Raw genomic sequence first — 56,150 nt, 5'->3', positions numbered from 1 at the left:
GCTGCGTAAGGGCAGCCTCCAGGCCTTCCAGGGCCGGCTTGTCGGGAACGTTGATGGGGGCGGTGGCGGGCGTGTCTGTACCCTGCGTTGATTCAGCCATGGCCCAATTGTTTCATGCCGGGCATTTGTTTCGCGCCCTGCAGTGCGTGCCCGCTGCCGGACGCCGGGAGTAGCATGCGGCCTATGACCAAAGCAGACGCTTCCTTTGCGATCAAACGCATCTATGAGGAACCAGCGGACGACGACGGCTTCCGGGTTCTGGTGGACAGGCTCTGGCCGCGCGGGGTCAGTAAGGAACGGGCCCAGCTGGAGCTGTGGCTCAAGGAAGTTGCGCCGTCCCCGCCGCTGCGGCAGGAATTCGCCCACATGCAGGAGCGGTTCGAGGATTTCCGTGTCCGGTATGAGGACGAACTTGCGGGCAATCCGGCGGTGGATCAGCTCCTGGAACTGGCGGCGAAGCACCGGAAGGTGACACTGCTGTACGCGGCCCGGGATCCGGAGGTGAACCACGCCAGAGTCCTGCTGGAGTTCCTGGCAGCACGTGGTCAGGCAAAGTGAACGGTCCGGGAAAGTATGCGGTGCGCGGAAGTAAACATTGGGCTGGCCCACCAACGGTTGGCGCTAGGGTGGTGCCATGACTGAGGTTTCCGCAAGCTCTGACGTGTCCACCAACAAAGCAGCCCTCGTGACGGGCGCCAGCTCGGGCATTGGCGAGGCCACCGTGCGCGCGCTCCGTGCCGACGGCTGGACCGTGTACGCCGTCGCCCGCCGCCAGGAACGGCTGGCCGCGCTGGAATCCGAGACAGGCGCCGTCGCCCTGGCCGCGGACATCGCCGAGGACGCGGACGTGGCCCGCCTGCTGGCCGAGGTGACCTCCGCCGGCGGGATCGACACGCTGGTCAATATCGCCGGCGGTGCCCGCGGTGCGGACCGTGTGGGCCAGGCCGTGACCGACGACTGGGAGTGGATGTACCGCGTGAACGTCCTCGGCACCATGAAGCTCACCCGCGCCTTCCTGCCGATGCTGCGCGAGAACGGCGAGGGCACTGTCCTGAACCTGACTTCCACAGCCGGGCTGGATGCCTATGAAGGCGGCGGCGGCTACAACGCCGCCAAGTTCGCCCAGCACGCCCTGACCGGGGCGCTGCGGCTGGAAGAGGCCGAGCACAACGTCCGGGTCATCGAGATCGCGCCCGGCCTGGTCCAGACCGAGGAGTTCGCCCTCAACCGGCTGGGTGACGCGCAGGCGGCCAGCAAGGTGTACCAGGGCGTGGAGAAGCCGCTCACCGCCGGGGACGTGGCCGATGTGGTGCGCTACGCCGTGAGCGCGCCGCACCACGTGAACCTCGACCAGATCGTCATCCGCCCCGTGGCTCAGGCATCGAACTACAAGCTGATCCGCAAGCAGGCCTGAGCCGGCTAACCCGCAACGGGGACGTCCAGCGTGGCCAGCACCGCCGCGTGGTCCGTCCCGGCAACGCGGTGCACGGCATAGCCCGACGCCGGAATGTGCGGACTGGTGACCAGGTGGTCGATGGTGATGCCGGGCAATGGCTGGCCGTCCATCGGCCATGTGGGCGTGAACCGCGCCCCGGATGCCATGCCGACGTCCACCAGCTTCCGGCCGCCCGGGCCGACGTCGAGCAGCCTGCGGAACTCCGAGTGGTCATAGGTGGCGTTGAAATCGCCGAGCAGGAGCTGGTTGCCCAGGCCGTCCGCCCCGTTGCGCGCCACCAGCCGGCCCAGCGATTCCAAGTCGCTGCGCCACTGCCCGACGCGCACGTCCACCGGCGGGAGGGTGTGAACGTTGGTGACCTCGAGCGTGGCGGCTGCACTGCCAGGGCTTGTGCTGCCAGCACCCGCACTGCCTTGGACATTCTTGCCGGCACCGGCAACGGGCAGTGTCAGCCGGAAGGTTGGCATCTGGAACGGCGTGTCGGGAATCAGCCCGATGGCTTGGATGGGGTGTTTTGAGTACGTGGCGCTGCCTGAGCCGTTCTTCATGGGGCTGCTGATCCGGTTGGGAAGGAGGCTTCCCAGTCCCTCGGCGGCCAGCCGGTCCTCCAGCGTCTGGGTGTACTCCTGGACGGCGAGCAGTTCCACCGCGTTGTCCCGTACCAGCCGGACGATTTCCGCGGCGTCGGCCTTGCCGAAGCGGGAATTGATGCTCATCACCGTCAACGGAACGGTACTGCCGGGAGCGGACGCGCTGGCGCCCGCCCGGCCTGCATCCGGCGCCCACAGCCAGAAAAGCTGGGCTCCGAGGAGCACTACGGCAGCGGCCGTGACCACCAGCCGCCGGCCCAGCAGTGCCAGGGCCAGTGCAAGGCCGGCAGGAACCACCAACCACGGCGTGAAGGACAGCAGCTGGACCACCTGTGTGGGCCACTCGGCCGGGATGGCACGGAACACCGAAAGCGATGCGACCGGCAGGAGGATACAGAGCGCCAACACCCTGGCCGAAGCAGTCATGGATCGAGTCTAGGCCGAGGGCGCTCATGGTTATGGCCGCCGCGGTGACAGCAGTTAGACTGGAGCCAACAGCTTTGACCCGGCCATCACCGGTGAGCTTCCGGAAGAACACCCGGCCCGCGTTGCGGACCAGGGCCAGTAGAACCGGACGGGTAAGCCCGTCACAGCAGCAATGAGCGGCCGTCGTCGAACTCCCTCGGAGTTGGGCGGCGGTAAGTGAGGTGGTACCGCGGTGCCGGTGCAGTCGCATGACTGCGCACGCGCCGTCCTCGCATCCTGAATGATCCACTTGTTCACCAGCTCAACCCAGGATGTCGAGATGACGTATTACCCCAAGGCCTCAGCAGCCCCGTCCGGTCCGGGCTCCTCTGCAGGAGTGTCCGCCTCCGTGAAGTTCCCAGAGATCGAAGAGCGGATCCTCAAGTACTGGGACGAGGACGGCACCTTCCAGGCAAGCATCGACCAGCGCAGCGCCGACCTTCCGGGCGGCGCCCCCGGCAGCAACGAGTTCGTCTTCTACGACGGCCCGCCCTTCGCCAACGGCCTGCCGCACTACGGCCACCTGCTGACCGGCTACGCCAAGGACCTGGTGGGCCGCTACCAGACCCAGCGCGGCAAACGCGTTGAACGCCGCTTCGGCTGGGACACCCACGGCCTTCCCGCCGAGCTGGAAGCCATGAAGCAGCTGGGCATGACGGACAAGACCCAGATCGAGGCCATGGGTATCGACAAGTTCAACGACGCCTGCCGCGCCTCCGTGATGAAGTACGCCAACGAGTGGCAGGCGTACGTCACCCGCCAGGCCCGCTGGGTGGACTTCGACAACGACTACAAGACGCTCAACGTCGAGTACATGGAATCCGTGCTCTGGGCTTTCAAGCAGCTGCACGAGAAGGGCCTGACCTACAACGGCTACCGCGTGCTGCCGTACTGCTGGAAGGACGAGACGCCGCTGTCCAACCATGAGCTCCGCATGGATGACGACGTCTACAAGAACCGCCAGGACCAGACCGTCACGGTGACGTTCCCCGTTAAGGCGGGGGAGTCGGACCTGTCCAAGCAGCTGGCCGGTGTGCAGGCGCTCGCCTGGACCACCACGCCCTGGACGCTGCCCACCAACCTGGCGCTCGCCGTCGGGCCTTCCATCAGCTACGCCGTGCTGCCCGCCGGACCGAACGGCGTCAAGGCCGCTTCGGCCGAGGTGCCCGTCACCGGCAGCTTCCTGCTCGCCGAGGACCTGGTAGGCACCTACGCGAAGGACCTGGGGTACGGTGATGGTGCCGCTGGCGCGGCTGCCGCTGCCGCCGCTGTCACGTCAACCCACACCGGCGCCGAGCTCGAAGGGCTCACCTACGAGCCGCTGTGGCACGACTTCGCCGACACGGAAAAGTACGGCACCCAGAACGCCTGGCAGTTCCTGGTGGCCGACTATGTCACCACCACCGACGGCACCGGCATCGTCCACCAGGCACCCGCCTACGGTGAGGACGACCAGAAGGTCTGCGAGGAAGCCGGCATCCCCGTGGTCCTCTCCGTGGACGAGGGCGCCAAGTTCCTGCACCTGTTCGCCCACGGCGACCTGCACGACATCGTCGGGCTGCAGGTCTTCGACGCCAACAAGCCCATCACCCAGGTGCTCCGCGCCCAGGGCCGCCTGGTCCGCCAGGCCAGCTACGAGCACAGTTACCCGCACTGCTGGCGCTGCCGCAATCCCCTGATCTACCGCGCCGTCTCCTCCTGGTACGTCGAGGTCACCAAGTTCCGCGACCGGATGTCCGAGCTGAACCAGGAGATCAACTGGATCCCCGGCAACGTCAAGGACGGCCAGTTCGGCAAGTGGCTCGCCAACGCCCGCGATTGGTCCATCAGCCGCAACCGCTACTGGGGCAGCCCCATCCCGGTGTGGCAGTCCAGCGACCCCGAGTACCCGCGCACGGACGTGTACGGCTCCCTCGCGGAAATCGAGGCCGACTTCGGCCGGCTGCCGCTGAACAAGGATGGCCAGGTGGACCTGCACCGGCCGTTCATTGACGAGCTGACCCGGCCCAACCCGGACGACCCCCGCACCCCCGAAGAGGGCCAGTCGGTCATGCGCCGCGTGGAGGACGTGCTGGACGTTTGGTTCGACTCCGGCTCCATGCCCTACGGCCAGGTGCACTACCCGTTCCAGAACGAGGCCTGGTTCGACACCCACAACCCGGCCGACTTCATCGTGGAGTACATCGGACAGACCCGCGGCTGGTTCTACATGCTGCATATCCTGTCCACCGCGCTGTTTGACCGCCCGGCCTTCCGGAACGTCATCAGCCACGGCATCGTGCTGGGCTCCGACGGCCAGAAGATGTCCAAGAGCCTGCGCAACTACCCGGACGTCTCCGAAGTGCTGGACCGCGACGGCTCTGACGCCATGCGGTGGTTCCTCATGTCCAGCCCCATCCTGCGCGGCGGCAACCTCGTGGTCACCGAACAGGGCATCCGCGACGGTGTCCGCCAGGTCATCCTGCCGCTGTGGAATGTGTACAGCTTCTTCACGCTGTACACGAATGCCGCTAAGGGCGGGAACGGCTACGACGCCCAGCTGCGGTACGACGGCTACACGGACACGCTGGACCAGTACCTGCTGGCCAACACCGGGGACCTCGTCCGGAACATGACGGCCCAGCTGGACACCTACGACATCTCCGGGGCCTGCGACGAACTGCGCAGCTACCTGGACATGCTCACCAACTGGTACGTCCGCCGCAGCCGGCAGCGCTTCTTCGACGAGAACGCCGATGCCTTCGACGCCCTGTACACCGCCCTGGAGGCCGTGTGCCGCGTGGCCGCACCGCTGCTGCCGCTCGTCTCCGAGGAGATCTGGCGCGGCCTCACGGGGGGCCGCTCCGTGCACCTCGCCGACTGGCCGGACCCAGAGCTGTTCCCGTCCGATGCCGCCCTGGTCGGGGCGATGGACCGCGTGCAGCAGATCTGCTCCACCGGCTCCTCGCTGCGGAAGGCCGCCAACCTGCGCGTGCGCCTGCCGCTGCAGGAACTTACCGTCGTGGCACCAGGCGCAGATACGCTGGAAGGCTTTGCCGCCGTCGTCGCCGACGAACTGAACCTGCGCTCGGTCCGCCTGCTGGACGCCGCCAGCGCCTCCCCGGAGGAGTTCGGCATCGAGCAGAAACTTGTGGTCAACGCCCGTGCCGCCGGCCCGCGCCTCGGCAAGAACGTGCAGCTGGCCATCAAGGGTTCCAAGTCCGGCGACTGGTCTGTCTCCGACGCCGGTGTCGTCACTGCGGGCGGCCTTGAGCTGGAACCGCAGGAATACACGCTGGAGACCGTGGTGGCAGAGTCCGACGGCGGTTCAGCAGCTGCGTCTTCTGCTGCCGCAGTGCTTCCCACCGGCGGCTTCGTGGTTCTGAACACCGAGGTCACCCCCGAGCTCGAGGCCGAAGGCCTGGCGCGTGACATGGTCCGTGCCATTCAGCAGGCGCGCAAGGACGCGGCGCTGAACGTGAGCGACCGGATCCGGACCACCGTGAATGCCGCGCAGAACGTCATCGACGCCCTGCTGGCGAACGCCGAGCTGGTGAAGACCGAAACGCTGACGCTCGAGCTGGAGGCCGTGCCGGCCGACACCGCGGAACCGCGCATCACCGTCGAAAAAGTGGGGGCCTGAGACATGACCGACGAATTCTCCGTGGAGAGCGTCTACGCCGAGCTGCTGGGCCGGGCGCCGGAAAACAAGATGGAGCCCCGGCTCGCGCCGCTGTTCCGCGCCATGGATGTGCTGGGGGAGCCGAACAAGGCCTACCCGATCATCCACATCACCGGCACCAACGGCAAAACGTCCACGGCCCGGATGATCGAGGCGGGCCTGCGCGCCCACGGACTCAGCACCGGGCGCTACACCAGCCCCCACCTGTCCAAGGTGACGGAACGGATCAGCCTTGACGGCGCGCCCGTGTCCGACGAGACATTCGTGCGCATCTGGGACGAGATCCGGCCCTACCTGCAGATCGTGGACGACGAACTCACTGCAGAGGGCCAGCCCCGGCTGACCTACTTCGAGTGCCTGACCATCCTGGCCTTTGCCGTGTTCGCCGATCAGCCGGTCAATGTGGCGATCATGGAGGTGGGCCTCGGCGGCATCACCGATGCCACCAACGTTGGCGACGGCCAAGTGTCCGTGGTGACACCCATCTCCCTTGACCACACCGACCTGCTGGGCGACACCACCGAGGACATCGCCTACGAGAAGGCCGGCATCATCAAGCCCGGCGGCTTCCTCGTCAGCGCCGCGCAGCCCCTGGATGCCGCGCAGGTCCTGCTGGAGAAGGCCAAGGAGGTACAGGTGCCGTTCCGCTTCGAGGGCGTGGAATTCGGCGTCGAGTCCCGGCAGGTTGCCGTTGGCGGCCAAGTGGTGACCGTCCAGGGCCTCGCCGGACGCTACCCGGACATCATGGTCCCGCTGCACGGTGCCCACCAGGCCGAGAATGCCGCCGTGGCTGTGGCCGCGCTGGAGGCATTCCTTGGCGGCGGCGAGAAGGAGCTGTCCCTGGAGGTCCTGCAGGAGGCCTTCGCCACCGTTTCGTCCCCGGGCCGGCTGGAAGTCGTGCGCACGGCTCCGACCATCATCGTGGACGCTGCCCACAACCCGGACGGCATCCGGGCCTCGGCCGAGGCAATCCAGGAGGCCTTCAGCTTCAGCAAGCTGGTGGTGGTGGTGGGCGTGCTCAAGGAAAAGGATGCCGAGGAGATCCTGCGCCAGCTCAAGGAATCACTGGGCGGCCTCGCACAGGAATTCTGCTTCACCCAGTCCAACTCGCCGCGGGCGGTGCCTGCAGCGGAACTGGCGGAACTCGCCGTCGACCTCGGCTTTGGCGAGGAAAACGTGCACATCGCCGAGAAGCTGGACGACGCACTGGAGTGGGCCGTTGAGCGCGCCGAAGCCAACGACGACCTCGCCGGCGGCGTGCTGGTGACCGGGTCCATCACGCTGGTAGCGGATGCCCGCATCCTGCTTGGCAAGGCAGCCACCTGATGGCGCGGCTAACCAAGGCCCAGCGTGAATGGCGCCCGGGGATGCCCAAGAAGCGCCGGTCCACCAAGGTCATGTTCGCCTCGACGGTCCTGCTGCTGGAGGCCTTTGTGGTCTTCTTCGCCACGCTGGCGGTGTTCGGGCTGCGCCGTGCCGAGATCTCCCCGGCGCTGATCCTCTCGGTGGGCATCGGGCTGAGCGTGGTGCTGATCCTGGCCTGCGCCGTGCTGTCCAAGCCGTGGGGCGTGGGGCTGGGCTGGGTCCTGCAGCTGGTGCTCATCCTGAGCGGCTTCGCGGAACCCATGATGTTTCTCGTGGGCGCGCTGTTCGCCCTCGCCTGGTGGTACGGCATCCGGGCCGGCATCCGGATTGACCGCGAGTCCGCCCAGCGGGACCGCGAGCAGGCCGAGTGGGAGGCCGCCCACCCGGAGGCCACCGGCAATGAAGGCACCGGCCAGACCCCGTAGACTTACCGTCGAAACCCACTACCAACCTCATTGGAGCGACTGTGAGCATTGAGCGCACCCTTGTCCTGATCAAGCCGGACGGCGTCACCCGCAACCTGACGGGCGAGATCCTCAAGAGGATCGAAGCCAAGGGCTACACCCTGGCCGAACTCAAGAAGACCGACGCCAGCCGGGAGCTGCTCGAGCAGCACTACGAGGAGCACGTGGGCAAGCCGTTCTACGAGCCGCTCGTGGAGTTCATGCTCAGCGGCCCCGTGGTGGCAGCGATCTTCGAAGGCCACCGCGTCATCGAAGGCTTCCGGTCGCTGGCCGGCACCACCGACCCCACGACGGCGGCCCCCGGGACCATCCGCGGCGACTTCGGCCGCGACTGGGGCCTGAAGGTCCAGCAGAACCTCGTCCACGGCTCGGACTCGGTGGACTCGGCCGAGCGCGAAATCAAGATCTGGTTCCCGGCCTGAGCTTCGTGGCAGGTTAACCGCGCTGGCAGGTTAGGCGCGAACGTACAGTTGTGGCCCCTCACTCCTCGGAGCGGGGGGCCACAACTGTACGTTCGCGCTGATCCGCGGGGCTTAACTGTACGTTCGCGCTGCTAGAACCCTGAGCTGCTAGAACCCTGAGGTGCCCGCGAACACCTGGATGAATGCGAAGAAGATCGTCGCAATCACGGCAACGTAGAGCAGCGCCGAGATGATCCAGCCCGAGTCGCCCAGGATCCGGGCCAGGCCCGCCGGCGCCGGAATCACGCCGTGGACTACGTTCCGCACGGTCACCCAGACAAAGAGCGGAATCATCGCGGCCCAGACAACCATGCAGAACGGGCACAGGATGCGGATGGAGTACAGCGCCTGGGACCACAGCCACACTACGAAGATGAAGCCGAGCGTGATGCCGGCCTGCAGCCCAAGCCAGTACCAGCGGGCGAACCGGGCGCCGGCAAGCAGCGCCATTCCCGCGGTGATCGTGACGGCGAAGGCGACAATTCCGATGAACATGTTCGGGAAGCCAAAGACTGAACTCTGCCACGTCTGCATGACCTGCCCGCAGGAAATCCAGGGGTTCACGTCGCAGACGGTGGCGTGGTTGGGATCCTTGAGGACCTCCAGCTTTTCCAGCACCAGGATGCCGGATGCCAGCCAGCCCACTACGCCGGTGATGACCAGCAGCCAGCCGAAGGGGCGGTCGCGTGTCATGGCCGGTACGGCGGCACCGGCCGAAGCCGCGGCGGGCCCGGCACCGTCCTGGTGATCCTGTTCGTAGTCCGTGCCTGTGGAAGGCGATATGCGTGGCATGGGATGGCGTCCTTTGTCTGGGGTGCTCCTGCCCAGATTGTATCGCCGCCGGCTTGAGGCAGTCTGTACTCACCGCCATGGGCCGCATTGACCGGCTTTGTCACACAATTACAGCGTATTTGAACGGCAATATGAGAGAATAAACGTGGCTGGAGCGCGAACCACATTCGAACTCCAGTCCGGTGGCTTGTTCCCAAGACCGCCAATGAGCAGTGGTGCAGGCTTTGGAAAGAAGATCCAGCCTCCCAGCTTTCATTGGACGGCACCTGGTTGTGGTTGTCAGAAACAACGGGTTCCAGTAACAATCCCGCCGGCCTGTCAGGCCTGCCGCACCCCACTGCCGGTGCGAGCCTGCTGGTATCCAATTGACTTCTGTCAATGCCTGCGGGTTTTGACAATATGTGCCCCAATGGGTGCCGAATGTGGCGGCATGTCGGGGGCAGGAGTGTTGCCACATATGGATAATGACCAGGTTATAGCCGTTAATGAAGAACCGGCTGCCGCCGGCGAAGCCGCCGCCGAGGCTCCCAAGAAAGCCACCAGGACCCGGCGCAAGGCGCCGCCCAAGGCCACAGCAGCGGACGCGGAGTCCGCGGCGTCGGAAACTGCAGCGGCTGATGCCGCCCTGCCGGAGTCGGCTGTCGCGGAAAGCGCGGACGCCCCGGCCAAGACCCCGGTGCGCCGGACCCGCGCCCGGAAGAAGGTTGCCGAAGAGCCGTTGCCCGCGTTTGCGGAAGCTGCCGGGGCCGAAGTAGATGTCCAGGAAGCTGGCGAACAGGCAGCCGCTATCGAGCCGGCAGTCGAGGCTGCGGCCGTTCCGGCCGCCGAGGAACCTTCTGCCGAGTCAAAGCCTGTGCGCCGCCGCCGGGCAACAAAGCCGAAAGCCGCGGAGCCGGCCGAAAGCCCCGTTGAATCTGCGGAGGCTGCCGAGTCACCCGCTGCCTTGACTGCCACTGAGGCGGCGGCAAGCGGACGGACGGAAGTGCCCGCCCCGGCTGCTGGCGCCCCTGAAGCCCAGGCAGCGCCGGCCGAGGCGGCCCCTGGCGAACCGGCGGCTGCACATGAAGCCGTTGGGGAGGAAGAGGCCGAAGAAGAGACCCGGCCGTCGCCCCTGGGTTCGCTCTTCCTGGAGCCTGCCTCAGTTACATCGATCATCTTCCAGGCCCCTGACCTGAACACGGTTATCCGCCCCGCCGTTCCCGCTAAGGAGGACGTGCCAGCCGAGGACGGCGAGGAGGAGTTGGATGACGAGGGCGGCCGCCGTCGGCGGCGCAGCCGTGGCCGCCGCGGCCGCAGCCGGACCGACCGCGAGATCGGCGACGGCGACGAGGGAACAGACGATTCTGACGAAGCCGGCGAAGATGAGGGTGCGCAGCTGGAAGACGGCGTGACGTCCCGCCGTCGCCGCCGCCGCCGCCGCGGTGACCAGGACCTGGAACTGACCGGCGGGGGAGAAGACGATCCCCCCAACACGGTCACCCGTGTCCGCGCCCCGCGGAGCATCAGCGAGGCACCGGCGAGCAACCGGGTGACCAGCGTCAAGGGATCCACCCGCCTGGAGGCGAAGAAGCAGCGCCGCCGCGAATCGCGGGACACGGGCCGCCGCCGCACCGTGATCACCGAGGCCGAGTTCCTGGCCCGCCGGGAATCCGTGGACCGCCAGATGATCGTCCGCCAGCGCGACGACAGAATCCAGATCGGTGTCCTGGAAGACGGCGTCCTGGCTGAGCATTTCGTCTCCAAGACGCAGCAGGACTCCCTGATCGGCAACGTCTACCTGGGCAAGGTCCAGAACGTCCTGCCGTCCATGGAAGCCGCTTTCGTCGACATCGGACGCGGCCGCAACGCCGTGCTGTACGCCGGCGAGGTCAACTGGGACGCAGCAACCCTCGAAGGCAAGCAGCGCCGGATCGAAAACGCGCTGAAGTCCGGCGACTCCGTCCTGGTCCAGGTCACCAAGGATCCGGTGGGCCATAAGGGTGCGCGGCTCACCAGCCAAATCTCCCTGCCCGGCCGGTACCTCGTGTACGTCCCCGGCGGGTCCATGACCGGCATCTCCCGCAAGCTGCCCGACGTCGAACGCAACCGCCTGAAGCGCATCCTCAAGGACCGCCTCCCTGAGGACGCGGGCGTCATTGTCCGGACGGCCGCTGAAGGCGCCTCCGAGGAGGAACTGACCCACGACATCAACCGTCTCCGTGCCCAGTGGGAGGGGATTGAGAGCCAGGCGAAGTCCACCAAGGTGCTCGCCCCCGAACTGCTTTACGGCGAACCGGACCTCACCATCAAGGTTGTGCGGGACGTCTTCAACGAGGACTTCTCCAAGCTGATCGTGTCCGGCGACGAAGCGTGGGACACCATCGAGGCTTACGTCACCTACGTTGCTCCGGACCTGGTGGGCCGGCTCGAAAAGTGGACCAAGGACGAGGACATCTTCTCCGCCTGGCGCATTGACGAGCAGATCCACAAGGCACTGGACCGCAAGGTGTTCCTGCCGTCCGGCGGCTCGCTGGTCATTGACCGGACCGAGGCCATGACGGTGGTTGACGTCAACACCGGCAAATTCACCGGCAGCGGCGGCAACCTCGAAGAGACGGTCACCAAGAACAACCTGGAAGCAGCCGAGGAAGTTGTCCGCCAGCTGCGGCTGCGCGACATCGGCGGCATCATCGTCATCGACTTCATCGACATGGTGCTGGAATCCAACCGCGACCTGGTCCTGCGCCGCCTGGTGGAATGCCTGGGCCGCGACCGGACCAAGCACCAGGTGGCCGAAGTGACCTCCCTGGGACTCGTGCAGATGACGCGCAAGCGCATGGGCACCGGCCTCCTGGAAGTCTTCGGCGAGCAGTGCGAGGCATGCGCCGGCCGGGGCGTCGTCACTCATGACGAGCCGGTGGAGCACCGCCGCGCCAACACCGTGGCCGCGGAGCACCACGTGCACCGCGCCGAGGTGCAGCCCCCTGCCCGGTCCGAGCGGAAGCGCCGCCGCGGCAAGGGTGGACAGCCGTCTTCCGAGACTGCCCCGGTCGCCCCTGCTGCCGTGCACCACCCGGAACCGTCGGAAGCAGAACGCCACGCCAAGGCTGAAGCGACCCGCGCTGCCCTTGCCAACATCGCTGCAGCGGCCCACGCCGCCCACCTGCATGAGGAAGCAGCGCACAGCGCCGCAGCGTCGGGTGAGGCCGCCCGGTCCGCCGCACCCGCGGCCGCAGCGCCGGAAAGTCCCGTGGTGCACCGCGCTCCGGAAACGGAGAGCATCTCCGGACGGCCCGGCGCAGTGCTCACCTTCGGCGGCGAAAAAGTGATTCTTCCGTTTGTCGATCACAGCGAGGAGCCGGTCAAGGAAGCGCCGGCCCTGACGCTGGACCGCCTGGAGGAAGCCTTCGCGCACCTCGGTGCTCCGGTTGCCCCCGCCGCCGAGGAGGAGGCTACGGAGCAGGCTCCTGCCACGGCCCGGCCGGAAAGCCAGCAGCCGGAAGGCCAGCGCGCCGAAAGCCCCACTGCGCCGTCCCGCAGCCGCCGTCCGCGCCGCAACCGCAGTGCCAGCCGCGCCCAGGGCGCAGCCAACGAGACTTCCGTGGAACACCACGAGGTTGCGCCGGCTGCTGCCGCAGGGCACTCGCACGAGGCCAAGGCACCGGAAACGGGCAATGCGCAGGGAGCGCCCAAGGCCACTCAGCAGCCAGCCAGCGAACCGATCATCCTGGGAGTCGGGGTACCCGCCTCAGAGCTCTAGGACAAACGAACTCTGAGCTGACTCATGGAAAGGTCCGGCACCGCGCCTGCGATGCCGGACCTTTCTGGTTCCCGGGGGATGTGGCACGGGCCAGTGCATCGATCAAAGTCCAGGCGGCGCACAGCCCGCAAAAGCCTGTCGCAAACGCCAAATTCGGTGTCCCAGGCCGGACGAACCGCTAGGCTGGGGGACTGACACGGGGTGCCGCGCACGGGCCGGCTGAGATCCAAACCCGTTGAACCTGTCCGGTTAGCACCGGCGAAGGGATGTCTTCCTTGTCATCAGCATCGCTCCTGTCCGCACCTGCGGCTGCCGCCGGTTCCGTTCTGGAAACCGTGGCGCCGGCCGCTCCGACCTCCCGCGACGTTCCCCGGGTCCTTGCCATCGCAGGCTCGGATCCGTCCGGCGGTGCAGGCATCCAGGCCGACCTGAAAAGTATTGCGGCCCACGGCGGCTATGGGATGGCGGCAATAACCGCCCTGACCGCGCAGAACACCACCGGCGTGCGCGGCGTGCACGTTCCGCCGGCATCCTTCCTGTCAGCGCAGCTGGACACCATCAGCGACGATATCCACGTGGACGCCGTCAAGATCGGCATGCTGGGCGATGCACAGGTGATTGCCGCAGTCCGCCGCTGGCTCGAAAAGGTGCGGCCCGGCGTCGTTGTTCTCGATCCGGTGATGGTGGCCACCAGCGGTGACCGCCTCCTTCAGGAGTCCGCGGAGGCAGCACTCGTCGAACTGCTGCCGCTGGCGGACCTGATCACCCCCAATCTCCCCGAACTGGCCATGCTGCTCGGGGAACCGGAGGCCGCGGACTGGGCCGCCGCCCTTGACCAGGGCAAGCGGCTCGCGGCCCAGACCGGTGCCACGGTCCTCGTCAAAGGCGGTCACCTGGACGGCTCAACCTGCCCGGATGCCCTCGTGAACACGGCCGGGCTGCTGTCTGCGGAGGTGGTGGAGATTGCGGGCGAACGGATCACCACGAGGAACAGCCACGGCACCGGGTGCTCGCTCTCCTCGGCCATGGCCACGGCTCAGGCACGGCTGGGCGACTGGGAAGCGTCATTGCGGGCGGTCAAGCCCTGGCTGGCCGGCGCCCTCCGTACCTCCGGGCAGCTGGAGGTCGGCGCAGGAAACGGACCGATCAACCACTTCCACCACCTGTCCCAGCCCGAACGGAAGGGCGGGTTCGCGGAACTGCTGCGCGCTGAGACCGTTGCCGACCTGGAAGCCATCTATGGCCTGGGCTTCATCAGAGGACTTGCCGAAGGCACCCTGGCGGAGAAGGAATTCGCGTACTACCTGGCACAGGATGCCATCTACCTCAACGGCTACTCCCGCGTCCTGGCCCGGGCCAGCGCACTCGCGCCAACCGAGTCCGAGCAGCTGTTCTGGGCGCACTCGGCCCAGCAATGCCTGGAGGTTGAATCGGAACTGCACCGCAACTGGCTCAGCACGCGCACCGTGCAGACGGAGCTTGGCCCGGTCACGAAGGCGTACGTCGATCATCTGGTGGCGGCTTCGGCGGGTGGCAGCTACGCGGTGCTGGTTGCCGCGGTCCTGCCTTGCTTCTGGCTGTACGCCGAGGTGGGGGAGACCCTGCACGCCGAATATGTGGCCGCCGGGGCGCAGGCCGGGCACCCGTACGCCGAGTGGCTGCGGACGTACGCCGACGAGGAGTTCGCTGCCGCGACCCTGCGGGCCATCGAAATCGCCGACGACGCCGGCCGGGCCGCGTCGGCGGGGGAGCGGAAGGCCATGCTCACCGCCTTCCGGCAGTCCTGCCGGTACGAGGTGGAATTCTTCGACGCGCCGAGCCGCCACAGCTGAACAGATGCGCGCGCCCGGCCGGGTAGGATAGTCGCGCACGGTGACGGCAGATCCGAACAGCAGCCCTTGTGGCGCCTATCACGGAGAATCCGCCGGTGCCAGCCTCATTTGCGGCCGACGACGGAATTAGCGTATTCTAGATCTTCGGTGCTTACGCCAACACTTGGGTTATGACCCGGGATTCGTCCAGTCGGACTTCTTCCTGGGATAGCTCACGGGTTCCCCCCGGGCAATCCACGGCGTTGAGGCACAGCGCGAACCAGGCCAATTTTCCGGACCCGGGTTCCGCACGCAAATTTAGTAATAGACGTCGAGAGAAGTGAGTTCCCAAGTGGTGTACGCGATTGTCCGCGCAGGCGGCCGCCAAGAGAAGGTTTCCGTTGGAGACTTCGTTACCCTGAACCGCGTCGCCGGTGGAGCTGGTAGCACCATCGAGCTGCCCGCGCTGCTCCTGGTAGACGGTGACAAGGTCACCTCCGCAGCTGCGGACCTGGCCAAGGTAACTGTGACGGCTGAGATCCTCCAGGACCTCCGTGGTCCGAAGATCGTCATCCAGAAGTTCAAGAACAAGACCGGTTACAAGAAGCGCCAGGGTCACCGTCAGGAACTGACGAAGGTCAAGATCACCGGTATCAAGTAACCACCGGTTACTGAACAGGCTCCCCGCAGTTTTTCCAGAATTAAAGGCAGGCATTCCAAATGGCACACAAAAAAGGCGCGAGCTCCACTCGCAACGGTCGTGACTCCAACGCCCAGTACCTCGGCGTAAAGCGCTTCGGCGGCCAGGTAGTTTCCGCTGGCGAGATCATCGTCCGCCAGCGCGGCACCCACTTCCACCCCGGTGCGGGCGTTGGCCGTGGCGGCGACGACACCCTGTTCGCACTGCAGGCAGGTGCCGTTGAATTCGGCACGCGCCGCGGCCGTCGGGTCGTCAACATCGTTGCTGCTGCAGCTGCAGAGTAACAACAAGTTCTGAACCGGTGGAGCGGGCCATGATGGCTCGCTCCACTGTTCTTTTAACCGCATTACAATCGATTTGGACGTCCAGGACGGCCGGATTCAGCAACAGAGGAGATTCACGTGGCGAGCTTTGTAGACCGGGTAGTACTGCACGTATCCGGCGGTACCGGCGGCCACGGTTGTGTCTCCGTTCACCGTGAAAAGTTCAAGCCGCTCGGCGGGCCCGACGGCGGCAACGGCGGCGACGGGGGCGACGTCATCCTGCGCGTCGACTCGCAGACGACTACGCTGCTCGACTACCACCACGCACCCCACCGGCACGCCACCAACGGCGGCCCCGGCATGGGTGACTGGCGCGGCGGCAAGAACGGCGAGACCCTGGTCCTGCCCGTTCCCGACGGCACCGTCGTCAAGACCAAGGACGGTAAGGTCCTGGCCGACCTCGTGGGCGAGGGCACGGAATTCGTCGCAGCCTCCGGCGGGCAAGGCGGACTTGGAAACGCCGCGCTGTCCTCGCAGAAGCGGCGGGCGCCAGGTTTCGCACTGCTGGGCATCGAGGGTGATGCCAGGGATATCGTCCTGGAGCTGAAGTCGATCGCAGACATTGCCCTGGTGGGTTTCCCCTCCGCCGGCAAGTCCAGCCTGATCGCGGCGATGTCTGCCGCCAGGCCGAAGATCGCCGATTATCCCTTCACCACCCTCATCCCCAACCTCGGCGTCGTGCAGGCGGGCGACGTGCGCTTCACTATCGCCGACGTCCCCGGGCTCATTGAAGGCGCAAGCGAAGGCAAGGGCCTGGGACACAACTTCCTGCGGCACGTCGAGCGGTGCGCCGCTTTGGTTCACGTTTTGGACTGCGGTACGCTGGAATCTGACAGAGATCCACTCTCCGACCTCGCCATCATCGAAGCTGAACTCGAGAAGTACGCCGTTGATATGAGCTATGCCGGCACCGACGGCGAGGTTGTTCCGCTGAATCACAGGCCCCGGTTGGTGGCTTTGAACAAGGTCGACCTGCCGGACGGCAAGGACATGGCCGAGTTCGTCCGCCCGGAGCTGGAGTCGAGGGGCTACCGCGTGTTCGAGGTTTCGGCCACGAGCCACGAAGGCCTCCGCCAGCTTGGCTTCGCCATGGCAGAGATCGTCAAGGCCGCCCGCGACAGCGTGGAGGCCACACCGCCGAAGGTGCACGCACCGGTGCTCCGGCCCCGCGCCGTCAACGAGACCGGTTTCCGGATCCGCCGCGAGGAGAAAAACCTGGAGCCGCTGTTCCGCGTTTTGGGCGAGAAGCCCGTGCGCTGGGTCAAGCAGACGGACTTCACCAACGAGGAAGCCATTGGCTACCTCGCCGACCGCCTCGCCAAGCTCGGCGTCGAAACCGAGCTGTTCAAGCAGGGCGCCAAGCCCGGCGACACCGTGGTGATCGGTGAGGATGACGGCGTGGTGTTCGACTGGGAGCCGACCATGATGGCTGGCGCCGAGCTGCTGGCTTCGCCGCGCGGCACGGACGTCCGCTTCGCAGACATCGGCGACCGCCCCACCCGCGGCCAGAAGCGCGAAGAACAGATCGAACGCCGCGAGGCGAAGGCAGCGGCACGGGCCGAGCTGGAGGCCGAGCGCAAAGCCGGCATCTGGACCGAGTCCGTCAGCGCGCGCCGGGTTGCCCGGCCTCTCAAGGAGAGCGGACTGAACACCGAACATGAGGAGTGAACCCGCACACGTGACCGATACTTCCGCAATTGTCATCGAGGAACCCAGGACCGACGACCGCAGCGTGCTCGCCAGGGCACGCCGCATTGTGGTCAAAGTAGGATCGTCGTCCCTTACCAGCATCAAGGGCGGAATATCGGAGGAGGCGCTCACCGAGCTTTCGGATGTGCTGGCCGCCAAGTGCAACGCGGGAACCGAGATCATCCTTGTTTCCTCCGGTGCCATTTCGGCCGGTCTAGCACCGCTGGGCCTGGCCAAGCGTCCCCGCGACCTCGCCACGCAGCAGGCCGCGGCCAGCGTGGGGCAGGGCCTGCTGATGGCACGGTACACGCACGCCTTCGCCGCCCATGGCGTGACCGTGAGCCAAGTGCTCCTCACGGCAGATGACCTCATGCGGCGCAGCCACCACACCAACGCGTTCCGTGCCCTCAACCGGCTGCTGAACCTCGGCGTGGTGCCCGTCGTGAACGAGAACGACACCGTCGCCACGCATAAGATCCGGTTCGGCGACAACGACCGACTGTCCGCCCTCGTCGCGCACCTGGTGCGGGCCGATGCGCTGGTTCTGCTGTCCGACGTCGACTCCCTCTACGACGGCCCGCCCGCCAAGGGTGCCAAGCGGATTCCGCAGGTGGACGGCCCCGAGGACCTCGACGGCGTCTCCATCGGCAAGACCGGCAAGGCAGGCGTCGGCACCGGCGGCATGCAGACCAAGGTGGAGGCCGCCACGATGGCTGCCGACTCCGGAATCCCCGCCCTCGTCACATCCACCTCCAACGCCGCCGCAGCGCTGGCCGGCGAGGACGTCGGAACCTGGTTCACTGTAAACGGGGGGCGCAAATCTGTCCGGATGATGTGGCTCGCGCATCTGGCCCACGTGCAGGGCCGGCTGTTCCTTGACGCCGGCGCCGTCCGGGCTGTGCGGGACAACCATACCTCGCTGCTGCCCGCCGGCATCACGTCCGTCGAAGGCAACTTCGAAAGCGGCGACGCCGTCGAAATGGTCTCGCCTGAGGGCACCGTCATCGCCCGCGGACTGGTGAACTACTCCGCGGCCGAACTGCCGCAGATGCTCGGACGGTCCACCGTGGAGCTGGGCGAGGCCCTGGGCCGCGGGTTTGACCGTGAAGTTGTTCACGTTGACGACCTGGTTCTGGTCTAGGCGCCGGACTCGCCTAGACTTGAATGATGACTGAGGCACTGATGAACCAAGCAGCTGAGACATCCAACGACGCTACGACGGTCCCCACCCTGCCGGAAGACAGCCAGCCCACAGCGGCTGACGTCGAGTCGGCCGTCTACGCCATCGCCGACCGTTCCCGCCAGGCCGCCCGCAGCATGGGCCGCGCCAACCGGGCATGGAAGGACAAGGCCCTGCGTGCCATCGGGAGCGCGCTGCTCGCAAACAAGGAGCAGATCCTGGCCGCCAACGCCAAGGACGTGGAAGTGGGCCGCGCCAACGGCACGTCCGCCGCCCTGCTGGACCGGCTGACCCTCAACGACACCCGCATTGCCGCCCTTGTCGCTGCCCTGGAGAACCTGGCCGGACTGCCCGATCCCGTGGGCAATGTGGTGCGCGGACAGACCCTGCCCAACGGCCTGCGCCTGCGCCAGGTCAACGTCCCCATGGGCGTGGTGGCAGCCATTTACGAGGCGCGTCCGAACGTGACGGTGGACATCGCCGGCCTGGCGCTCAAGAGCGGCAACGCCGTGATTCTACGCGGCGGTTCTGCGGCCGCCTTCACCAACGAGGCCCTCATCCGCGTGCTCCGCGATGCTCTGGAGTCCGTAGGCTTGCCGGCAGATGCCGTGCAGACAGTGGACCAGTACGGCCGCGAGGGCGCCAATGTGCTGATGCGTGCCCGCGGTCGCGTCGACGTGCTGATTCCCCGGGGCGGCCGTGAACTGATCCAGACCGTCGTCAACAACTCCTCCGTGCCGGTCATCGAGACCGGTGAAGGCAATGTCCACATCTTCATCGACGAGTCGGCCAGTGAAGACATGGCGGTGGAGATCCTCCTCAACGCCAAGACGCAGCGCCCCAGCGTCTGCAACACGGTGGAGACGCTCCTTGTGCACTCCGGCTCCACGGTTCTGCCGGCGGTCGCCGCAGCCCTGAGCAAGGCGGGTGTCCGGCTGCATGCCGATGACCGCGTGCGGGCAGCGCTTCCGGCGTCGGTGGAGTCCCTGCCGGCAACGGAAGACGACTGGGCCACCGAGTACATGGACCTGGACCTGGCCGTGGCCATGGTGGACAGCCTGGACGACGCCGTGAAGCACATCCGGACCTGGTCGACGGGACACACCGAAGCCATCCTGACCAATGACCTGCGAAACGCCGAGCGCTTCATCGCCGAAATCGATTCCGCTGCGGTCATCGTGAACGCGTCCACGCGGTTTACCGACGGCGGCGAGCTGGGCCTGGGGGCCGAGGTCGGCATCTCCACGCAGAAGCTTCACGCCCGCGGCCCGATGGGCCTGACGGAGCTGACAACCACCAAGTGGATTGTCCAGGGCGAGGGCCAAGTCCGCTCCTGACATAGCGGTAACATAGTAAAGAAGTCCGGACCGGCGGGAATTTCCGCCGTCGTCATCCTTTTATTCCTAGGGGAGAAAATGCTGCTCCAGCAGATTGCCGCGTCAGTTGCAGAACACGAAGAGAGGGCACCCTTATGGGCCGAGCCGTGGGTTTTCGGCGTCTCGATGTTTGCCATCTTCGTGGTACTGATGTTCGTCACCCTCTCCTACACCAACCTGGGCAACCGCCACACTCCGGTTGATGAGCACTCTGATCCGCACCGCCAGCACCCCAACAAGCACGACCACGGGCAGGGCCACTAAGATTTCCGCCGCACTGCACCACAAGGATACGCAGCGCCGGCTGCGGCTGGGCGTGATGGGCGGGACCTTCGATCCCATCCATCACGGCCACCTTGTGGCCGCCAGCGAGGTGGCCGCCAAGTTCGGGCTCGATGAAGTCGTGTTCGTACCTACTGGCCAGCCGTGGCAAAAGTCCAGCAAGAAGGTCAGCGAACCCGAGCACCGTTATTTGATGACGGTGATCGCCACGGCGTCGAACCCGCGGTTTACCGTCAGCCGAGTCGATGTGGACCGTCCCGGTCCCACGTACACCATCGACACCCTCCGCGACCTGCGGACGCAGCGGCCTGACGCCGATCTGTTCTTCATCACCGGCGCTGACGCCCTGGCGCAAATCCTGTCGTGGAAGGACATCGACGAGCTGTGGTCGCTGGCCCACTTCGTGGGAGTTACACGGCCAGGCCATGAGCTCGACGGCATGGGCCGAAAGGACGTCAGCCTGCTCGAGGTCCCCGCGATGGCGATCTCGTCAACCGACTGCCGCGCCCGCGTTGCCGCCCATAACCCTGTCTGGTACCTGGTGCCGGACGGAGTGGTGCAGTACATCGCGAAATACGGGCTCTACGCCGCACCGGCCGGGAACAGCAGCTCCGAAACTACCGAGACAAACGATCCAGCCAGCACTGAATGAGTTTGAGATGAGTCAGGAACAGCAACCGATCCGCAGCCGCCGAGAACTGCGCAAGGCCCGGGATGAAGCCCTGGCCAAGAACCGGAACGCCGCCCCTCCGGGTGCCGGCGAGCCAGCCCCTGCCTCGAAACCACCTGCCTCAAAAGGTCCCGCCGCAAACCTGCCTGCTTCGAAACGTCCGGCGGCCCCAGGCCCGGGCAGGTCCGCAGCTGCCCGCCTGGAAAAGACTGACTCTTCGCCTGCCTCCGGAGACAGCAGACAGGAAAATGCCGCTGGACGCGTGCGCCGCGTCGCGCCGGGCCCCGTGGACTCCCCGCCGGCCGGTTCAGCCGCCGAACGCTCGTCCCAAATCCGTGCCCGTGACAGGGCAGCCCTGCGAACCATCAAGGAGCTGGCCGAAAAGGAAGAGCAGCTTTCCGGCGGCGGCCCGCCGACGCGCCGCCAGCTGCGGCTGATGCAGCTCAAGGAGCAGGCGATTACTTCGGCAATGCCCATTGTGCCGCCGGCCGACGGCGGTACCGCCACCGGGAAATCGCCCGCTTCTTCGTCTGGCTCTTCGTCCGCTACGGCCGGCAACGCCGATCCGACCACCGGATCCAAACCGGCAGGTCAACCATCCGGCGCTCCGGGTCCCCGGCCCGCGACGCCGGCGGGGGACGAGCTCCCTGAGGGCATGACGGTGGAGCAGGCCCTTGAGGCGCGTGCCCTCCTCGCCGAACAGGCCAAGAACCAGATCGCCAAGATGGAACACATCGCGGCCACGGACCCTGAAGCCGTGGATCCGGAGATCCTGGCCCAGCAGATTGCCTTGGCCGAACGGGCCGCCGTGCTCAACAAGCGGGCCATGGCCAAGCAGAAGCTTGCTGAACAGAACACGCCCCAGCAGAACGGACCAAACGGTCCCTCCACCGCCAGCAACCTCGCCATGGTGACACCGCTGGAATTTGAACAGGTGCCCGGTGTCGACCGTCCCGTCATGAAGCGGCCGGCCACCTCGCATGTTCCCGTCGTGACAAACCCCGGTCCCCGGGTTCCGGCTCGTGGCAACCGGGCAGCCAAGGCGTCCCGCTCAAGCGCGCCATCCACGGGGAGGTCGCGGGTCATAGCCCGGGCGGAAGCCGCGGCGCGCTCAGCAGCGGCGCCTCCAGCCAGTGCCCGCCAAAATGCCTGGACCGACGAGTCCGGCGAAGACGTTACGGCGCTGCCGCCGGTGTCAGCCAAGTCCGCCTACGGGCTGGAACCCCTGGACGCAGCCACCGCCGGACTCGCCCGGGCCAACCGGTTGAGGCTGATTCAGCTTGGCGTCCTGGCGCTCGGTGCTATCGCCCTCATTGCCGGCGTCATCATGATCATCAGCGGCCTTTCACGCTGACTTCAGCCAATACCACCACCTACGCTTTTCATCACCACAAGGAGTCCCGTGACCGCATCCGAATCGTCCGTCACCGTAGCCCGGCACGCAGCCAGGGCCGCGGCGGACAAGATCGCCCAAAACATCGTTGCCCTTGACGTCAGCGAACGGCTGGCCTTGGCGGATGTTTTCCTCATTGCCTCAGCACCCAGCGAACGCCAGGTCAACGCCATCGTCGACGGCATTGAAGAGGAACTCATCAAGCAGGACCTCCGTCCGGTCCGCCGGGAAGGCCGTTCGGCCGGCCGTTGGGTCCTGCTGGATTACGCCGACGTCGTCATCCACGTTCAGCATGAGGAAGACCGTGTCTTCTATGCCCTGGAGCGCCTCTGGAAGGACTGCCCGATGGTGGACCTGCAGCTGGGAGACGACGCCTCGGCCAAGGCCGCTGCCGCCGCCGAGCAGGAGTAGGCTGCCGGACCGAATATGCCCGATTTGGAATTTTCGGAAACGCTGTTCTAAGATATTTGAGTTGCTTCGGAGGGATCCGGACAGAAGAACGGATGCCGCGGGTCAGGCCCGAGGTCTGAAGCAGCAAGAATATGGGGCTGTGGCGCAGCTGGTAGCGCACCTGCATGGCATGCAGGGGGTCAGGGGTTCGAGTCCCCTCAGCTCCACCGGATGATCCGCCGGAATCGAAAGATTCCGGCGGATTTTTGTTTGCCGGAAAGTTGCGCCGGCCTGGCTTTGACCCCTCGATGAACGTGACGGAAGCCACATGCCGTCGATTCGCATCTTGGCGATTTCTGGACTACGCTGGTCGGGTTGCTTCGGGAAAACGCAAGGATTCCGGAGGGAACAGCTTGGGGCTGTGGCGCAGCTGGTAGCGCACCTGCATGGCATGCAGGGGGTCAGGGGTTCGAGTCCCCTCAGCTCCACCAAGTAGCCGCCGGGTCATGGAATAGACCATGATCCGGCGGCTTTTCCCGTTAAGCCCCGGGCTTCTGGTGCCGCCAATCTTTGACAAATCTTGGATATTCGTTGGGCCCGTCTATCCTGCTATGCCTCTAGAGTGGAGCCATGAAAACGGGAGCGGCACTGGTGCTGTCCGTTGCAGGAATACTCGCAGCGGGCTCTGCGGCACTTGCCGTCAATACACAGGTGCTCAGCGTCTCGCCCACCGGCACCGGAAATGCCAACGTCGTCCTCCTGCCGAATGGCCCCGTGCCACCGGTTCCCACCGCAGGTCCGAAGCCAACGGCACAGGTGACAGGCACGCAGGCCGGTGCGCAGAAGGCGGCCACCCCGGCGAAATCCAGCCCCCCAAAGCCAGGCTCCGCGAAATCCGGTGCGCCGGCATCAACCGCAGCGAAACCGTATCCGGCAAAGTCGGCCCCTGTCGCCGTGCCCGGGACAACCGGCGGTTCCGCGGCCGCGCCATCCTCCGGCCCCGGCGGCGGGACGAGCGGCGGAGTGGTGACCGTTCAGCCCGTCCCCGTTCCGGGCGGAGTGGTCCCCGTTGAGCCGGGGGACGACAAGGGCGGCCTGCGGAAGGCGCCGGAGCCGGGCGATGACAGCGGCGGCCACGGCGCCGACGACTGAACCCGACGGCTGAACACTGACGACTGAACACAGGCATTTAAACATCGGCGTCTGATCCCCGTTCCTGCGGACGCACCCTTCCCTGCGCGAAGTCCTCCTGCGCACGGCCTGCCTGCGCGCGGCTCCAGGAGCGCATCCACGACAGGCGGTTCGGGACGAGGGGAACTGCGAGGGCAATCTTGGACAAGTCTTGGATTTCCCCTGCACCTATCCTCGACAGCGAATTCCTAGTGTGGAGCCATGAAGACAAGAGCAGCCCTCGCACTATCCGTCGCCGGCATTCTCCTCACCGGAGGTGCCGCCTTCGCCACCACCCAGTCGCTGAGCAACAACGGCTCGGGTACCAGTGACGACGCCAGGAGCGTCCTCGTAACGGACGACTCTGCCACCAGAACCCCGGCTCCCGCAGTCAGCTCCTCCACGGCAACCGCGAAGCCCAGTGATGACAAGCAAGCCAACGACAAGAAGGCAGCAGCCGCCAAGAAGGCGTCCAAACCCGCGGAAGCGGGCGACGACAAGGGTGGCCTCCGGACCACCCGTGAGCCGGGCGACGACAACGGCGGAACCGTGGCAGCGCCGGCCGAGAATTTCGTCGGCAGCGGCTCCTTCTCCGTCGAACCGGGTGACGACAAGGGCGGGCGGCGGACAACGCCCGAGCCCGGCGACGACAACGGCGGTCTCCGCTCAGACCAGGCCCCCCGGGTGGCGGAGCCCGGCGACGACCACGGCGGAGACCACAAGGCCACTGAGCCCGGCGACGACAAGGGCGGAGACCACAAGGCCACTGAGCCCGGCGACGACAGCGGCGGCAGCGGCGGCCACGGCAGCGACGACTGAGACAAGGGACAATCAAGCGAAAGCCCCCGGGTCCTCCTGCACCTTGGTGTGCAGGAGGACCCTTCGCGTGCGATGACGGGCGGCAGCCAGGCTGGGACGGCGCCTAGGATGAAGACGTGGAGCGGATGAACGAGCGGGGGGAGCGGCACTGTTGAGCGGTGACACTCCGAGCGGTGAGACTCTGAGCGGCGACACGCTGAACGGTGCAACTGGCAACGGCGACACTGTGAGCGCCAGAGCGACCCGGAACGCCGACGTCGTGGTCATCGGCGCAGGTCAGGCCGGCCTCTCCGCCGCCTTCCACCTGGCCCGCCGCGGGTTCACGCCCGCCCCGGCCGCAGGGCAGCCAGTTGGGGCAGCTACGGCAGCCGGTCCAGGCGGGACCTACGCGGTGCTCGACGCCGAGGACGGGCCGGGCGGAGCCTGGCGGCACCGCTGGAAGAGCCTGCTTATGGCCACGGTCAACGGCATCAGCGACCTTCCCGGAATACCGCAGCCGGACGTCGACCCGGCGGAACCGAGTTCCGCCTTCCTCAGCCGCTATTTTGCCGCCTACGAGCGGCAGATCGGCCTGGCCGTCGAGCGGCCAGTCAAGGTGCTCGCCGTCGAACGCGAAGACGCTGATCCGGCCGGGCGGTTAAGGATCACCACGTCCGACGGCGGTTGGTCGGCGAGGGCAGTCATCAACGCTACGGGAACGTGGACCAGGCCGTTCTGGCCGATCTATCCGGGCCAGTTCACGTTCGGCGGCCGTCAGCTGCACGTGGCCGACTATGTGTCCGCCGAGGAGTTCCGGGGCCTGCACGTCATCGTTGTGGGCGGCGGGATTTCCGCCGTCGGGCTGCTTGACGAAATCTCCAAGGTCACGTCGACGAGCTGGTTCACGCGCCGCGAGCCCGTGTGGCGGGAGGGGTTCGACCGGCAGGCCGGGCACGATGCCGTGGCCCTGGTGGAAGAGCGGGTACGGCAGGGACTGCCGCCGCAAAGCGTTGTGGCCGCCACCGGGCTCATCCGGACTCCGGCCCTCCGGGCTGCAGCCGCGCGCGGCGTGCTCGAACGCCGGCCGATGTTCACCGCGATAGAACCCGGCGGCGTCCGGCTGGCGGACGGCGGGTTCCTCGCGGCGGACGTGATCCTGTGGGCCACCGGCTTCCGGGCCGAGCTGGAGCATCTGGCGCCGCTGCACCTGCGGGGACCAGGCGGCGGGATAGCCATGGAAGGAACGCAGGTGGCGGCGGAACCCCGGGTGCATCTGGTGGGCTACGGCCCGTCGTCGTCCACCATCGGCGCAAACCGCGCCGGCCGGGCCGCGGTGACCGAAATCCTCAAACTCCTGGCGGCCCCCGCAGCCGCAACGGATCCACGGTAGATTTGCACAGGCGGGTTTCCGCCCAACAAGCAAGGAAGAGGCGGCGGCAACACGTGACAGAAAACGGTCTTGGGCAGGTCCTGGGCTTGCTTCGAAGGTACCCGGATGTCGAGGCCGCCAACCTTCAGGCGTGGGACGCCACCGACTCCCTCCTGCTGGACGCCGCCTCGGATCTGCTCACCACGGACAGCACGGTGGCCGTCATCGGGGACAACTACGGGGCGCTCACGCTCGGGCTGCTGGCCGGCGGTGCGGGTCCGGCACCGGCCGAGGTGAGGGTGCACCAGGACCTGGTCACGGGGGAGCGGGCGCTGCGCAACAACGCGGCGGCGCTGGGAGTCGCCGCAGGCTTTGCCCATCTGCCGCTCGGCGCCGAACTGCTGTCCGGCGCGGACCTGGTGCTGCTGCAGCTTCCCAAGACGCTCGCTGAACTCGAAGAGATTTCCGACGCCGTTGCCCGGCACGCGCCCGCAGGCGCTGTCTTGCTTGCCGGCGGCCGGGTCAAGCACATGTCCCTCGGCATGAATGCAGTGCTGGGAAAGTACTTCGGCACGGTCCAGCCGCAGCTGGCCCGGCAAAAATCACGGCTTCTCATTGCCTCGGACCTGTTGCGTGCGGAGGGAATTCCGCCCTACCCCGTGACGGAACACAACGCCGAACTCGATCTCGACATCTGCGCACACGGAGCCGTTTTCGCGGGCACCCGCCTGGACATTGGAACCCGCTTCCTGCTGACGTTCCTGCCGGAGATGCCTGCTGCCGCAAGCGCCGTGGACCTGGGCTGCGGCACCGGGATCCTTGCAGCAATGTACGCCCGACGGAACCCCGACGCCGAGGTCGTCGCCACGGACCGGTCCGCGGCCGCAGTGGCGTCGGCGGAGGCAACTGCCCGGGCCAACGGCCTGGCCGCCAGCATCACGGCCGTCCAGGATGATGCGATGAGCACCCTTCCGGCCGGAAGCGCGGACCTGATCCTCCTGAACCCCCCGTTCCACCTCGGTTCCAGCGTCCACGCCGGGGCGGGGCTGAAGCTGTTCGAGGCAGCCGGCCGGGTGCTGGCGCCCGGAGGCCAGCTCTGGGCGGTATTCAACAGCCACCTGCGCTATTCGCCAGCCCTGGAGCGGCTGGTTGGTCCCACCACGGTGAGGGGCCGGAACCCCAAATTCACGGTGGCCGCCAGCGTCCGGCGAGCCGCCGGATGAGCCCCGCCGGCCATCGTCGAATGAGCCCGCGCCGCCCGGCGCGTGGGCCGTACCCGTTGCCCGGGGCGTAACGTACGATTCAGACATCGATAGTGGCCAACAGCAGATGATAGGGGAATCCTTGACCGAGATCCGCCAGCCCTCGCCGCGGCGCGGAACCAACCTGCCCCGGATGGGCGACTTCAACCTGACTGTCATTCTCGATGCCATCCGCCGTGCCGCCGGAGGACTCAGCCGCGTGGAACTGGCCCAAATCGTAGGCCTGTCCCCGCAAACCATTTCGAACATCTCCCGGCGCCTGCTGGACCAGAACCTCATCGTTGAGGCAGGCAAAGAGGGCAGCGGGCCCGGCAAGCCACGGACCATCCTTCGCCTGAATCCTGCCGGCATGTACGCGGTGGGTGTGCACCTGGACCCTGCGGTGGCAACGTTCGTCGTCCTGGATTTGTTGGGCGCAGTGGTCCAGCATTCGAGCGTGAAAACGCCGGACAGTTCCCGGCCTGAGGCAGTCATTACGGCCATCGCCGCCGAAATCGACAAGCTGATCGAGGCCTCGGGCGTGGACCGCGCCAAGATCGCAGGACTGGGCGTCGCGGCGCCAGGCCCCATCGACCATGACAACGGAAGAGTGGTGGAACCGCCGCTCCTTGATGGCTGGGACAGTGTGCCGCTCCGGGACGCGCTGGCCGAGGCAACGGGCCTGTCCGTGCTAATGGACAAGGACGTCACCAGCGCGGCGGTCGCTGAAACCTGGGCCGGCGGGGCAAGCGGCGCCGGCAGCTTTGTTTTCATGTACATGGGCACCGGCATCGGCTGCGGCATCGTCCTCAATGACGAGGTTGTCCGCGGCACGTCGGGAAACGCTGGCGAGATCGGCCACATCATCGTTGACCCGGACGGAGCCCCCTGTGACTGCGGGCTGCGCGGCTGCGTCAAGTCCACCTGCATTCCGCAGGTCCTCGTCGCGCAGGCCCAGGCGGCAGGCATCCTGGATGAGCCCGGCACCGCCACCAGCGGCTCTGCCGTCCAGGAACGGTTCGCCTTGCTCTGCGCGGCCGCCGACGACGGCAACAGCCAAGCGGCTGCCATCATCGACAAATCAGCTGAACTTGTGGCCCGGGCTGCGTCAGCTGTGGCCAACACCCTGGACGTGGACCGGGTGGTGTTCGGCGGCCCCTTCTGGCCGCTGCTGTCCGGACGCTACCTGGAGAAGATCCCCGGCTTGATCCAGCAAAGCAGCGCCACCGGCAACATCCACGCCGTCGAAGTGGTGGGCACAGGCGTGGGGGAGGACGTGGGAGCGGTGGGTGCTGCCTGCCTGGTCCTTGAGCACACCCTTGCGCCCCGGGCCCAGCGGCTGCTGCTCGAGGGCTAGGTTTCAGTCGATGTCTTCGACGATCGTCCCGTAGGGAATCGTGTCGTCGAGGTGTGCCTGGTGTCCCCGGGGAACAAAGAGCACCCGGACGCCATGCAGCTGGTCCGCTGCCGACTGGAGAAGGACCGGACGGACCATGTCAACGAAGCTCGGGTCCTTGCCAACGAGATATTCCTCGTAGCTGGCTGGTAGCTGGATCATGGCATCAGAATAGACCTGTTCATGCGTCAAAGGGAGGTGCCCGGCAACCTCCCGCCGGGCACCCATTCCGCTGTTGGACGTTGGTGCTGACTAGTAGCCGGGCTGAACAGTTGGGCTGTCGCCGGTAGCCGGGCTGCTGGCAGGTGCAGACTTGTCAGTGGCAACCTCAGCCTTGTCCGTCTTGGCATAGACGTTCTTGCTGACCTGGTAGGCACGCGTGTCCAGCTTGAGGGCCTCCTGGTTGACCTCCTTCAGCTTGGCATCGGTGAGCTGTTCGATCTTGACGAGGTTCAGCGTCTCCTGGTCGGCGCCGCCCACGGCGGTCACCTTCACCAGGCCTGTTCCGGCCGAGTAGAACTTCCGCTGGTGGCCTACCGCAGGCTCCAGCGGGTTGCGTTCGTCAATTACCAGCACGTCGTCATAGCAACCCGTGGCCACGCACACATGGTCGTTCTGCTTGAAGACCTGGCCGCAGTCCAGGAAGTCGACGCTTGGCGCGTGGGCCTGGACATAACTGGGCGTGTTGGTCTGGGGATCTGCCTGCATTGCGATGCCGGCCTGCGCCTCGTCCAGGCTATGGATGAAGGTGGAGGGGGCGCCGGTGAACTTTCCGTTTTCATATTCCTCCGGGTATTCACCGAAGAGCCAGACGGTGCCGCTGTTGGTCTGGGCGAAGAAGGCCAGTTCGGATTCCACGAGTTCACCATCGGCGGTGTCCCGGTCCCACATGACCTGGGTCTTCACGCCGTCGATGACCTTGGTCAGTCCCGTCACCGTGTGCACCACCGTGCGCTTTTTGTCTCCCTCGGCACTCTTGACGTCTCCCGTGGTGGTGTATTGCATGCCAGGCTTGAGCGGGAACCACTTGTTGTCCACGTTGGGGGATGACTGGAACTGGGAGATGTCAAAGTTGATTGCTGAGCCGGGACCGCAGAGCTCGTCGGCGCCTGCCGTCCCGGTTGAACCCGGGGTGGCGGATCCCGAAGCCGCAGACCCGGTTGGAGCAGATCCGGTTGGGGAGGCCGCGGCCGACGTCGCTGTCGGCGCGGCAGAACCGGAGGTCGCCTGTGGAGCGGTATTTTGTTGCGGAGCGCAGGACGTTACGGTGGCCAGTGCCAGGAGGAGCACAAGGGCGGAGCCCGGGGCGGACGGTGATTTGGAAAGGGGAGGTTTGTGAAGCTGGAACATCTCGGTGGCCTTTCGCCGTGGGGATTTCTGGCTTCCAGCAACTCCACCGCGCCGTCAGTGCCGTGCCCGGCCGCAGCAGAACGCTGGCGAACCGCGCCCTGCCAGCGGGCGAATCTCGGTACGGTGCGACGCAGGCCAAGCGACGGGCGCGGATTATGTTCTCTCGGGACGATTCACCGAGAAAGAACCAAAAGGAGCATTCAGCCTCCTCAACTTGAGACCTTGCCGAATCCGATACGACGTGACAAAAGAATGGACTAATTTCTGCGGTTTGAAAAGAGCTACGGCGTGCCGGCTCCCGGCGGCCAATGAAACCCAAAGTCGCATTTGGCGAAGATAATTCTGAACGGGCCATCCAACCGGGCGTAAAGCAGCGTCTTAATTCGGCGTCAACTTGAAGGTGTCCCCGGACGGCTTCTAGAGTTCTATACAAGTTACCAAGGTAACGTGTCAGCGATCCTCCGCTGCGGTGAGCCGCCTGCCGGCCGCCAAGGAGGGTGTGGGTGCCCCCATGTGGGCCTGACATTTGCTCACGGTGGACTTCTTTACAGGCGTAACAGTCGCGGCTGCGCCCTGCCGAAGTCCGTCCCGTGTTCCCCAAACTCAATTCATTGACCGCATGCTGCAGGGCTTCCCGCCACGGCAGCGCAGCCTTCAATGGCCCATAGCCAAGGACGCAAATGTCACCACCAAGCCTTATAGACACACACCCAAATCTCTCCGACACCGCACCGGTGGCGCTCTCCTATGAACTGTTTCCGCCGCGTTCGCCTGCTGCGGCCGGGACCCTGTGGACCACCATCCGGGAATTGGAAGCCACCGATCCCGACTACGTGTCGGTCACATACGGTGCCAGCGGCTCCAACCGGGACACCGCCGTCGAACTCATCAACCGCCTGGTGCTGGAGACCACCCTCCGCCCGCTTGCCCACCTGACGTGTGTTGGCAACACGCCTACGGAGCTCGCGGAAATCATCGGCGAACTGCTCGACGCGGGCGTCCGCGGCATCCTTGCCCTCCGCGGCGACCTGCCGAAGGACAGCGGCGAACCGGTCAGCGGGTCGCTGCGCTACGCCCAGGACCTCATTGAGCTCATCCGCCGGGTGGAGCAGCGGCGCTCGGCCCTGCTGTGCGCCGGAAGGGTTGCTGTTGGCGTGGCGGCCTACCCGACGCGGCATCCGGAATCGCCCAGCGAGGCCCACGACGTCGAGGTGCTGCTCGCCAAGCAGCGCTCAGGTGCCGACTTCGCGATCACCCAGGTGTTCTTCCACACGGACCAGTATGCGGACCTCCTCACCAGGGCTCGCAGGGCCGGCGTCACCATCCCGATCATCCCCGGCGTCATGCCGCTCACCAGCCTGCGAAGGCTCAAGCGCCTCGGCGAGCTGACCGGCGTCGAACCCGCACCGGAGCTCATCGAGCGGCTCGCGGCGGCGGATACCGACGCCGAACGGCTTCATATCGGCGTCAGCGCAACGGTGGACCTGGCCAACGCGGCCCTGGACGCCGGAGCGCCCGGACTCCACCTTTACACGTTCAACGAACACCAGAGCGCGCTGGAGGTGCTGGACAAACTGTCGCTTGCCCGGCCGGCCCGCTCGTCCAGCCGCCTGAATGCGCTCGCCCGACGCCAGCTCGCCAGCTGACAGCACTCCTCCCCGAGACATTCAAAGCTCTTCCCAACGATTCAAGGAAATTCACATGACCGAACAGACTCCCGTGCAGAGCACGCCCTTCCCGTCCGCGTCCATCCTCGGCTACCCCCGCATCGGCCGCCGCCGCGAACTCAAGAAGGCCGTGGAAGCCTACTGGGCCGGCAAGATTGACGCCGCCGCCCTCGACGCCGCTGCCAAGGAAATCCAGCTGGGCACCGCCAAGCGCCTGCAAGGCCTCGGCCTCACCGAAGCCGCTGCGGTTCCGGGCACGTTCTCCTTCTACGACCAGGTGCTCGACGCCGCCGCCCATGTCGGCGCCGTTCCGGGCCGCTTCGGCAACCTCCTCAACGCCGAGGGACAGCTGGACATCGACGGCTACTTCACCCTGGCCCGCGGCAACAAGGAACAGCAGCCGCTGGAAATGACCAAATGGTTCGACACCAATTACCACTACCTCGTACCGGAAATCGGCCCGGAGACAAACTTCGCGCTCACGTCCAACCGCATCGTTGAAGAATTTGAATACGCCCTCGCCAACGGCGTGGAGACCCGCCCGTACATCGTCGGCCCGGTCACCTTCTTGCTCCTGAGCAAGGCTTCCGACGACGCCCCCGCCGGCTTCAGCGCGCTGTCCCGCCTCGAGGATGTCCTGCCGGTCTACACCGCGCTGCTCGGAAAGCTGGCAGCTGCCGGCGCCAGCTGGGTCCAGCTGGACGAGCCGGCCCTGGTGGTGGACCAGGACACCCCGGAACAGGAGATCCAGGCAGCCGTTGCCCGCTCCTACGAGGTGCTCTCAGCTGCAGCCAGCCGCCCGCAGCTGTTCGTCTCCACGCCGTACGGCGGGCTGAACGGCCAGCTCGGCACCCTCGCTGCCACCGGCATCGACGCCCTGCACATCGACGTCTTCAAGGGCGAGGTTCCCTCCGCTGCAGCACTGGCTGCGCTGGGCACCAAGACCCTTGTGGCCGGCGTCGTGGACGGCCACAACATCTGGCGCAACGACCTGCAGGCCTCGGCGAACAAGATCGCCGAGCTGCAGAAGAGCGTCGCCAAGCTGGCCATCAGCACCTCCACCTCCACCCAGCACGTCCCGCACGACGTCGAGGAAGAGGTCCAGCTGTCCGAGCAGCTGCGCAGCTGGCTGGCTTTCGCCGACCAGAAGGCCGTTGAGGTTGTTACCCTCGCTGGCCTGCTGACCGACGCGGCCGCAGTTCAGCCGGCAATCGATGAGGCCACCCGCGTCATCGCCTCCCGCGCCGAAGCCGAGGGTGTCCGCCGTGCCGACGTCCGGGCCCGCACCGAGGCACTGACCCCGGCCGACTTCAACCGCTCCGAGTACTCGGTCCGCGAAGCCGCCCAGGAAGCAGCACTGCACCTGCCGCCGCTGCCCACCACCACCATCGGGTCCTTCCCGCAGACCTCGGAAATCCGTTCGGCCCGCGCGCGCAACAACAAGGGCGACCTCACCAACGAGCAGTACGAGCAGCTCATGAAGGACGAGATCAAGCGCGTTGTTGAGCTGCAGGAAGAGCTCGGCTACGACGTCCTGGTGCACGGCGAGCCCGAGCGCAACGACATGGTCCAGTACTTCGCCGAGAACCTGGAAGGCTTCGACGTCACGGTCCACGGCTGGGTCCAGTCCTATGGCTCCCGCTGCACCCGTCCGTCCATCCTCTGGGGCGACGTCACCCGCAGCGCCCCCATCACGGTGGAATGGGCCAAGTACGCCCAGTCGCTGACCAGCAAGCCGATGAAGGGCATGCTGACCGGTCCGGTCACCATCCTGGCCTGGTCCTTCGTCCGCGACGACCAGCCGCTGGGTGAGACCGCCAACCAGGTGGGCCTGGCGCTGCGCGACGAGATCGCCGACCTCGAAGCTGCCGGCATCAAGATCATCCAGGTTGACGAGCCTGCCTTGCGCGAACTGCTCCCGCTGCGCAAGGCCGACCAGCCCGCTTACCTGGACTGGTCCGTCAACTCCTTCCGCCTGGCCACCGCCGGTGCAGCTGACGCCACGCAGATCCACACCCACCTGTGCTACTCCGAGTTCGGCGTGATCATCGACGCGATCGACGGCCTGGACGCCGACGTGACCTCGATCGAAGCCGCCCGCTCCCGCATGGAGGTTGTCCACGACCTCGAGTCCCACGGCTTCGGCCGCGGCGTGGGACCCGGCGTTTACGACATCCACTCGCCGCGCGTCCCGGGCGAGCAGGAAGTCACCGAACTGCTGAGCACCGCCGTGAAGCACGTTCCGTCCCGCCAGCTCTGGGTCAACCCGGACTGTGGCCTGAAGACCCGCGGCTACGCCGAGACCGAAGCGTCCCTGCGCAACCTGGTCACGGCCACCAAGACGGTCCGCGCCAGCCTGCTCGAAGGCGCCAAGGCATAAAAAGCACCACGAACGGGCGCCCGTCACCGCAAAGGTGACGGGCGCCGTCGTTCTTTAAGTCGTTCTTTAAGCGGTCTTCAGGATTCCCAGACGATCTCGTCGTCGACGACGCCGTCCTCGTCAGCGGAGGCCACCAGGACCTCGTCCGTGAAGTGCTCGCCCAGGGTGAAATCCAGAACAAAGTAGCGCTCGGGCTGGCCAGGGTAGATTCCCACGTGGCCGAGTTTCAGGGCCTTGAGGAACACCGCATTGGTGAGCTGGCTCTTGTCCTTCACGCCAAAGATTTTCTGCAGGTGCTCGTCCTTGATGGCGTTGCAGTGGAAGCGGAGGTATTCCTGTGGGCTGGTGCCCTCCTGCTCGAGCTCCTCGGCAATCATTTCCCTGACCTCGTCCACGAGCTCGGGGAGGTACCGGAGGCGGTAGTCAACCTTGTGCATGGCCGCTTCGTCGAAGTGGTCATGGGCATTGATGTTCAGGTCCAGCTCAAGGCGCTGTCCGGCCAGCTCGTGCTCCGCGGCAACGTTATGGTCCCTGCCGTGGTTCAGCTCGATTACTCCGAAGTGCTGGCTCGCTACCTTGGTGGTCATATCTTCAACATAGACCCGAAAAGCGGAGCATTCCAGCATCGGGGATCATTTAACTGACTGCCCCAGGGCGCCCATCGTTTCCGCCAGGAGGTCCACGAACAGCTGCACCCGGGCCGTCTTCTTGTCATTGATGAGCAGCGCGAAGACGTTGCGGGCCAGCCGGATCTCCGGGACGTCCAGCACCACGACGCCGGCCGGCCGGTGGAGCAGCGCCAGCTCCGGCACCAGGGCTGCCCCCAGCCCGGCGGCTGCCATTTCAAGGCTGGCATGAAAGTCGTCGCTGTAGGCCACCACGCGGGGGTGGAGGTTGCAGCCGGCGAACAGGCGCTCAATGACGGTGGCATCGCTCGTGCCGGGATGGTGCATGATCCACGGCATGTCCGAAAGATGGTCCGCCGCCACCTTGGCGTCGGTCCGGAATCCCCACCCGGCGGGCAGAACCACGCGGAAGTTGTCGTCGCCGATCCACTGCCGGTTGATGGTGTGCGGCCAGGCCAGCCCGGACTGCCCCACCTGATACACGAGCGCCACATCGGTGTCGCCGCCGGTGCGCAGCCCCTGGATGGTCTGGGCCGGTTCCGCCACGGAAACTTTCAGGTCGATACCCAGGCCCTTCCATGCCGGACTGCGCAGGATCCGCGGCAGAACGTAGGTGGCGAGGCTCGGGAAGATACCCAGCCGGAGCTCCTGGGTGGTGGTGTCCTGCGTCTTAGATGCGGCAGCCATCAGCGCCTCGATGTCGGTGAGGACTTTAGCCGCGTGGCGCGCCATCACCATCGCCGCGTCGGTGGGAACCACGCTCCGGGCCGAGCGCTGGAACAGGCGGACGCCGGTATCCCGCTCCAGTGCGGACATCTGCTGGGACACCGCCGAGGCGGTGTAGCCAAGCCGGGTCGCCGCCGCCGCGAAGGAACCCAGCCGCGTCACCTCAAGGAGCGTCCTCAAATGCACGGGGTTGACCACCAGCCAACCTTACTCCGGGTGCTTTGGGACGGGAAAAAGACGGAGCAGCACACCACGCTCCGGGTCCGTGAGCGCCGGGGGATGGGCGACCACTGTGCCGCCACCCTGAGGCTGTGGGAGGAGGGGTTCCTGCAGCGTGCCGCGGAAATGCGGGAGCTCGGATTCGACGAGGTCTTCCAGCGCGTCTCGAGATCGGCGTTTGCTTAATCACAGTGGGGGTCCCGAAGCATGCTTGAGGACCCCACTGCTGTGTTCCCGGCCACTCAAAGGGTGCCGCCTGGCGTGCCGCGACACGCCGTCTGCAGGACGACACGCTGGGGTTTAAATGTGTCTAACTACTCCACAGGGTGTGGATTCCGTCCGTCAAAAAGCCGGAAATCCGGACATTTTGAGGGTCCCGGCCTGTGGATTAAAAGTGCATTAAATGACATACTTGTAATACATCATCTTGGGGTCCCATCCGGGGCCGCGCACTACATGTAGTATCGACATACAGATTGAGCGGGAGACCGGCGCAGCCAGTACTGGACGGTAAGGTCCGGGCAGAGTCCACCGCTACGATGCCATGAGATTTAAAGACAGAGACACCTGCAAGGTCTCAGAAGAGTGCAGCAGCAGTGACTTCAACAAAGGGGACAGGAACCATGACCGTTACGGTTTACACCAAGCCGGCCTGCGTACAGTGCAACGCTACCTACCGTGCGCTGGACAAGAAGGGCATCGCCTACCAGAGCGTGGACATCTCCCAGGATGCCGACGCCCTTGAGCGCCTGAAGTCGCTCGGCTACATGCAGGCACCGGTCGTCGTCACGGACCAGGACCACTGGTCCGGTTTCCGCCCGGACAAGATCGAAGAGCTGGCGCTCAGCGCGTCCGCTTCTGTGGCCTAAGGCTGCGCCCACGCCGTTTCCGGCAGAGAATTCCCAAGCAGGAGAATTCCCAAGTAGATGAGGTGACTCGCATGGCCGCGCCGGCACTTGCCGATGCGCCGGCCGCAGCCCGTGCTGCGGACACGACGCCCGTCAGTCAGACACCGCCCGTGAACCACACCCACAGCCGCCTCATCTACTTTTCCTCGGCCTCCGAGAACACCAGGCGCTTCATCGGGAAGCTTGGTGCGGACGCCGCCAGGATCCCCCTGCATGCGAAGGATGAACCCCTCGTTGCCTGTGAGCCGTTCGTGCTCGTGGTCCCCACCTACGGCGGGACAGGCGGCGAGGGTTCAGTGCCCAAGCAGGTCATCAGGTTCCTGAACAACCCGGACAACCGGCGCCTGCTCCGTGGCGTCATCGGGGCCGGAAACACGAATTTCGGGGACAACTACTGCATGGCAGGCGACATCATCGCCGCCAAGTGCAAGGTCCCCCACCTATACAGGTTCGAACTCATGGGCACGCCGGAAGACGTCTCCCGTGTACAAGAAGGATTGGAAGAGTTTTGGACACGACTGTCGCAGACACAGAAGTAACCAGGCCCGAAGGAAAGGACGCGTCCATGGACACGGCTGTTGAAAAGCAGGAGAAGCCGGCGCTCCCCGCTGCCTACAAAGGCCTGGGTTACCACGAGCTGAACGCGATGCTGAACCTGTACGGTCCGAACGGCGAGATCCAGTTCGAGGCTGACCGCGAGGCTGCCCACCAGTACTTCCTGCAGCACGTGAACAACAACACGGTCTTCTTCCATGACCTCGAGGAGAAGCTCGACTACCTGGTGAAGAACCAGTACTACGAGCGCGAAACCCTCGACCAGTACACGATGAACTTCATCCGTGACCTGTTCAACCGCGCCTACAAGAAGAAGTTCCGCTTCGAGACATTCCTGGGCGCCTTCAAGTTCTACACGTCCTACACGCTGAAGACGTTCGACGGCAAGCGCTTCCTGGAGCGCTACGAGGACCGCGTGTGCATGGTCGCCCTGCACCTGGCCCGCGGCAACGAGCAGCTCGCCCTGCAGATGGTCGACGAAATCATCGAGGGCCGCTTCCAGCCGGCCACCCCGACGTTCCTGAACGCCGGCAAGAAGCAGCGCGGAGAGCTGGTCTCCTGCTTCCTGCTCCGCATCGAGGACAACATGGAGTCGATCGGCCGCTCCATCAACTCGGCGCTGCAGCTGTCCAAGCGCGGCGGCGGTGTGGCGTTCGCCCTGACCAACATCCGCGAGGTCGGCGCGCCGATCAAGCAGATCGAGAACCAGTCCTCCGGTGTCATCCCCGTGATGAAGCTCCTCGAAGACAGCTTCTCCTACGCCAACCAGCTCGGTGCCCGCCAGGGCGCCGGTGCCGTGTACCTGCACGCCCACCACCCGGACATCTACCGGTTCCTGGACACCAAGCGGGAGAACGCGGACGAGAAGATCCGCATCAAGACCCTCTCGCTCGGCGTCGTCATCCCGGACATTACCTTCGAGCTGGCCAAGAAAGACGAGGACATGTACCTGTTCTCGCCGTACGACGTCGAACGCGTCTACGGGATGCCGTTCTCCGACGTCTCGGTCACCGAGAAGTACTACGAGATGGTGGACGATTCCCGGATCAAGAAGACCAAGATCAAGGCGCGCGAGTTCTTCCAGACCCTCGCCGAGATTCAGTTCGAGTCCGGCTACCCGTACATCATGTTCGAGGACACCGTTAACCGGGAAAACCCGATCGACGGCAAGATCATCATGTCCAACCTGTGCTCGGAGATCCTCCAGGTCTCGCAGCCCACGACGTACCACGATGACCTGTCCTACGACGAGACCGGTAAGGACATCTCCTGCAACCTTGGTTCGCTGAACATCGCGAAGACCATGGATTCGCCGGACTTTGGCCTGACCATCGAGACGGCCATCCGCTCGCTCTCGGCTGTCTCGGACATGTCCAACATCACCTCGGTGCCGTCCATCGCCCGTGGCAACGACCAGTCGCACGCTATCGGCCTGGGCCAGATGAACCTGCACGGCTACCTGGCGCGTGAGCGGGTCCACTACGGCTCCGAAGAGGGCCTGGACTTCACCAACATCTACTTCTACTCCGTGGTGTTCCACGCGGTCCGCGCGTCGAACCTGCTCTCCATCGAGACCGGCCAGACGTTCGGCGGCTTCGAGAAGTCCAAGTACGCCTCCGGTGAGTTCTTCGACAAGTACACGGAGCAGGAATGGGTGCCTCAAACCGAGAAGGTCAGGGAGCTCTTCAAGAACGTGCACATCCCCACGCAGGATGACTGGCGCGAGCTGAAGGCCTCCGTGATGGAGCACGGCATCTACAACCAGAACCTGCAGGCCGTCCCGCCGACCGGTTCGATCTCCTACATCAACAACTCCACCTCCTCGATCCACCCGGTGGCGTCCAAGATTGAGATCCGTAAGGAAGGCAAGATCGGCCGGGTCTACTACCCGGCGCCGTACCTGACGAACGACAACCTGGAGTACTACCAGGACGCGTACGAGATCGGCTACGAGAAGATCATCGACACCTACGCCGCCGCCACCCAGCACGTGGACCAGGGCCTGTCGCTGACGCTGTTCTTCAAGGACACCGCCACCACCCGCGACATCAACAAGGCGCAGATCTACGCCTGGCGTAAGGGCATCAAGACCATCTACTACATCCGTCTCCGCCAGCTTGCGCTGGAAGGGACGGAGGTTGAGGGCTGCGTTTCCTGCATGCTTTAGTTGTGGCTTCAACTAAATAGTAACCAGTACGACGGCGGGTGCCCGCCCGCCGTCGTACGCTTTAAGTAAGAACCAACCCAACTTTTTAGGGGATGACATGACCGAGAAGGTCAAGCTGCTCAGCCACGTCGAGGCCATCAACTGGAACCGCATCCAGGACGACAAGGACGTGGAGGTCTGGAACCGACTCGTCAACAACTTCTGGCTGCCGGAGAAGGTGCCGCTGTCCAACGACGTCCAGTCGTGGAATACGCTCACCCCGGCCGAACAGCAGCTGACCATGCGCGTGTTCACCGGCCTGACCCTGCTGGACACCATCCAGGGAACCGTCGGCGCGGTCTCGTTGATTCCGGATGCGATCACCCCGCATGAAGAGGCCGTGTACACCAACATCGCCTTCATGGAGGCCGTGCACGCCAAGAGCTATTCCTCGATCTTCTCCACCCTCTGCTCCACCAAGGAGATCGACGACGCCTTCCGCTGGTCCACGGAGAACGAGAACCTTCAGAAGAAGGCCCAGATCGTCATGGACTACTACCAGGGCGACGATCCCCTGAAGCGCAAGGTGGCCTCCACGCTGCTGGAGAGCTTCCTGTTCTACTCCGGCTTCTACCTGCCGATGTACTGGTCCTCGCGCGCCAAGCTGACGAACACGGCTGACCTGATCCGCCTGATCATCCGCGACGAGGCCGTGCACGGCTACTACATCGGCTACAAGTTCCAGCGCGGGCTGGAGACCGTTTCCGAGGCCCGCCGGCAGGAAATCAAGGACTACACGTTCGAGCTGCTCTTCGAGCTGTACGAGAACGAAGTCCAGTACACGCACGACCTCTACGACGGCGTGGGCCTGGCCGAGGACGTGAAGAAGTTCCTGCACTACAACGCCAACAAGGCGCTGATGAACCTGGGATACGAGGCCATGTTCCCGGCGTCCGTCACGGACGTGAACCCGGCTATCCTCTCGGCCCTGTCGCCGAACGCCGACGAGAACCACGACTTCTTCTCGGGTTCGGGCTCGTCTTACGTCATCGGCAAGGCCGTCAACACCGAGGATGAGGACTGGGACTTTTAGGTCTTCTGTCAATCCTCGGGAAGCTGCTTGAGGAGTCTCGTGGGTAGATTGAGCTAGCCTGAAATGGCCCCGCATGCTGACGCGTGCGGGGCCATTTCGTTATTCGACCGGTGGGGTGTGGCGATGTCCTCCTCGGAGAGGGCGCGCTTCCGCGCGGTCCACCATGTGGCCGAGGTTCCGGGCATGGACGAAGCACCTGCCTGGTCGGTCCACGGAGCCGCGCGGGCCGGTGGCCTGTCCTTGGACAAGAACCACGTGCAAACGCAGGCAAGCGGGAAGGTCCGATCAGGTTTTGGCGAGCGGCAGCACCAGCATGTAGCCGGTCGGCAGATTGCTGCTCCAGCGTCGCGGCTCGCGGACGACGAACTGCGTCGCCAACTGCTCGGGGGTGAGCAGGGCGTTGGGCGCGGGGGACGGTCCCCACTGCTGGTCGCCGTACGGGTAGAGCGGATCTTGGACGCGGATGCCGGTGACCGAGAACTTTGGGAACCGGTCGGGGTCGCCGAGTGAGGTGAAGCCGCTCATCACCCATACGTGCCGACCCCGCCACATGACCAGCCCAACTGGCCGGCCCGTGTCGGCGATGGCGCGCGCCGCAGTGCGCATCGCTTCCTTATAGTCGGCAATGCTGACGACGACGTAGGGCCCCATCCCGACCTTGGTCAGCACCTTGGCCCAACCCAAGGGGTTGGCACCGTTGAACGAATTGGTCGACCGTGCCCGGGCCGCCTCCCACAGCTCGCCCTGCTGAACGCGGTCGGCCCAGATGTCGGCCCCTGTGTCGTCGATGAGATTGTGCATGATCTGGACGCTGGCCGCCACACACCACTCAAAGGTGTACTGCGGAACGAAGTCCCCCTCCTGGTAAAGGTTGAGGGCGAACGCCCGGGGCACGGGTGCCGGCGCGGGAACCGATGTCGGGGTGGGGGACGGGGTCAGGTGAGGAGCGGGGACGTCATCGCGTGTGGCCGGCGGGGCCGAGGAAGTCTGGATCGGTCGATCGGTGGCGGCCTCATCGAGTCTGAGAGCGGGCGAGCAGGCCGAGAGGACGGTCGCCAGAACGACCAACCAGGCAAGAAGACGGAGCAGGGCACCGATCATGACCGATCCAGTTTACCGCGACCCGGAGGGAATACATCGAGGTGTCCAGCCCGTAAACGGCATTGATCTCCGTCGCGGAAATCACGGTGCCGCCGTCCATGAGTGGCTGGGCGTAAGACCTGCCCGTCCGCCGCCGTGGAGAACAGTTTGCCGAAGTTCGCCGAGGGGCTTCCAGCGCAGCTCCTCGGATCAGCTGCCCGAAGGAGTCGTCCGCCGGGTCCAGGTGCAAGGGGGGAATGCGTTCCGGACCCGGCGATCTGAAGCTAAGGTTCGCGGCTACCTGTGCTTCAGTGACAAGACCAGTTTCTGCCCGGCACATTATGAAATACGTGCTCGACCTGAGAGTGTGCGTCCGTTTCAACCCCCTGTTTGAGGGGGACAGTAGGCCGCCTTCAAGGTTTCTCCACAGCTCTGCCTGGCGGGCTGGTGAAGAGGCGGGCCAGTTTGCACAAGCGACTGCGTTGGACGCACCCACGTGATCCGAAAACCTCAAGGCACTAACCCGACTGACCGCCCTCGACTGCCTGGCAGCCATAGAAAGCGTCATGGGCCGGTACATGGACCGTGTGGCCGCTGCTTACCTGACACGCCTTGATCCTGTGATCCTGGCCGATGCCCTCGCTGCCGATCTCGCCTCCACAGCGACAGACGAAGACGACGACCGTGCTGAGTTTGTCATCGCCGCCGTGCACGGGTTCGTAGACTTTCTCGCGGACACTGACCGGTGGTCAGGTTCAGCGGAACAGGCTCGCGGACGTCCTTGACCTGCTCAACGCCCTTCTGGAGGAAACGGATGATTGGAGCCTCGTGGACGTGCCGGTCATTTCCGACGACGACGCCCTGCAGGTCTTCTCGGAGCTCCCGCTGATCCAGCGGACCACGGCACTGCTTCAGTGGATCGGCGACGCAAAGCCGGTGACCGGAACCGGTGCACTCCGGACGAAGGACATCGAAGCGGCGGCAGCGTGTGTCGGACTGAGGGTCAGAGGCGGGCCCAAGCAGGCTGAGGTCCCGCAGAGCGGAAACGGCGGTTCGGAAAGGCCCATCCAGACAGTCCGCAGCATGTATGAAGTGCCGCTGCTGGCGCAGGTGTGGGAAGCGCTGGGCCGCACTGAACTGATCAAGGTCGGCCCAACGAAGGCGGTGCCGTCGCCGGCCTCCGCCGTCTTCCAGGCCGGCAGCACCCCGGACCGGCTGGAGGAAGTGGTGTTCTTCGTCGACCAGTTCCTCGAGGCCTCGGTGCTCGGCTATGACCCTGAGCAGCCGTGGGAAATCCTCGTTGCCGCAACGGTGGCCTCTATCCTGCTGGCGGCCGCCTCGGAGGATCCTCCCAGGACGGACACTGTGCTGGACCCCCGGACAGGTGCGTCGCCAGAGGAAAGGGCCACGGTCGAGTCGCTGAAGGCAGCGGCCATGAACCAACTGCAAGTCCTAGCCGAGCAGGGGATCCTGACGATCGACACGCATTTCCGCGTACCGCCTGCCTTGGTCCGGTGCATTGCGAATACCTATGAGGACGCTACGGTGCTGGAGGACCTGGGCCTGCTGGACATCCCTGACCTCGATCTGGATTCCGAGGATGCCTAGCATTGGTTCCATCCGCATGATTTGTCTGTCGATGAAGGAGCGTTGGTGGCATGCCCAAGACTGGCAAAAACGATCACGCCCGCAAGGAAGAGCTTCCCTCGACCCTGCAGCGTTCTGAGCAGAAAGCCCAGGACACTTTCGCCAAGACCTACGATTCAGCGTTGGAGTCCTATGACAATGACGAGAGCCGGGCTGCCCGGACAGCCTTCGCGGCCCTAAAGCACAGCTACGAGAAGGTCGGCGACCACTGGGAACCGAAGGAGAAGCGCGGCCCCTCCGATCAGCACGCGGCGGAGGGCCTGGATTCACCGGCGCCCACCGCGGGAGGCGTGGACGCGAACGCCTCGAAGGAGCACCTCTACAAGCTGGCCCAGGAACTGAACGTCGAGGGACGTTCGAAGATGGACAAGGCCGAACTTGTCGAGGCGCTCCAGAAGGCCAATGATGCCGCCACCCGGAAGGCGCGGGGCGACTGAGCCTATCCGTCTTTGGGGCGAAAGTAGGAGGATCCCGACGGCGTCCGCTCCAGCACGCCGAAATCGATCATGTAGCGGCGCAGCAGCACCACATCGTCGGTGTAGCTCAGGAGCCGTTCATTGACCTTTCGTTCGGTGAGCTCCTCGCCCGGCTCGAAGGTCTCGGCGGCAATCCAGGCCAGGAGTTCCTTCCGCTCCGCCTGGTTGGCCGGATACCTGTCGATCCGGCCAAGACGCATGAACCGGGCCACTCCAGTCTGCGGCTGGCGTTTGGGCTGTTGCGTGAGGAGGTCGCGGAATATCGACTCGGATGCCTCCAGTTCATTGCCGGCGGTCCGTTCGACCAGCCCTGCGTCGAGCAGGGCGGCGATGGCCCGGTCGCGCCGTTGGCCGGCCAGAGTGGAAGACAAATCCTGTTTTGCCCCGAGCACTATCTGTGCGTAGGCGGTCCGGGCATCGCGGTTGGCGAGGGCCCCCATCACCCGCCGCCAATGCGGCCCGCTCTGCCTAATCTCCCTGCTCACCGCGCTTCCCCCTTTGCTCTGGCCAGCCGGATCGTTGCCGGTTAGCGTCGGCGGGTACGACAGCAAAAATCGTAGTCCCGGGCGGTTCAGGCCGGAAGGCGCCACCTGCCCGGATTCCGTGGGGTGAAAGTGCCCGCCCGGAATCTATGGCGCCGGGCCGACGTCGTGATGTGAAATGGTCCCGGGGACACTATCCGTGAGCGGGCCCGAAACGGCAGAGAACAACCTGGGCCATTGCGCTGGCCGTGTTGGGCGCATGGCTTCCCGAAGTCATACCAATGGTCCAGGTGGCCCGCTCACCGTTAGGGTGCTCGGCCGCCGGCCCGGTGGCAGGCATACTTGGATGACCCCGTCCCAGCAACGGAAGAATCTGATGACGCCACACCAAGCCGTACCGAATGTCACCCTGAACAATGGCGTCCAGATCCCGCAGCTTGGCTTCGGTGTCTTCCAGGTTCCCCCGGAAGAGACCCAGCGCATCGTGGAGGATGCTCTGGAAGCCGGCTACCGCCACATCGACACCGCGGCGGCGTACGGCAACGAGGCCGCCGTCGGCGCCGCGATCGCTGCCTCTGGGATCCGCCGTGAGGACATCTTCGTCACCACCAAGCTGCGCAACGGCGAGCAGGGCACGGCCCAGGAAGCCTTCCAGAACAGCCGCCGTGAATTGGGAATCGACTACGTTGACCTGTACCTGATCCACTGGCCGGTGCCGTCCCGGAACCTTTTCACCGAGGCATGGAAAGCCATGGAGAAGCTGCACGCAAGCGGCGAGATCCGAGCGATCGGCGTGTCAAACTTCCTGGCGGACCACCTGGATACGCTCCTCCAGTCGGCGGACGTTGTTCCGGCCGTCAACCAGTTCGAGCTGCACCCCACGTTCCAGCAGCCCGAACTGGCGGCAAAGAGCCGCTCCCTGGGCATTGCCGTGGAGGCGTACAGCCCCCTGGGCCAGGGCGCTGATCTGGACGCTGCGGCAGTGACATCCGCAGCCGGCAGGTACGGCGTCACCCCCGCCCTGGTTGTGCTGGCCTGGCACCTCGCCCAGGGCAACATTGCCATTCCCAAGTCAGCCAACAGCGGCCGCATGCGGGACAACCTGGCGGCCGTCGGCGTCACACTGACACCTGCCGAGATTAGCGGGATCACCGCCCTCGAAACCGGTGCCCGCATCGGTTCGGATCCTGCCGTCGCCGCCCACAGCCAAATGTAAGGGGACCCATGAATTCCAACGACCTGTTGCTGGACGCCTTTGGCCGTATCCGCGAAATCGTGGATGCCACACTCGTTGGGCTCGACGACGAGAGCCTGGCCCGCCGGCCCGCGGGCAACGGCAACTCCATTGCATGGCTGATCTGGCATCTCAGCCGGGTGGAGGACGCGCAGGTTGCCTCCGCGGCCGGGCTGCCTCAGGTCTGGACCTCCCAGGGCTTTGCCGGCAGGTTTGGCCTGCCGCTTCCCGAAAGGGACACCGGCTATGGCCATTCGTCGGACAAGGTCGACGCCGTCAGGGTCCCGCGGGAGCTGCTCGCTGAGTACTACGAGGCGGTCCACCGGCAGACCGCGGAGGTTCTGAGCAAGCTCGGCGACGATGACCTTGACCGCGTCGTGGATACACGCTGGGACCCGCCGGTCACCTTCGGTGTCCGGCTGGTCAGCATAATTGCGGACTGCCTTCAGCACGCAGGGCAGGCCGCCTACGCCAAGGGCCTGAAAGGCGGCGCGCAGGTCTAGCAGGCAGCGGGTTGCAGCCGGTGCCTTGTCTGGCGTCGGCGTTCGGAGGAGGATAAGCGGCAAAACTCCAGGAGGCCGTGATGACCCAGCTTGGCAAGTTTGAGAAGTACCTGATTGAGGAATTTTTCGACGACTACCGTGCCGGGGCCATGAGCCAACACACCTTCACGCGCCGGGTCGCGTTCATCACCGGCAGCATGGCTGCGGCGTCCGCCGCGATGCTCCTGGTTGGGTGCACGCCCCAGGAAGTTCCGCGCAGCACCGATCCCATGCCCACTCCCAGTGCGCCGTCAGGCTCCGCCTCCGGCACCGCCTCAGGAGGCGCCGTTCCGGGGGCGAAGAGCCCGCTGTCCGTTCCCGAGGGGGCAGCCGGAATCACGACGTCGACAGTAAAGTTTTCGTCGGGCGGCACCGAGATCAGTGGTTACCTCGCCAGGCCCGAAGGCGGGAAGCCCGGCCCCGCCGTCCTGGTCTGCCACGAGAACCGCGGACTGACACCCCATATCCAGGACGTAGCCCGGCGCTTCGCGAAGGAAGGTTACGCGGCCCTGGCGATCGACCTGCTGAGCAGGGAAGGCGGCACGGTGAGCCTGGACCGCGATGCCGTTCCGGGAGCCTTGACGCAGGCCGGCGCCCAGCGGCACGTTGCGGACTTTGCAGCGGGATTCGACTACCTGCAGAAGCAGGACTTCGTGGAGCAGGGCCGCATTGCCATGACCGGCTACTGCTTCGGCGGGGGCATCACCTGGCAGTCGGCGGTAGAGATAACCGGCCTCAAGGCGACGTCGGCCTTCTACGGGCCGGCCCCCGACCTGGACAAGGTGCCGTCCATCAAGCCTGCGGTGTTTGGTGTCTACGCAGAACTGGACGATCGGATCACCGGCCCCATGCCGCAACTCCGGGATGCCCTGACGGCTGCGAGCGTGCGCAACCAGCTCAAGGTTTATCCCGGCGTCGACCACGCCTTCCACAACGACACCGGCGAACGCTACAACGAGCAGCAGGCAACTGCGGCCTGGAACGACACGCTGGCGTGGTTCAAGAAGTACGTCTAACGGTTGGCTAACCCTCGGTTGTCCGGGGATTCGGGGATCTTGGTCCGGTGCGCCGGCTACGCGCCGTCGTCCTTAGTCCTGGCCCTTGGGCCGTGACTGCGGCAGGTGCCCCTGGCGTCCGGCTTCACGCACCAACAGCCGGATGTTCGCGTACAGCACGGCCCTGACCGCATCGGGCTCCAGCCGCTGCCCGCGCCGGATGCGTGATTCCAGTTCCCTGCAGCACCGCTCCAGCCTCAGGGCTCCGGCCATGGCGGACGTCGCCCTCAGGCTCACGACGGCGTCAGCCGCCATCCGCGGGTCACGGCCCGCCAGGGCGCGGAGGATCTTCGACGCCCGCTCCGGCAACATCTGCAGGTAGTCATCGATGAAGGCCTCTGCGAAAGCGGGGCCCACTTCGGCGGCAAGGACCCGCAGCGGACCGGTGTCCAAGACGGGGATGTCTTCTGGGCCAGTCACTTCCCACCGCCTGCTGCTGTCCCCTGCATGCCCCGCCCATCGGTCCATGCCGCGACCCTTGCTGCGCGGCTTACCTGACACTGTCCCGCGGGGACCTCAAGACGGGAGAAACTTTTGCCGATGTTCGGATCAAGAATGCGGACCGGCTAGGACCGCTCGAGCAGCACCATGACTTCGTAGTGCGTGGTCTGCGGGAACATGTCCAGCACCCGTGCCCGTCGCGCGGTGAACGAGGGGAGCGTCGCCAGGTCGCGGGCCAGTGACTGCGCATTGCAGCTGGAGTACACCACGTGCTGCACGGAAGACGACTCCAGCCAGCCGCACAGTTCCTTGCCGATGCCGCGCCGTGGCGGATTGACGATAACCAGTTCGGGCGCCTCGTCCGCCGCGACTGCAAAGGCCGTGGCATCGCCCGCCTGGAAGGTCATGCGCTGCAGGCCTGCCTCGTCGCTGCTGAGTTTGGCCGAAACGATGGCTTCGCGGCTGGTTTCAATGCCGGTGACGTCGCGCGACGGGTCAGCGCAGTGCAGGGCAAAACCGCCGACGCCGCAGTACAGGTCCCAGACCGATGCCGGCGCCAGTTCGTTGACCCACTCGCGCCCCTGCCGGTACAGGGCCGCTGCCATGTCGCTGTTCGTCTGGAAGAAACTCTGCGGCCGGAGGTGAAGGTCGAGGTCATTGACCCGCATCCGCAGCGTGGACTGCCCGGTGAGCAGTATCTCGCGGTCGCCTTCCAAGACTGCCTTGTGTTCCGGGTGCAGGTTGACCGAGACAACCTGCACCTGCGGGAGGGCCCCCAGAAGGGTGGGGAGGTGCTGCCGGATGCGCGGCACCAGCTTTTCCGATCGCAGGACCAGGCGCAGCATGATCTCGCCGTCGGGCGATTCGGTGATGATGAGGTGCTTGAGCTCGCCGCTGCGCCGCGGGACATCGTAGGGCGTCAGGTGGGCCCGGCTGATGAAAGCCGCCAGGACCGGAAAGCAGGCGAGGAGCCCGGGGGAGCAGACGCCGCATTCGCGCAGGTCAACGCCGCGGCCCTCGGCGTCAAGGATCCCGATGGTGGGATTGTTGGCCGTTCCGCCCACCACCATTTTGGCCTTGTTGCGGAAGCCGGACTCGCGGCTCGCCACAGGCGGCAGCCACTCTACTGACGTGTGGTCGGAGAGAAGGGTCCGGCAGTGCAGCTGCTTGCCGGCCAGTTGCTCGTCGTAGGGCCTGCCCATGTGGGTGCAGGAGAGGCAGCGGGCGGCATCGAAGTAGGAACATTGCATGTCTGGTTAATTCTACTTTTTCTGCAGGCTTCTTCTGGCCGCGGGTCAGGACGACGGCCGCTGCCGCTTGGGAAGGCTGATCCGGTCCAGATCATTTGCAGGTACGACGGCGGTCCCTCCTGAGCGGGCCCGTGCCTGCTCGGCCAGGATATTCACGTCGCCGTACCGGGAGGAAAAGTGGGTGAGGACGAGGGTTCCGGCGCCACCGTTGGCGGCCAGATCCCCGGCCTGCCCGGCCGTGAGGTGCGCGTACTGCGCCGCCAAAGCGGCGTCGTCGTCGCTGAACGTTGATTCCGTGACGAGGAGGTCGACACCGTCGGCCAAGCCTTCAGCTCCCTCGCACGGGGCGGTGTCCATGATGAAGGCGAAGCCCTGGCCGGCCCGCGGAATACTGACGTCCTCAAGCCGTACACCCCGCAGAACTCCTTCCCGCTGCAGACGGCCCGCGTCCGGGCCCGTAATGCCCGCCGCCGCCAGCCGCTCCGGCAGCATGCTCCGGCCATCCGGCTCGGTCAGCCGGTAGCCGTAGGTCTCAATGCGGTGGCGCAAGGGCCGCACTTCGAGCCCCTGGGCGATTTCCCCGGCATCCGAGTGGGGTCGCAGGCGAAGGTCGATGCCGGGCGAGGCCACAGAGACGAGCGCCCGGACAACGTCCTCCCCGGAAGCCGGATAGTGCAGATGCACCGGGTGCTTCACGCCGTCCAGGGCCATGCGGGACAGCACGCCGGGAAGCCCGTAGCAATGGTCACCGTGAACATGGGTAAGACAGATGCGGGTGATCTGGTTGGCTGAAACACCTGCATGGATCATTTGCCGCTGGGTGCCCTCGCCAGGGTCGAAGAGGAGGCCCTCGCCGTCCCACCGCAGCAGGTACCCATTGTGGTTGCGCGTCCGTGTCGGCACCTGCGATGCAGTTCCCAGAACGACGAATTCGCGCATGTCACCGAGTGTCTCACAGGCACGGCACCCAGCAGGCGGGTGGCCTGGGGACGGCCGCGCTCGCGGGCCTCAAATACTTGATGAGCCCTTCACCCATCCATCGGGAAAGCGGCAACGAATGCAGATTGAACCACCCGTTTCGATGCCCCGTGCTGGCCCCGGAATGTAGCCGCTGCAGCCGAACGGCGGTGCCCTGCACGTGTGCGAAAAGAGCTTGCCCTTGGATGATCCACAGTTTGACCAGTTCCTCATGGAGGCCACTACCTCCGACGACGCCTCCGGAGTCACCCTGGGGCCGGACCCCCTTTATGGCCTGTACACCAGTTGGTGTTACGTCACGGGCACCGTGCGACACGCGGAGGAGACCTTCTGGGAAGGCATGCGAGGGCGCATCAACCCCGAACCGAACGGCCTCCGCATGAAGGGGCCGGCAGCTGCGGATTACATCCTCGCCAGCTATCCGGCGTCGGTCTGAACGGGGGTCAGCGGACAGGCTGCCTACTTGTAGACGCGCACCCAGTCGACCTGCATCTGGGAAGGCGTGGTCCGGGTGCCGTCAGGGAACCAGTCGAGCTGCAGCGTCTGGTGCACGCTGCCGGAGGGCTGGTGGGCGGGGATGGTGTCGGTGAAGGTCTTGACGCCGTCGATGTAGCCCGTGATGCCGGCCGGCGTCCACTCCACGGCGTAGTTGTGCCACTGGGTGGTATCCACTGCCTTGGCAGAGTACGTCTGCTTGCTGCCGCTGCATGCATAGTGCAGGAAGAACTTCACCAGGGTTGTATCGGAAGTGCTCTCGGCGTAGTCAACCTCATCGCAGGTCGAGGACTTGCTGACCGGATTGAGAATGAGGACGGGGTGGTATTCGGAATCCCGCCGGTTCGTCTTCATGCGGGTTTCCCAGCGGCCGTACTTCTGGTTGGCAAACTTTGCCGACATGCCGCCGGTGGTACCTGCGGAGTCGCCGCTGACCGTTGCAACACCGTTTGCGACAGACCAGGCTTGGGGGCTACGCAGGCCGTTGCCTGCATGTCCGGGGCTGTTGTACACGCTCCACTTGGTGCGGTCCGGGGTGCCCGTGTAATTGAATTCGTCGCCGGCCACAACCGAACCCCAGCCGAGGGTGCTGGCAGCTTGCGTGCCGCTGCCCGCCATGGTGGATGCAGGCTTAGCCGGTGACGGTGCCGGTGCCGGAGCGGGCTGGGCGGGAACGGCGGCAGCCTTCGGCACGGCGTTCCTGGCGGCAGCGGCGGGAGCGGCAGGGGCGGCGACGGCGGAAGCCGCCTGGGCCGGCGCGGCGGCTTTAGCGGCTGTTTCCTTCAATGCAGCGGCCTTTGCAGCGGCAGCTTTCGCGGCCGCGGCTTTGCCAGCAGCAGCCTTGGCAGCAGCGGCTTTCGCAGCGGCAGCCTTCCTGGCTGCGGCAGCCTTCGCTGCCGCAGCTTTGGTGGCGCTCGATGACGAGACGGCCGACGCCCTTTTCGCGGCAGCAGGACTGCTGGACGACGGGGCGGCCTGGCTGGCGGAGGTTGATTCCGCAGCGCCAGCACTCTGCCCGGCAGCAGCCTGCTGCGCGGAGGGAGTGAGGCCGCATCCGGTCAGCGAAAGCGCGCCGATGCTAATGGCAATGGCTATCTTCTTCTTAAGCAAAAGACCCCTCCGGGCGAACGGCTGCCGCGGAAGGCAACCAAAATTTAGGTGGCAAAGAAATGCACGAAGCGATTCTGGGCCCCGGTCGACGGGGCCAGAGCAGCGGAGTTGCCGCCCTGCGCATCCGGAGCCCAGCGCTGGCCTCCAGGGCCCCAACGGGGCCGTCCCTGCGGAACAGGCGTCAACGTTACTTGATCGTTACCAACGCCCGCAAAACGCCGCGAAGCCCGCGGACCGGCCGTGCAACCGTTTCCCGGAACTGACCTGCGGGAACACTTTTGTGACGCGGACCGGAAACAAGGCCCCTTCCCCACCTTCAAAACACGGCGTGGCCCCGTCTTCGACCACGAGGACCCGCGCCAAGGGGTGGGAGTTGGACTGCCCGGCGCCTGGCCGGAAAGAATGAGCGGGTGAGTGCTGCTGGCGACTTCGTGGATGACACCCTGCAGCGCGAGGGGTCGTGGTACCGGGCGGAGGAAATGCGTCACCGGTTCGGCAGCACGATCCAGTACTACGGCGCGTCGGTGGGCGCTGTGCGCGGAACGGTACGTGACGCTCTCCGCCGCCACGCCGGACTGACCCACGACGAGGTCACCGCCCTAAGTTCCGAACTGTGGGAGGTGCCTGTTTACGAGCGGCGCCTGGCCGCCGTCGTCCTCCTGCAGTCCAAGGTGGAGCTGCTGACCAACTCCGACCTGACGCGCATCGAAGGCTTCGTGCGGGACGCACACATGCCGTCGATCGTCGATCCGTTCGCCGTCGACGTCGTTGGTCCGCTGGTGGAGGGACTTACCGGCCAGCCGCGCGCGCGTGCCGACGCGGTGCTGGACCGGTGGGCGGGGGACCCGGACGTCTGGCTCCGCCGCGCGTCGCTGATGGCGCCGCTGCGGGCACTCCGGGCGGGTGGCGGTGACTGGGATGGCTTTGTTCGCCGCGCCAGGATTGCTGCGGACGCAATGCCGGCCGAGACAACTCCTGACAGGACACCGCAGGACAGCAGCCCTGACCAGGAGGCCGTTGACGCCGTGCTTGACGCCGTTGCGGAGCGAAGGCCGGAGCTCCGGCTCACCTTCCGCCGCTAGGACCCAGGTCTCGCGAACAGCGGAAGTACTAAACGGAAGCGGGTGCGGGCTGCAGTTTCTCCGCCGCCTGGGAGGAAACGGCGTCGTCCGCGGCCGGGTTGGCAGGTGAGCCGGCCGGGCGGACGGCCGGAGCTGCGTGGATGTGCTGGTGGAGCGGGTGGAACTGGCTGTGCCCCATGCTGCCGAATTCATAGGCGCTCTCGGCATGCTCGGACCGGTCGACGCCGGCAACTTCGGCCTCACGGCTGACCCGGAAGCCGATGGTCTTGTGAATCGCGAGACCGATGACCGCGGTCATCAGCCCGGAGAGCGCGAGCGTGATGAGAACGGCAACCGTCTGCGCGATGAGCTGATGGACACCGCCGCCGTACAGGAGCCCGCCGCCTTCGCCGTTGACGGGGAGAGCGATGAAGCCGAGGGCGAGGGTGCCGACCAGGCCGGATCCCAGGTGCACGCCGACAACGTCCAGGGAATCGTCAAAGCCGTACTTGAACTTCAGTTCAACGAACAGGGCCGAGGCCACGCCGGATACCAGGCCCAGGCCGATGGCGGCCACTGGGCTGATGTTGGCGCACGACGGCGTGATGGCCACCAGGCCGGCGACGGCACCGGACGCTGCGCCCAGGGACGTGGGGTGGCCGTGGCGGATCTTCTCCGTGAGGAGCCAGCTCAGCATGGCGGCGCACGGCGTAACCAGGGTGTTGACCCAGATCAGACCGGCCTGCTCTGCCGTGGTGGCGGCGCCGGCATTGAAGCCGAACCAGCCGAACCAGAGGAGTCCGGCGCCGAGCATGATGAACGGTACGTTGTGGGGGCGGTGCCCCGGGTCCTTTCCGAAACCGTGGCGCTTGCCGACGATCACGGCGAGTACCAGGGCGGCGATGCCGGAGCTGATTTCTACGACGGCGCCGCCGGCAAAGTCGATGACCTGTCCGAAGATAGCAGTCACTGCTCCGCCCTGGCTCATGAGGCCGCCGCCCCAGATCATGAAAGCGAGCGGGCAGTAGACGGCTGTGATCCACAGCGGCACGAAAAGAACCCACGCGGTGAATTTGGCGCGGTCGGCGATCGCGCCGCTAATGAGGGCGACGGTGAGGATCGCGAAGGTCCCGGCAAAGCCGGCCTTGATCAGGTCGGGAGTGCCCATCAGCCCGCTCAGGCCAAAGCTGGCGAACGGGTTGCCGAACAGGCCGAGAACGCCTTCGCCGGTGCTCATGGAGTAGCCCCAGAGCACCCAGACCACGCCCACGATACCGGCGGACACGAAGCTCATCATGATCATGTTGAGGGAGGCCTTGGCACGGGTCATGCCGCCATAGAAGAGGCCCAGTGCCGGGGTCATGAGCAGCACCAATGCCGCCGACACCATCATCCAAACGTTCGCCGCAGTGATTTCCACGCGCTTTCCCTTCCCAGGAAACTCATTCTTTCCGCGGACCGCTGATGCCGGCGCCACGCCCCTTATTGATATTCGGGGGCTTATGTTTCGGTACGGGGCGTGGCACGTTACACACGGGTTTCAAAAATCGCGTCTACGTAAAGCCCGCGTGACTGCCGTGTTTCGGGTTTGTTAACGGCACCTAATGGCCGGGCGCCTTTTCTGCTGACGCTGCATCCTTTTGGCCGGAACCGCGGGACGGATCCGGTGGGCCGCCGTGAAGGCTGCCACTGGAAGGCCGCGTTACCAACACATGAATGAAACATATCCACCCCCACGCCCATTGCCGGCCGTCATCGTCGGGCGCCGGATGGTTTCCTGCCGCACCTGTTGACCGGATCTGAGCGGGGCCGCCACCATGGGATATGACTGAATCTGCAGCGACCGGCGATAACTACTTCACTGAGAATCCGCATGCGGATGTTGCGGCGGAAGCCGCTGATGCTGCGGCAGGGTCGGACAGCCCTAATACCGTCGAAGACATCGCCGAGGAAGTACGCGACGAGATCCGGCTGGGCCATGTGGAGGACGACGTGAGCCACGTCCTCAAGGAACGCTTGGACGCCGCCGGCATCAGCATGCGGCCCGAAGACGTGGACGACCTCGCCGAGGACATCGAACGGGACGTTTCCAGCTAGGAACCGCCATGAACGACCCGCATAACCTGGAACGGTTCGTCACCGCGCAGAATGACGGTGGGACTTACACGCAGGCCCTGGACGAGCTCCGCGCAGGCAGCAAGCGCAGCCACTGGATGTGGTTCGTCTTTCCCCAGATTGCCGGTCTGGGTCAAAGCGCCACCTCTAGAAAGTACGCCATCGCCTCCCTTGATGAAGCCCGGGCATACCTGCAGCATCCCGTGCTGGGACCGCGGCTCATCGAGTGCGCCACCGCGGCGGATAACGTGGGAAACCGCGGCGCGGCGGAGATTTTCGGCGGCATCGATGCCCGGAAGCTTCAGTCCTCCATGACGCTGTTCCTGCGTGCGGCACCGGATGAACAGGTGTTCCGGAGCGTTTTGGAGCACTACTTCGGCGGAGAAGCCGACGCCGCCACTGACCGGCTGCTGGCAGGCCCGCGAATGTAAGTGGTAGCTCCCCTTCACCCGGATAGGTGCCCGACCTAGACTGGGAGCATGAGCCGGCCTGCACCCAGCGGGCTGCGCAGACGGAAGGACAGTGGCATGGGTCTGGACGACAAAATCGACAATGCATCAGAAAAACTTGGCGGCAAGGCCAAGGAAGGTGCGGGCAAGGCCGGTGACGACCCGGGCCTGGAGGCCGAGGGCAAGACTGACCAGGCCAAGGCCGATCTGAAACAGGCCGGTGAAAAGGTCAAGGACGCCTTCAAGAAGGACTGACCAAGCAGGATCACCACGTCTGACTCTCCGCAGGAGCGTCAGATCCGATGGGAGCCCCGTCCGGGAAACCGCGCCAGGGCTCCCTTTCCTGTGTGGCCAGTCAGGGGCCGGTGCCGACCTCCACCAGCTGGACGTCAGCCAAGCTGCCATTCACGACGACGGCGGTCATGTAGGTGCACACAGGTTGCCGGCGGCGGTCCGTGGGGGAGCCGGGGTTGAGCAGACGCAGCCCGCCGGGCGCCACCGTGTCCCAGGGAATGTGCGAGTGGCCGAAAACCAGCACGTCGGCATCAGGAAAGAGGGCCTCGCAGCGCTGCTCCCGGCCCTTCGCCTGTCCGGTCTCGTGGATCATGCTGAACCGGACGCCGTCGAGCGTCACACTGACCGTCTCGGGTAGGCGCCGCCGCAGCTCGTCGCCGTCGTTGTTACCGTAAACGCCGATCAGGCGCGCGCTGCGCTGTTCGAACTCGTCGAGCAGATCCTGGCTGACCCAGTCACCCGCGTGGAACACCACGTCAGCGTCGTGGACGGCGGCCCACACTTGTTCAGGCAGTGCCCGGGCGCGCTTCGGGACGTGGGTGTCGGCAACAAGGACCAGGCGCAGGCTCATCGAAGCATCTTCCCATGGGGCAGACTGGAACGATGGAGAGAATCATTCCGCCCTCACCCGGTGATCCCCGCCGTCCCCTTGGCCCCCGCGACCCGGGCGATGCCTGGGTGGAGGGCGACCGCGGACGGTTCTGGGGGCGCTTCGGATCGGCCGGCCTGCTGGTCCATGATGTGGAGAAGGGCGTCCTGCTGCAGCACCGCGCCACCTGGAGCCATCACGGCGGAACCTGGGGGCTTCCCGGGGGAGCGCTGCACCAGGGCGAGGACGCCGTGACGGGCGCACTGCGTGAGGCCCACGAGGAGGCGGCCGTTCCCGAACAGAGCGTCAAAGTGCTCTTCACATCCGTGTTCGACATCGGCTACTGGTCCTACACCACCGTGGCCGTGCGGGTGCTGGAACCGTTCGAACCGGCCATCAAC

At 65.7% G+C, this 56,150-nt stretch carries 56 protein-coding genes, 2 tRNA genes and 1 riboswitch (2 of these 59 running past the window's edge); of the genes, 43 read left to right on the top strand and 15 right to left on the bottom strand.

Going from position 1 to position 56,150, the window contains the following annotated elements:
• A protein-coding gene (gene valS / locus QFZ23_RS14885; protein WP_306924049.1) for a valine--tRNA ligase crosses the window boundary here: on the bottom strand, positions 1–100 show its beginning. It extends 2,579 nt beyond the left edge of the window; 100 of the gene's 2,679 nt are visible here — the first part of the coding sequence; it begins with the start codon at positions 98–100; its stop codon lies beyond the left edge, outside the window.
• An 83-nt stretch (positions 101–183) separates the two neighbouring features.
• Here valS and QFZ23_RS14880 point away from each other — a divergent pair, with 83 nt between their 5' ends.
• Together QFZ23_RS14880 and QFZ23_RS14875 are read left to right on the top strand one after the other, a co-directional pair.
• Positions 184–558, top strand: a complete 375-nt coding sequence (locus tag QFZ23_RS14880) for a DUF488 domain-containing protein (protein WP_306924047.1) — start codon at positions 184–186, stop codon at positions 556–558.
• A gap of 76 nt (positions 559–634) precedes the next feature.
• Entirely contained in the window at positions 635–1,414 is a 780-nt protein-coding gene (locus QFZ23_RS14875; RefSeq protein ID WP_306924046.1) for an SDR family oxidoreductase, read from the top strand.
• Between the two features lie 5 nt (positions 1,415–1,419).
• On the opposite strand, the gene QFZ23_RS14870 is transcribed toward QFZ23_RS14875, so the two are convergent.
• Positions 1,420–2,472, bottom strand: a complete 1,053-nt coding sequence (locus QFZ23_RS14870; protein WP_306924045.1) for an endonuclease/exonuclease/phosphatase family protein — start codon at positions 2,470–2,472, stop codon at positions 1,420–1,422.
• Between the two features lie 319 nt (positions 2,473–2,791).
• Between QFZ23_RS14870 and ileS the strand changes: the two genes are divergently transcribed.
• The 4 genes from ileS to ndk are packed head-to-tail and all read left to right on the top strand — an operon-like array spanning position 2,792 to position 8,423.
• Entirely contained in the window at positions 2,792–6,133 is a 3,342-nt protein-coding gene (ileS, locus tag QFZ23_RS14865; RefSeq protein WP_306924043.1) for an isoleucine--tRNA ligase, read from the top strand.
• Between the two features lie 3 nt (positions 6,134–6,136).
• Positions 6,137–7,498, top strand: coding sequence for a bifunctional folylpolyglutamate synthase/dihydrofolate synthase (locus QFZ23_RS14860; protein WP_306924041.1), 1,362 nt, complete (start codon positions 6,137–6,139; stop codon positions 7,496–7,498).
• Positions 7,498–7,962, top strand: coding sequence for a DUF4233 domain-containing protein (locus QFZ23_RS14855; protein WP_306924039.1), 465 nt, complete (start codon positions 7,498–7,500; stop codon positions 7,960–7,962). Before QFZ23_RS14860 ends, QFZ23_RS14855 begins: the two co-directional genes overlap by 1 nt.
• A 41-nt stretch (positions 7,963–8,003) precedes the next feature.
• A complete protein-coding gene (gene ndk / locus QFZ23_RS14850) occupies positions 8,004–8,423 on the top strand; it encodes a nucleoside-diphosphate kinase (RefSeq protein WP_306924037.1) in 420 nt (139 codons plus the stop codon).
• Positions 8,424–8,570: 147 nt separating this feature from the next.
• Here the strand turns inward: ndk and QFZ23_RS14845 are convergent, their stop codons facing one another.
• Complete coding sequence (locus QFZ23_RS14845) at positions 8,571–9,254, bottom strand: vitamin K epoxide reductase family protein (RefSeq protein ID WP_306924036.1); 684 nt, start codon at positions 9,252–9,254, stop codon at positions 8,571–8,573.
• 457 nt (positions 9,255–9,711) lie between these two features.
• On the opposite strand from QFZ23_RS14845, the gene QFZ23_RS14840 reads away from it, so the two are divergent.
• The 18 genes from QFZ23_RS14840 (at position 9,712) to QFZ23_RS14755 (ending at position 28,742) form a co-directional block, all read left to right on the top strand.
• Positions 9,712–12,993 (top strand): Rne/Rng family ribonuclease, encoded by a 3,282-nt coding sequence (locus tag QFZ23_RS14840; protein ID WP_306924034.1) that lies wholly within the window; start codon positions 9,712–9,714, stop codon positions 12,991–12,993.
• Between the two features lie 187 nt (positions 12,994–13,180).
• Positions 13,181–13,277: riboswitch (TPP riboswitch) on the top strand.
• Positions 13,260–14,825, top strand: coding sequence for a bifunctional hydroxymethylpyrimidine kinase/phosphomethylpyrimidine kinase (thiD, locus tag QFZ23_RS14835; RefSeq protein WP_306924032.1), 1,566 nt, complete (start codon positions 13,260–13,262; stop codon positions 14,823–14,825). It overlaps the preceding riboswitch by 18 nt.
• 331 nt (positions 14,826–15,156) lie before the next feature.
• Positions 15,157–15,465, top strand: a complete 309-nt coding sequence (gene rplU, locus QFZ23_RS14830; protein ID WP_003803420.1) for a 50S ribosomal protein L21 — start codon at positions 15,157–15,159, stop codon at positions 15,463–15,465.
• Positions 15,466–15,524: 59 nt separating this feature from the next.
• Entirely contained in the window at positions 15,525–15,788 is a 264-nt protein-coding gene (gene rpmA / locus QFZ23_RS14825; protein ID WP_003803426.1) for a 50S ribosomal protein L27, read from the top strand.
• A 117-nt stretch (positions 15,789–15,905) separates the two neighbouring features.
• A complete protein-coding gene (obgE, locus tag QFZ23_RS14820; protein WP_306924031.1) occupies positions 15,906–17,495 on the top strand; it encodes a GTPase ObgE in 1,590 nt (529 codons plus the stop codon).
• Positions 17,485–18,657, top strand: a complete 1,173-nt coding sequence (gene proB / locus QFZ23_RS14815) for a glutamate 5-kinase (protein WP_306924030.1) — start codon at positions 17,485–17,487, stop codon at positions 18,655–18,657. Before obgE ends, proB begins: the two co-directional genes overlap by 11 nt.
• A 26-nt stretch (positions 18,658–18,683) precedes the next feature.
• Entirely contained in the window at positions 18,684–20,033 is a 1,350-nt protein-coding gene (locus QFZ23_RS14810) for a glutamate-5-semialdehyde dehydrogenase (RefSeq protein ID WP_306924028.1), read from the top strand.
• 78 nt (positions 20,034–20,111) lie between these two features.
• Positions 20,112–20,336, top strand: coding sequence for a hypothetical protein (locus QFZ23_RS14805; RefSeq protein WP_306924027.1), 225 nt, complete (start codon positions 20,112–20,114; stop codon positions 20,334–20,336).
• The gene (gene nadD, locus QFZ23_RS14800) at positions 20,275–21,006 is read left to right on the top strand and encodes a nicotinate-nucleotide adenylyltransferase (RefSeq protein ID WP_306924025.1); all 732 of its coding nucleotides are present in this window, start codon (positions 20,275–20,277) and stop codon (positions 21,004–21,006) included. The genes QFZ23_RS14805 and nadD overlap by 62 nt, the downstream gene beginning before the upstream one ends.
• Positions 21,007–21,013: 7 nt before the next feature.
• Entirely contained in the window at positions 21,014–22,378 is a 1,365-nt protein-coding gene (locus QFZ23_RS14795; RefSeq protein ID WP_373427883.1) for a hypothetical protein, read from the top strand.
• A gap of 48 nt (positions 22,379–22,426) precedes the next feature.
• On the top strand, positions 22,427–22,828 hold the full coding sequence (rsfS, locus tag QFZ23_RS14790) for a ribosome silencing factor (RefSeq protein ID WP_306924022.1): 402 nt from the start codon (positions 22,427–22,429) through the stop codon (positions 22,826–22,828).
• A 133-nt stretch (positions 22,829–22,961) separates the two neighbouring features.
• A tRNA-Ala gene (locus tag QFZ23_RS14785) sits at positions 22,962–23,034 on the top strand.
• Positions 23,035–23,222: 188 nt separating this feature from the next.
• Positions 23,223–23,298: transfer RNA gene (locus QFZ23_RS14780), tRNA-Ala, on the top strand.
• Positions 23,299–23,437: 139 nt separating this feature from the next.
• A complete protein-coding gene (locus QFZ23_RS14775; protein ID WP_306924021.1) occupies positions 23,438–23,959 on the top strand; it encodes a hypothetical protein in 522 nt (173 codons plus the stop codon).
• 240 nt (positions 23,960–24,199) lie between these two features.
• The gene (locus tag QFZ23_RS14770; RefSeq protein ID WP_306924019.1) at positions 24,200–24,796 is read left to right on the top strand and encodes a hypothetical protein; all 597 of its coding nucleotides are present in this window, start codon (positions 24,200–24,202) and stop codon (positions 24,794–24,796) included.
• Positions 24,797–25,022: 226 nt separating this feature from the next.
• Positions 25,023–26,165, top strand: a complete 1,143-nt coding sequence (locus tag QFZ23_RS14765) for an NAD(P)-binding domain-containing protein (RefSeq protein WP_306924017.1) — start codon at positions 25,023–25,025, stop codon at positions 26,163–26,165.
• A 53-nt stretch (positions 26,166–26,218) separates the two neighbouring features.
• Positions 26,219–27,367: a class I SAM-dependent methyltransferase gene (locus QFZ23_RS14760; protein ID WP_306924015.1), complete on the top strand. Its 1,149-nt coding sequence runs from the start codon at positions 26,219–26,221 to the stop codon at positions 27,365–27,367.
• 121 nt (positions 27,368–27,488) lie between these two features.
• Positions 27,489–28,742 (top strand): ROK family protein, encoded by a 1,254-nt coding sequence (locus QFZ23_RS14755; protein WP_306924013.1) that lies wholly within the window; start codon positions 27,489–27,491, stop codon positions 28,740–28,742.
• A 3-nt stretch (positions 28,743–28,745) separates the two neighbouring features.
• Here the strand turns inward: QFZ23_RS14755 and QFZ23_RS14750 are convergent, their stop codons facing one another.
• Both QFZ23_RS14750 and QFZ23_RS14745 read right to left on the bottom strand, forming a co-directional pair.
• Positions 28,746–28,943, bottom strand: coding sequence for a hypothetical protein (locus QFZ23_RS14750; RefSeq protein ID WP_003800990.1), 198 nt, complete (start codon positions 28,941–28,943; stop codon positions 28,746–28,748).
• Between the two features lie 90 nt (positions 28,944–29,033).
• A complete protein-coding gene (locus QFZ23_RS14745) occupies positions 29,034–30,131 on the bottom strand; it encodes a hypothetical protein (protein WP_306924011.1) in 1,098 nt (365 codons plus the stop codon).
• A gap of 680 nt (positions 30,132–30,811) precedes the next feature.
• Between QFZ23_RS14745 and QFZ23_RS14740 the strand changes: the two genes are divergently transcribed.
• Both QFZ23_RS14740 and metE read left to right on the top strand, forming a co-directional pair.
• Positions 30,812–31,777 (top strand): methylenetetrahydrofolate reductase, encoded by a 966-nt coding sequence (locus QFZ23_RS14740; RefSeq protein ID WP_306924009.1) that lies wholly within the window; start codon positions 30,812–30,814, stop codon positions 31,775–31,777.
• A gap of 55 nt (positions 31,778–31,832) precedes the next feature.
• Positions 31,833–34,178 carry a 5-methyltetrahydropteroyltriglutamate--homocysteine S-methyltransferase gene (metE, locus tag QFZ23_RS14735; protein WP_306924007.1) on the top strand — a complete coding sequence of 782 codons (2,346 nt, stop codon included), beginning with the start codon at positions 31,833–31,835 and terminating at the stop codon, positions 34,176–34,178.
• A 77-nt stretch (positions 34,179–34,255) separates the two neighbouring features.
• Here metE and QFZ23_RS14730 read toward each other — a convergent pair whose 3' ends face one another.
• Together QFZ23_RS14730 and QFZ23_RS14725 are read right to left on the bottom strand one after the other, a co-directional pair.
• Positions 34,256–34,765, bottom strand: a complete 510-nt coding sequence (locus tag QFZ23_RS14730; protein ID WP_003800997.1) for a DUF2004 domain-containing protein — start codon at positions 34,763–34,765, stop codon at positions 34,256–34,258.
• A 45-nt stretch (positions 34,766–34,810) separates the two neighbouring features.
• The gene (locus QFZ23_RS14725) at positions 34,811–35,728 is read right to left on the bottom strand and encodes a LysR family transcriptional regulator (protein ID WP_306924005.1); all 918 of its coding nucleotides are present in this window, start codon (positions 35,726–35,728) and stop codon (positions 34,811–34,813) included.
• Here QFZ23_RS14725 and QFZ23_RS14720 point away from each other — a divergent pair.
• The 5 genes from QFZ23_RS14720 to nrdF all read left to right on the top strand — a co-directional run bounded on the left by QFZ23_RS14720 (position 35,711) and on the right by nrdF (position 40,451).
• Complete coding sequence (locus QFZ23_RS14720) at positions 35,711–35,935, top strand: hypothetical protein (protein ID WP_306924003.1); 225 nt, start codon at positions 35,711–35,713, stop codon at positions 35,933–35,935. The two genes, QFZ23_RS14725 and QFZ23_RS14720, sit on opposite strands and share 18 nt — an antisense overlap.
• Before the next feature lie 437 nt (positions 35,936–36,372).
• Positions 36,373–36,618, top strand: a complete 246-nt coding sequence (gene nrdH / locus QFZ23_RS14715) for a glutaredoxin-like protein NrdH (RefSeq protein ID WP_076802586.1) — start codon at positions 36,373–36,375, stop codon at positions 36,616–36,618.
• A 71-nt stretch (positions 36,619–36,689) separates the two neighbouring features.
• Positions 36,690–37,196 carry a class Ib ribonucleoside-diphosphate reductase assembly flavoprotein NrdI gene (nrdI, locus tag QFZ23_RS14710; RefSeq protein WP_306924001.1) on the top strand — a complete coding sequence of 169 codons (507 nt, stop codon included), beginning with the start codon at positions 36,690–36,692 and terminating at the stop codon, positions 37,194–37,196.
• 26 nt (positions 37,197–37,222) lie between these two features.
• A complete protein-coding gene (gene nrdE / locus QFZ23_RS14705) occupies positions 37,223–39,379 on the top strand; it encodes a class 1b ribonucleoside-diphosphate reductase subunit alpha (protein ID WP_306923999.1) in 2,157 nt (718 codons plus the stop codon).
• A 97-nt stretch (positions 39,380–39,476) separates the two neighbouring features.
• Positions 39,477–40,451 (top strand): class 1b ribonucleoside-diphosphate reductase subunit beta, encoded by a 975-nt coding sequence (gene nrdF / locus QFZ23_RS14700; RefSeq protein ID WP_306923998.1) that lies wholly within the window; start codon positions 39,477–39,479, stop codon positions 40,449–40,451.
• A gap of 285 nt (positions 40,452–40,736) precedes the next feature.
• On the opposite strand, the gene QFZ23_RS14695 is transcribed toward nrdF, so the two are convergent.
• Positions 40,737–41,552: a hypothetical protein gene (locus QFZ23_RS14695; protein ID WP_306923997.1), complete on the bottom strand. Its 816-nt coding sequence runs from the start codon at positions 41,550–41,552 to the stop codon at positions 40,737–40,739.
• Positions 41,553–42,097: 545 nt separating this feature from the next.
• On the opposite strand from QFZ23_RS14695, the gene QFZ23_RS14690 reads away from it, so the two are divergent.
• The 3 genes from QFZ23_RS14690 to QFZ23_RS14680 are packed head-to-tail and all read left to right on the top strand — an operon-like array spanning position 42,098 to position 43,615.
• Entirely contained in the window at positions 42,098–42,316 is a 219-nt protein-coding gene (locus QFZ23_RS14690; protein ID WP_306923996.1) for a hypothetical protein, read from the top strand.
• A 49-nt stretch (positions 42,317–42,365) separates the two neighbouring features.
• Positions 42,366–43,139, top strand: a complete 774-nt coding sequence (locus QFZ23_RS14685) for a hypothetical protein (protein WP_306923994.1) — start codon at positions 42,366–42,368, stop codon at positions 43,137–43,139.
• 50 nt (positions 43,140–43,189) lie between these two features.
• The gene (locus QFZ23_RS14680) at positions 43,190–43,615 is read left to right on the top strand and encodes a ChaB family protein (RefSeq protein WP_306923993.1); all 426 of its coding nucleotides are present in this window, start codon (positions 43,190–43,192) and stop codon (positions 43,613–43,615) included.
• 2 nt (positions 43,616–43,617) lie between these two features.
• Here the strand turns inward: QFZ23_RS14680 and QFZ23_RS14675 are convergent, their stop codons facing one another.
• A complete protein-coding gene (locus QFZ23_RS14675) occupies positions 43,618–44,139 on the bottom strand; it encodes a DUF2087 domain-containing protein (RefSeq protein ID WP_306923991.1) in 522 nt (173 codons plus the stop codon).
• Between the two features lie 373 nt (positions 44,140–44,512).
• Here QFZ23_RS14675 and QFZ23_RS14670 point away from each other — a divergent pair, with 373 nt between their 5' ends.
• From QFZ23_RS14670 to QFZ23_RS14660, 3 genes are all read left to right on the top strand, one after another.
• Positions 44,513–45,352 (top strand): aldo/keto reductase, encoded by an 840-nt coding sequence (locus QFZ23_RS14670; RefSeq protein ID WP_306923990.1) that lies wholly within the window; start codon positions 44,513–44,515, stop codon positions 45,350–45,352.
• A gap of 8 nt (positions 45,353–45,360) precedes the next feature.
• Positions 45,361–45,873: a mycothiol transferase gene (locus QFZ23_RS14665; protein WP_306923989.1), complete on the top strand. Its 513-nt coding sequence runs from the start codon at positions 45,361–45,363 to the stop codon at positions 45,871–45,873.
• A gap of 80 nt (positions 45,874–45,953) precedes the next feature.
• Positions 45,954–46,928 carry a dienelactone hydrolase family protein gene (locus QFZ23_RS14660; RefSeq protein ID WP_306923988.1) on the top strand — a complete coding sequence of 325 codons (975 nt, stop codon included), beginning with the start codon at positions 45,954–45,956 and terminating at the stop codon, positions 46,926–46,928.
• A gap of 72 nt (positions 46,929–47,000) precedes the next feature.
• Here the strand turns inward: QFZ23_RS14660 and QFZ23_RS14655 are convergent, their stop codons facing one another.
• The 3 genes from QFZ23_RS14655 to QFZ23_RS14645 form a co-directional block, all read right to left on the bottom strand.
• The gene (locus tag QFZ23_RS14655; RefSeq protein ID WP_306923986.1) at positions 47,001–47,387 is read right to left on the bottom strand and encodes an Hpt domain-containing protein; all 387 of its coding nucleotides are present in this window, start codon (positions 47,385–47,387) and stop codon (positions 47,001–47,003) included.
• A gap of 146 nt (positions 47,388–47,533) precedes the next feature.
• Positions 47,534–48,658 carry a 23S rRNA (uracil(747)-C(5))-methyltransferase RlmC gene (rlmC, locus tag QFZ23_RS14650; protein ID WP_306923984.1) on the bottom strand — a complete coding sequence of 375 codons (1,125 nt, stop codon included), beginning with the start codon at positions 48,656–48,658 and terminating at the stop codon, positions 47,534–47,536.
• Between the two features lie 45 nt (positions 48,659–48,703).
• Positions 48,704–49,597 (bottom strand): ribonuclease Z, encoded by an 894-nt coding sequence (locus QFZ23_RS14645; protein WP_306923982.1) that lies wholly within the window; start codon positions 49,595–49,597, stop codon positions 48,704–48,706.
• Positions 49,598–49,817: 220 nt separating this feature from the next.
• Between QFZ23_RS14645 and QFZ23_RS14640 the strand changes: the two genes are divergently transcribed.
• The gene (locus QFZ23_RS14640) at positions 49,818–50,072 is read left to right on the top strand and encodes a hypothetical protein (RefSeq protein ID WP_306923981.1); all 255 of its coding nucleotides are present in this window, start codon (positions 49,818–49,820) and stop codon (positions 50,070–50,072) included.
• Positions 50,073–50,095: 23 nt separating this feature from the next.
• On the opposite strand, the gene QFZ23_RS14635 is transcribed toward QFZ23_RS14640, so the two are convergent.
• Positions 50,096–51,241 (bottom strand): glycoside hydrolase family 16 protein, encoded by a 1,146-nt coding sequence (locus tag QFZ23_RS14635; protein WP_306923979.1) that lies wholly within the window; start codon positions 51,239–51,241, stop codon positions 50,096–50,098.
• 410 nt (positions 51,242–51,651) lie between these two features.
• Between QFZ23_RS14635 and QFZ23_RS14630 the strand changes: the two genes are divergently transcribed.
• Positions 51,652–52,323 (top strand): DNA alkylation repair protein, encoded by a 672-nt coding sequence (locus QFZ23_RS14630; RefSeq protein ID WP_306923978.1) that lies wholly within the window; start codon positions 51,652–51,654, stop codon positions 52,321–52,323.
• Between the two features lie 28 nt (positions 52,324–52,351).
• Here the strand turns inward: QFZ23_RS14630 and QFZ23_RS14625 are convergent, their stop codons facing one another.
• Positions 52,352–53,722 carry an ammonium transporter gene (locus QFZ23_RS14625; protein WP_306923977.1) on the bottom strand — a complete coding sequence of 457 codons (1,371 nt, stop codon included), beginning with the start codon at positions 53,720–53,722 and terminating at the stop codon, positions 52,352–52,354.
• A 404-nt stretch (positions 53,723–54,126) separates the two neighbouring features.
• On the opposite strand from QFZ23_RS14625, the gene QFZ23_RS14620 reads away from it, so the two are divergent.
• The 3 genes from QFZ23_RS14620 (at position 54,127) to QFZ23_RS14610 (ending at position 55,121) form a co-directional block, all read left to right on the top strand.
• On the top strand, positions 54,127–54,399 hold the full coding sequence (locus tag QFZ23_RS14620) for a hypothetical protein (RefSeq protein ID WP_306923975.1): 273 nt from the start codon (positions 54,127–54,129) through the stop codon (positions 54,397–54,399).
• Between the two features lie 8 nt (positions 54,400–54,407).
• Positions 54,408–54,848, top strand: coding sequence for a DUF1810 domain-containing protein (locus tag QFZ23_RS14615; RefSeq protein ID WP_306923973.1), 441 nt, complete (start codon positions 54,408–54,410; stop codon positions 54,846–54,848).
• 96 nt (positions 54,849–54,944) lie between these two features.
• Complete coding sequence (locus QFZ23_RS14610; protein WP_306926866.1) at positions 54,945–55,121, top strand: CsbD family protein; 177 nt, start codon at positions 54,945–54,947, stop codon at positions 55,119–55,121.
• 100 nt (positions 55,122–55,221) lie between these two features.
• Here QFZ23_RS14610 and QFZ23_RS14605 read toward each other — a convergent pair whose 3' ends face one another.
• Complete coding sequence (locus QFZ23_RS14605; protein WP_306923971.1) at positions 55,222–55,731, bottom strand: metallophosphoesterase family protein; 510 nt, start codon at positions 55,729–55,731, stop codon at positions 55,222–55,224.
• Positions 55,732–55,763: 32 nt separating this feature from the next.
• Here QFZ23_RS14605 and QFZ23_RS14600 point away from each other — a divergent pair, with 32 nt between their 5' ends.
• Positions 55,764–56,150, top strand: the 5' portion of a protein-coding gene (locus QFZ23_RS14600) for an NUDIX domain-containing protein (RefSeq protein ID WP_306923970.1). It continues 132 nt past the right edge of the window; 387 of the gene's 519 nt are visible here — the first part of the coding sequence; the start codon lies at positions 55,764–55,766; its stop codon lies off the right edge, out of view.

This window comes from Arthrobacter globiformis (assembly GCF_030818015.1).
In the GTDB taxonomy this organism is placed as follows: Bacteria; Actinomycetota; Actinomycetes; order Actinomycetales; family Micrococcaceae; genus Arthrobacter; species Arthrobacter globiformis_C.
This window is presented reverse-complemented; position numbering and strand designations above follow the sequence as displayed.

Coding starts and splice junctions, on each gene's coding strand:
- QFZ23_RS14880 (WP_306924047.1), top strand. CDS start 184: ATGACCAAAGCAGACGCTTCCTTTGCGATCAAACGCATCTATGAGGAA.
- QFZ23_RS14875 (WP_306924046.1), top strand. CDS start 635: ATGACTGAGGTTTCCGCAAGCTCTGACGTGTCCACCAACAAAGCAGCC.
- QFZ23_RS14870 (WP_306924045.1), bottom strand. CDS start 2,472: ATGACTGCTTCGGCCAGGGTGTTGGCGCTCTGTATCCTCCTGCCGGTC.
- ileS (WP_306924043.1), top strand. CDS start 2,792: ATGACGTATTACCCCAAGGCCTCAGCAGCCCCGTCCGGTCCGGGCTCC.
- QFZ23_RS14860 (WP_306924041.1), top strand. CDS start 6,137: ATGACCGACGAATTCTCCGTGGAGAGCGTCTACGCCGAGCTGCTGGGC.
- QFZ23_RS14855 (WP_306924039.1), top strand. CDS start 7,498: ATGGCGCGGCTAACCAAGGCCCAGCGTGAATGGCGCCCGGGGATGCCC.
- QFZ23_RS14845 (WP_306924036.1), bottom strand. CDS start 9,254: ATGCCACGCATATCGCCTTCCACAGGCACGGACTACGAACAGGATCAC.
- QFZ23_RS14840 (WP_306924034.1), top strand. CDS start 9,712: ATGGATAATGACCAGGTTATAGCCGTTAATGAAGAACCGGCTGCCGCC.
- thiD (WP_306924032.1), top strand. CDS start 13,260: ATGTCTTCCTTGTCATCAGCATCGCTCCTGTCCGCACCTGCGGCTGCC.
- rpmA (WP_003803426.1), top strand. CDS start 15,525: ATGGCACACAAAAAAGGCGCGAGCTCCACTCGCAACGGTCGTGACTCC.
- proB (WP_306924030.1), top strand. CDS start 17,485: ATGAGGAGTGAACCCGCACACGTGACCGATACTTCCGCAATTGTCATC.
- QFZ23_RS14810 (WP_306924028.1), top strand. CDS start 18,684: ATGACTGAGGCACTGATGAACCAAGCAGCTGAGACATCCAACGACGCT.
- QFZ23_RS14805 (WP_306924027.1), top strand. CDS start 20,112: ATGCTGCTCCAGCAGATTGCCGCGTCAGTTGCAGAACACGAAGAGAGG.
- nadD (WP_306924025.1), top strand. CDS start 20,275: ATGAGCACTCTGATCCGCACCGCCAGCACCCCAACAAGCACGACCACG.
- QFZ23_RS14795 (WP_373427883.1), top strand. CDS start 21,014: ATGAGTCAGGAACAGCAACCGATCCGCAGCCGCCGAGAACTGCGCAAG.
- QFZ23_RS14775 (WP_306924021.1), top strand. CDS start 23,438: ATGAAAACGGGAGCGGCACTGGTGCTGTCCGTTGCAGGAATACTCGCA.
- QFZ23_RS14770 (WP_306924019.1), top strand. CDS start 24,200: ATGAAGACAAGAGCAGCCCTCGCACTATCCGTCGCCGGCATTCTCCTC.
- QFZ23_RS14750 (WP_003800990.1), bottom strand. CDS start 28,943: ATGATCCAGCTACCAGCCAGCTACGAGGAATATCTCGTTGGCAAGGAC.
- QFZ23_RS14745 (WP_306924011.1), bottom strand. CDS start 30,131: ATGTTCCAGCTTCACAAACCTCCCCTTTCCAAATCACCGTCCGCCCCG.
- QFZ23_RS14740 (WP_306924009.1), top strand. CDS start 30,812: ATGTCACCACCAAGCCTTATAGACACACACCCAAATCTCTCCGACACC.
- metE (WP_306924007.1), top strand. CDS start 31,833: ATGACCGAACAGACTCCCGTGCAGAGCACGCCCTTCCCGTCCGCGTCC.
- QFZ23_RS14730 (WP_003800997.1), bottom strand. CDS start 34,765: ATGACCACCAAGGTAGCGAGCCAGCACTTCGGAGTAATCGAGCTGAAC.
- QFZ23_RS14720 (WP_306924003.1), top strand. CDS start 35,711: ATGCACGGGGTTGACCACCAGCCAACCTTACTCCGGGTGCTTTGGGAC.
- nrdH (WP_076802586.1), top strand. CDS start 36,373: ATGACCGTTACGGTTTACACCAAGCCGGCCTGCGTACAGTGCAACGCT.
- nrdI (WP_306924001.1), top strand. CDS start 36,690: ATGGCCGCGCCGGCACTTGCCGATGCGCCGGCCGCAGCCCGTGCTGCG.
- nrdE (WP_306923999.1), top strand. CDS start 37,223: ATGGACACGGCTGTTGAAAAGCAGGAGAAGCCGGCGCTCCCCGCTGCC.
- nrdF (WP_306923998.1), top strand. CDS start 39,477: ATGACCGAGAAGGTCAAGCTGCTCAGCCACGTCGAGGCCATCAACTGG.
- QFZ23_RS14695 (WP_306923997.1), bottom strand. CDS start 41,552: ATGATCGGTGCCCTGCTCCGTCTTCTTGCCTGGTTGGTCGTTCTGGCG.
- QFZ23_RS14690 (WP_306923996.1), top strand. CDS start 42,098: ATGGGCCGGTACATGGACCGTGTGGCCGCTGCTTACCTGACACGCCTT.
- QFZ23_RS14680 (WP_306923993.1), top strand. CDS start 43,190: ATGCCCAAGACTGGCAAAAACGATCACGCCCGCAAGGAAGAGCTTCCC.
- QFZ23_RS14670 (WP_306923990.1), top strand. CDS start 44,513: ATGACGCCACACCAAGCCGTACCGAATGTCACCCTGAACAATGGCGTC.
- QFZ23_RS14665 (WP_306923989.1), top strand. CDS start 45,361: ATGAATTCCAACGACCTGTTGCTGGACGCCTTTGGCCGTATCCGCGAA.
- QFZ23_RS14660 (WP_306923988.1), top strand. CDS start 45,954: ATGACCCAGCTTGGCAAGTTTGAGAAGTACCTGATTGAGGAATTTTTC.
- rlmC (WP_306923984.1), bottom strand. CDS start 48,658: ATGCAATGTTCCTACTTCGATGCCGCCCGCTGCCTCTCCTGCACCCAC.
- QFZ23_RS14645 (WP_306923982.1), bottom strand. CDS start 49,597: ATGCGCGAATTCGTCGTTCTGGGAACTGCATCGCAGGTGCCGACACGG.
- QFZ23_RS14620 (WP_306923975.1), top strand. CDS start 54,127: ATGACTGAATCTGCAGCGACCGGCGATAACTACTTCACTGAGAATCCG.
- QFZ23_RS14615 (WP_306923973.1), top strand. CDS start 54,408: ATGAACGACCCGCATAACCTGGAACGGTTCGTCACCGCGCAGAATGAC.
- QFZ23_RS14610 (WP_306926866.1), top strand. CDS start 54,945: ATGGGTCTGGACGACAAAATCGACAATGCATCAGAAAAACTTGGCGGC.
- QFZ23_RS14605 (WP_306923971.1), bottom strand. CDS start 55,731: ATGAGCCTGCGCCTGGTCCTTGTTGCCGACACCCACGTCCCGAAGCGC.